The sequence below is a fragment of the Pseudomonas abyssi genome (assembly GCF_002307495.1).
Lineage (GTDB): Bacteria > Pseudomonadota > Gammaproteobacteria > Pseudomonadales > Pseudomonadaceae > Halopseudomonas > Halopseudomonas abyssi.
On record NZ_NTMR01000003.1, the window covers coordinates 226,338 to 280,894 of the forward strand.

58 protein-coding genes (2 of these 58 cut by a window edge) are annotated in these 54,557 nt (G+C 61.5%); 38 read left to right on the forward strand and 20 right to left on the reverse strand.

Features of this window, described 5'->3' with window-relative positions; translation table 11 throughout:
* Together CNQ84_RS03515 and CNQ84_RS03520 are read right to left on the reverse strand one after the other, a co-directional pair.
* Positions 1–350, reverse strand: the start of a protein-coding gene (locus CNQ84_RS03515) for a Na+/H+ antiporter NhaC family protein (protein ID WP_096003530.1). The gene continues 976 nt to the left of window position 1, outside the view; 350 of the gene's 1,326 nt are visible here — the first part of the coding sequence; its start codon is at positions 348–350; the stop codon falls past the left edge of the window.
* 98 nt (positions 351–448) lie between these two features.
* Entirely contained in the window at positions 449–1,006 is a 558-nt protein-coding gene (locus CNQ84_RS03520) for an OmpA family protein (protein ID WP_165771211.1), read from the reverse strand.
* A gap of 148 nt (positions 1,007–1,154) precedes the next feature.
* Between CNQ84_RS03520 and CNQ84_RS03525 the strand changes: the two genes are divergently transcribed.
* Entirely contained in the window at positions 1,155–1,799 is a 645-nt protein-coding gene (locus CNQ84_RS03525) for a hypothetical protein (protein ID WP_096003532.1), read from the forward strand.
* Here CNQ84_RS03525 and CNQ84_RS03530 read toward each other — a convergent pair.
* The 5 genes from CNQ84_RS03530 to CNQ84_RS03550 form a co-directional block, all read right to left on the reverse strand.
* The gene (locus CNQ84_RS03530) at positions 1,784–2,485 is read right to left on the reverse strand and encodes an ATP-binding cassette domain-containing protein (RefSeq protein WP_096003533.1); all 702 of its coding nucleotides are present in this window, start codon (positions 2,483–2,485) and stop codon (positions 1,784–1,786) included. The genes CNQ84_RS03525 and CNQ84_RS03530 overlap by 16 nt on opposite strands.
* A 12-nt stretch (positions 2,486–2,497) precedes the next feature.
* On the reverse strand, positions 2,498–3,265 hold the full coding sequence (livG, locus tag CNQ84_RS03535; RefSeq protein WP_096003534.1) for a high-affinity branched-chain amino acid ABC transporter ATP-binding protein LivG: 768 nt from the start codon (positions 3,263–3,265) through the stop codon (positions 2,498–2,500).
* The gene (livM, locus tag CNQ84_RS03540) at positions 3,262–4,518 is read right to left on the reverse strand and encodes a high-affinity branched-chain amino acid ABC transporter permease LivM (RefSeq protein ID WP_096003746.1); all 1,257 of its coding nucleotides are present in this window, start codon (positions 4,516–4,518) and stop codon (positions 3,262–3,264) included. Before livM ends, livG begins: the two co-directional genes overlap by 4 nt.
* Positions 4,518–5,444 (reverse strand): high-affinity branched-chain amino acid ABC transporter permease LivH, encoded by a 927-nt coding sequence (gene livH, locus CNQ84_RS03545; RefSeq protein ID WP_096003747.1) that lies wholly within the window; start codon positions 5,442–5,444, stop codon positions 4,518–4,520. The genes livM and livH overlap by 1 nt, the downstream gene beginning before the upstream one ends.
* Positions 5,445–5,543: 99 nt before the next feature.
* Positions 5,544–6,671: a branched-chain amino acid ABC transporter substrate-binding protein gene (locus tag CNQ84_RS03550; RefSeq protein WP_096003535.1), complete on the reverse strand. Its 1,128-nt coding sequence runs from the start codon at positions 6,669–6,671 to the stop codon at positions 5,544–5,546.
* Between the two features lie 316 nt (positions 6,672–6,987).
* Between CNQ84_RS03550 and CNQ84_RS03555 the strand changes: the two genes are divergently transcribed.
* Positions 6,988–7,290, forward strand: a complete 303-nt coding sequence (locus tag CNQ84_RS03555) for a DUF2288 domain-containing protein (RefSeq protein WP_202974582.1) — start codon at positions 6,988–6,990, stop codon at positions 7,288–7,290.
* Between the two features lie 88 nt (positions 7,291–7,378).
* Here CNQ84_RS03555 and phnE (CNQ84_RS03560) read toward each other — a convergent pair whose 3' ends face one another.
* Genes phnE (CNQ84_RS03560) through CNQ84_RS03575 form a run of 4 tightly spaced genes read right to left on the reverse strand, consistent with a single transcriptional unit; the run spans position 7,379 to position 10,654 of the window.
* Positions 7,379–8,143 (reverse strand): phosphonate ABC transporter, permease protein PhnE, encoded by a 765-nt coding sequence (gene phnE / locus CNQ84_RS03560; protein WP_096003537.1) that lies wholly within the window; start codon positions 8,141–8,143, stop codon positions 7,379–7,381.
* Entirely contained in the window at positions 8,140–8,976 is an 837-nt protein-coding gene (phnE, locus tag CNQ84_RS03565) for a phosphonate ABC transporter, permease protein PhnE (protein ID WP_096003538.1), read from the reverse strand. The genes phnE (CNQ84_RS03560) and phnE (CNQ84_RS03565) overlap by 4 nt, the downstream gene beginning before the upstream one ends.
* Positions 8,977–8,984: 8 nt before the next feature.
* Positions 8,985–9,788 (reverse strand): phosphonate ABC transporter ATP-binding protein, encoded by an 804-nt coding sequence (locus CNQ84_RS03570; RefSeq protein ID WP_096003539.1) that lies wholly within the window; start codon positions 9,786–9,788, stop codon positions 8,985–8,987.
* The gene (locus CNQ84_RS03575; protein WP_096003540.1) at positions 9,785–10,654 is read right to left on the reverse strand and encodes a putative selenate ABC transporter substrate-binding protein; all 870 of its coding nucleotides are present in this window, start codon (positions 10,652–10,654) and stop codon (positions 9,785–9,787) included. The genes CNQ84_RS03570 and CNQ84_RS03575 overlap by 4 nt, the downstream gene beginning before the upstream one ends.
* Before the next feature lie 151 nt (positions 10,655–10,805).
* On the opposite strand from CNQ84_RS03575, the gene CNQ84_RS03580 reads away from it, so the two are divergent.
* The gene (locus CNQ84_RS03580; RefSeq protein WP_096003541.1) at positions 10,806–11,618 is read left to right on the forward strand and encodes a hydroxypyruvate isomerase family protein; all 813 of its coding nucleotides are present in this window, start codon (positions 10,806–10,808) and stop codon (positions 11,616–11,618) included.
* Between the two features lie 16 nt (positions 11,619–11,634).
* Here CNQ84_RS03580 and CNQ84_RS03585 read toward each other — a convergent pair whose 3' ends face one another.
* Entirely contained in the window at positions 11,635–12,063 is a 429-nt protein-coding gene (locus CNQ84_RS03585) for a PA0061/PA0062 family lipoprotein (protein ID WP_096003542.1), read from the reverse strand.
* 2 nt (positions 12,064–12,065) lie between these two features.
* A complete protein-coding gene (locus CNQ84_RS03590; protein WP_096003543.1) occupies positions 12,066–13,301 on the reverse strand; it encodes a substrate-binding periplasmic protein in 1,236 nt (411 codons plus the stop codon).
* 217 nt (positions 13,302–13,518) lie between these two features.
* On the opposite strand from CNQ84_RS03590, the gene CNQ84_RS03595 reads away from it, so the two are divergent.
* The gene (locus CNQ84_RS03595; protein WP_096003544.1) at positions 13,519–14,367 is read left to right on the forward strand and encodes an SDR family NAD(P)-dependent oxidoreductase; all 849 of its coding nucleotides are present in this window, start codon (positions 13,519–13,521) and stop codon (positions 14,365–14,367) included.
* Between the two features lie 52 nt (positions 14,368–14,419).
* Here the strand turns inward: CNQ84_RS03595 and CNQ84_RS03600 are convergent, their stop codons facing one another.
* The 5 genes from CNQ84_RS03600 to rfbB all read right to left on the reverse strand — a co-directional run bounded on the left by CNQ84_RS03600 (position 14,420) and on the right by rfbB (position 18,808).
* On the reverse strand, positions 14,420–15,286 hold the full coding sequence (locus tag CNQ84_RS03600) for an alpha/beta fold hydrolase (RefSeq protein WP_096003545.1): 867 nt from the start codon (positions 15,284–15,286) through the stop codon (positions 14,420–14,422).
* 116 nt (positions 15,287–15,402) lie between these two features.
* Complete coding sequence (gene rfbD, locus CNQ84_RS03605; RefSeq protein ID WP_096003546.1) at positions 15,403–16,269, reverse strand: dTDP-4-dehydrorhamnose reductase; 867 nt, start codon at positions 16,267–16,269, stop codon at positions 15,403–15,405.
* Positions 16,269–16,814, reverse strand: coding sequence for a dTDP-4-dehydrorhamnose 3,5-epimerase (gene rfbC / locus CNQ84_RS03610; RefSeq protein ID WP_096003547.1), 546 nt, complete (start codon positions 16,812–16,814; stop codon positions 16,269–16,271). The genes rfbD and rfbC overlap by 1 nt, the downstream gene beginning before the upstream one ends.
* Entirely contained in the window at positions 16,811–17,689 is an 879-nt protein-coding gene (gene rfbA / locus CNQ84_RS03615) for a glucose-1-phosphate thymidylyltransferase RfbA (protein WP_096003548.1), read from the reverse strand. The genes rfbC and rfbA overlap by 4 nt, the downstream gene beginning before the upstream one ends.
* 21 nt (positions 17,690–17,710) lie before the next feature.
* Positions 17,711–18,808: a dTDP-glucose 4,6-dehydratase gene (gene rfbB, locus CNQ84_RS03620; RefSeq protein ID WP_235827179.1), complete on the reverse strand. Its 1,098-nt coding sequence runs from the start codon at positions 18,806–18,808 to the stop codon at positions 17,711–17,713.
* A gap of 128 nt (positions 18,809–18,936) precedes the next feature.
* Here rfbB and CNQ84_RS03625 point away from each other — a divergent pair, with 128 nt between their 5' ends.
* From CNQ84_RS03625 to flhB, 34 genes are all read left to right on the forward strand, one after another.
* Positions 18,937–19,854 (forward strand): GNAT family N-acetyltransferase, encoded by a 918-nt coding sequence (locus CNQ84_RS03625; RefSeq protein WP_096003549.1) that lies wholly within the window; start codon positions 18,937–18,939, stop codon positions 19,852–19,854.
* Positions 19,844–20,578, forward strand: a complete 735-nt coding sequence (locus tag CNQ84_RS03630; RefSeq protein WP_096003550.1) for a class I SAM-dependent methyltransferase — start codon at positions 19,844–19,846, stop codon at positions 20,576–20,578. Before CNQ84_RS03625 ends, CNQ84_RS03630 begins: the two co-directional genes overlap by 11 nt.
* Before the next feature lie 10 nt (positions 20,579–20,588).
* Complete coding sequence (locus tag CNQ84_RS03635) at positions 20,589–21,959, forward strand: hypothetical protein (RefSeq protein ID WP_165771212.1); 1,371 nt, start codon at positions 20,589–20,591, stop codon at positions 21,957–21,959.
* Complete coding sequence (locus CNQ84_RS03640) at positions 21,956–22,699, forward strand: class I SAM-dependent methyltransferase (RefSeq protein ID WP_096003552.1); 744 nt, start codon at positions 21,956–21,958, stop codon at positions 22,697–22,699. Before CNQ84_RS03635 ends, CNQ84_RS03640 begins: the two co-directional genes overlap by 4 nt.
* On the forward strand, positions 22,699–23,817 hold the full coding sequence (locus CNQ84_RS03645) for a DegT/DnrJ/EryC1/StrS family aminotransferase (protein WP_096003553.1): 1,119 nt from the start codon (positions 22,699–22,701) through the stop codon (positions 23,815–23,817). Before CNQ84_RS03640 ends, CNQ84_RS03645 begins: the two co-directional genes overlap by 1 nt.
* A gap of 19 nt (positions 23,818–23,836) precedes the next feature.
* A complete protein-coding gene (locus CNQ84_RS03650; RefSeq protein ID WP_096003554.1) occupies positions 23,837–24,253 on the forward strand; it encodes a sugar 3,4-ketoisomerase in 417 nt (138 codons plus the stop codon).
* A 65-nt stretch (positions 24,254–24,318) separates the two neighbouring features.
* Complete coding sequence (locus tag CNQ84_RS03655) at positions 24,319–28,650, forward strand: glycosyltransferase (protein WP_165771213.1); 4,332 nt, start codon at positions 24,319–24,321, stop codon at positions 28,648–28,650.
* A 254-nt stretch (positions 28,651–28,904) separates the two neighbouring features.
* A complete protein-coding gene (locus tag CNQ84_RS03660) occupies positions 28,905–30,104 on the forward strand; it encodes a flagellin (protein WP_096003749.1) in 1,200 nt (399 codons plus the stop codon).
* A gap of 72 nt (positions 30,105–30,176) precedes the next feature.
* Complete coding sequence (locus CNQ84_RS03665) at positions 30,177–30,578, forward strand: flagellar protein FlaG (RefSeq protein WP_407920652.1); 402 nt, start codon at positions 30,177–30,179, stop codon at positions 30,576–30,578.
* 99 nt (positions 30,579–30,677) lie between these two features.
* Entirely contained in the window at positions 30,678–32,132 is a 1,455-nt protein-coding gene (fliD, locus tag CNQ84_RS03670) for a flagellar filament capping protein FliD (protein WP_245841229.1), read from the forward strand.
* 4 nt (positions 32,133–32,136) lie between these two features.
* Complete coding sequence (gene fliS, locus CNQ84_RS03675; RefSeq protein WP_096003558.1) at positions 32,137–32,505, forward strand: flagellar export chaperone FliS; 369 nt, start codon at positions 32,137–32,139, stop codon at positions 32,503–32,505.
* 115 nt (positions 32,506–32,620) lie between these two features.
* Positions 32,621–33,004, forward strand: coding sequence for a flagellar export chaperone FliS (gene fliS / locus CNQ84_RS03680; RefSeq protein WP_096003559.1), 384 nt, complete (start codon positions 32,621–32,623; stop codon positions 33,002–33,004).
* Between the two features lie 10 nt (positions 33,005–33,014).
* The gene (locus CNQ84_RS03685; RefSeq protein ID WP_165771214.1) at positions 33,015–33,311 is read left to right on the forward strand and encodes a flagellar protein FliT; all 297 of its coding nucleotides are present in this window, start codon (positions 33,015–33,017) and stop codon (positions 33,309–33,311) included.
* A 165-nt stretch (positions 33,312–33,476) separates the two neighbouring features.
* Entirely contained in the window at positions 33,477–34,946 is a 1,470-nt protein-coding gene (locus CNQ84_RS03690) for a sigma-54 dependent transcriptional regulator (RefSeq protein WP_096003561.1), read from the forward strand.
* A 110-nt stretch (positions 34,947–35,056) separates the two neighbouring features.
* The gene (locus CNQ84_RS03695; RefSeq protein WP_096003562.1) at positions 35,057–36,289 is read left to right on the forward strand and encodes a sensor histidine kinase; all 1,233 of its coding nucleotides are present in this window, start codon (positions 35,057–35,059) and stop codon (positions 36,287–36,289) included.
* Positions 36,289–37,695: a sigma-54-dependent transcriptional regulator gene (locus CNQ84_RS03700; RefSeq protein WP_096003563.1), complete on the forward strand. Its 1,407-nt coding sequence runs from the start codon at positions 36,289–36,291 to the stop codon at positions 37,693–37,695. The genes CNQ84_RS03695 and CNQ84_RS03700 overlap by 1 nt, the downstream gene beginning before the upstream one ends.
* Before the next feature lie 236 nt (positions 37,696–37,931).
* Entirely contained in the window at positions 37,932–38,264 is a 333-nt protein-coding gene (fliE, locus tag CNQ84_RS03705) for a flagellar hook-basal body complex protein FliE (protein ID WP_083723494.1), read from the forward strand.
* A 24-nt stretch (positions 38,265–38,288) separates the two neighbouring features.
* Positions 38,289–40,013 (forward strand): flagellar basal-body MS-ring/collar protein FliF, encoded by a 1,725-nt coding sequence (gene fliF, locus CNQ84_RS03710; protein WP_096003564.1) that lies wholly within the window; start codon positions 38,289–38,291, stop codon positions 40,011–40,013.
* Positions 40,006–41,028, forward strand: coding sequence for a flagellar motor switch protein FliG (fliG, locus tag CNQ84_RS03715; RefSeq protein WP_096003750.1), 1,023 nt, complete (start codon positions 40,006–40,008; stop codon positions 41,026–41,028). Before fliF ends, fliG begins: the two co-directional genes overlap by 8 nt.
* 54 nt (positions 41,029–41,082) lie before the next feature.
* The gene (fliH, locus tag CNQ84_RS03720; protein ID WP_096003565.1) at positions 41,083–41,871 is read left to right on the forward strand and encodes a flagellar assembly protein FliH; all 789 of its coding nucleotides are present in this window, start codon (positions 41,083–41,085) and stop codon (positions 41,869–41,871) included.
* Complete coding sequence (gene fliI / locus CNQ84_RS03725; RefSeq protein WP_096003566.1) at positions 41,868–43,220, forward strand: flagellar protein export ATPase FliI; 1,353 nt, start codon at positions 41,868–41,870, stop codon at positions 43,218–43,220. Before fliH ends, fliI begins: the two co-directional genes overlap by 4 nt.
* Positions 43,213–43,668: a flagellar export protein FliJ gene (gene fliJ / locus CNQ84_RS03730; protein ID WP_096003567.1), complete on the forward strand. Its 456-nt coding sequence runs from the start codon at positions 43,213–43,215 to the stop codon at positions 43,666–43,668. The genes fliI and fliJ overlap by 8 nt, the downstream gene beginning before the upstream one ends.
* Before the next feature lie 65 nt (positions 43,669–43,733).
* Positions 43,734–44,039, forward strand: coding sequence for an STAS domain-containing protein (locus tag CNQ84_RS03735; protein WP_096003568.1), 306 nt, complete (start codon positions 43,734–43,736; stop codon positions 44,037–44,039).
* A gap of 3 nt (positions 44,040–44,042) precedes the next feature.
* Positions 44,043–45,776 carry a fused response regulator/phosphatase gene (locus CNQ84_RS03740; RefSeq protein ID WP_096003569.1) on the forward strand — a complete coding sequence of 578 codons (1,734 nt, stop codon included), beginning with the start codon at positions 44,043–44,045 and terminating at the stop codon, positions 45,774–45,776.
* An 86-nt stretch (positions 45,777–45,862) separates the two neighbouring features.
* Positions 45,863–46,198, forward strand: a complete 336-nt coding sequence (locus CNQ84_RS03745) for an Hpt domain-containing protein (protein ID WP_096003570.1) — start codon at positions 45,863–45,865, stop codon at positions 46,196–46,198.
* 88 nt (positions 46,199–46,286) lie between these two features.
* Positions 46,287–47,720 carry a flagellar hook-length control protein FliK gene (locus CNQ84_RS03750; protein WP_096003571.1) on the forward strand — a complete coding sequence of 478 codons (1,434 nt, stop codon included), beginning with the start codon at positions 46,287–46,289 and terminating at the stop codon, positions 47,718–47,720.
* A gap of 316 nt (positions 47,721–48,036) precedes the next feature.
* A complete protein-coding gene (locus CNQ84_RS03755) occupies positions 48,037–48,543 on the forward strand; it encodes a flagellar basal body-associated FliL family protein (RefSeq protein ID WP_096003572.1) in 507 nt (168 codons plus the stop codon).
* A 9-nt stretch (positions 48,544–48,552) separates the two neighbouring features.
* Positions 48,553–49,524 (forward strand): flagellar motor switch protein FliM, encoded by a 972-nt coding sequence (fliM, locus tag CNQ84_RS03760; protein ID WP_083723476.1) that lies wholly within the window; start codon positions 48,553–48,555, stop codon positions 49,522–49,524.
* Between the two features lie 34 nt (positions 49,525–49,558).
* Positions 49,559–50,026, forward strand: a complete 468-nt coding sequence (fliN, locus tag CNQ84_RS03765; RefSeq protein ID WP_096003573.1) for a flagellar motor switch protein FliN — start codon at positions 49,559–49,561, stop codon at positions 50,024–50,026.
* Entirely contained in the window at positions 50,026–50,463 is a 438-nt protein-coding gene (gene fliO / locus CNQ84_RS03770) for a flagellar biosynthetic protein FliO (RefSeq protein WP_096003574.1), read from the forward strand. Before fliN ends, fliO begins: the two co-directional genes overlap by 1 nt.
* Entirely contained in the window at positions 50,460–51,212 is a 753-nt protein-coding gene (gene fliP / locus CNQ84_RS03775; protein WP_096003575.1) for a flagellar type III secretion system pore protein FliP, read from the forward strand. Before fliO ends, fliP begins: the two co-directional genes overlap by 4 nt.
* A gap of 9 nt (positions 51,213–51,221) precedes the next feature.
* Entirely contained in the window at positions 51,222–51,491 is a 270-nt protein-coding gene (gene fliQ, locus CNQ84_RS03780) for a flagellar biosynthesis protein FliQ (protein WP_096003576.1), read from the forward strand.
* Positions 51,491–52,267 carry a flagellar biosynthetic protein FliR gene (fliR, locus tag CNQ84_RS03785; RefSeq protein ID WP_096003577.1) on the forward strand — a complete coding sequence of 259 codons (777 nt, stop codon included), beginning with the start codon at positions 51,491–51,493 and terminating at the stop codon, positions 52,265–52,267. Before fliQ ends, fliR begins: the two co-directional genes overlap by 1 nt.
* Positions 52,267–53,397, forward strand: coding sequence for a flagellar biosynthesis protein FlhB (gene flhB / locus CNQ84_RS03790; RefSeq protein ID WP_096003578.1), 1,131 nt, complete (start codon positions 52,267–52,269; stop codon positions 53,395–53,397). Before fliR ends, flhB begins: the two co-directional genes overlap by 1 nt.
* Here the strand turns inward: flhB and CNQ84_RS03795 are convergent, their stop codons facing one another.
* Positions 53,398–54,312, reverse strand: a complete 915-nt coding sequence (locus CNQ84_RS03795) for a flagellar motor protein MotB (RefSeq protein WP_096003579.1) — start codon at positions 54,310–54,312, stop codon at positions 53,398–53,400.
* Positions 54,312–54,557: the final stretch of a flagellar motor protein PomA gene (pomA, locus tag CNQ84_RS03800; protein ID WP_096003580.1), read on the reverse strand. 531 nt of this gene lie beyond the right edge of the window; 246 of the gene's 777 nt are visible here — the last part of the coding sequence; its start codon lies off the right edge, out of view — the gene reads right to left on this strand; the stop codon is at positions 54,312–54,314. The genes CNQ84_RS03795 and pomA overlap by 1 nt, the downstream gene beginning before the upstream one ends.

A 54,557-nucleotide genomic window follows, 5' to 3' on the forward strand; every position in this document is an offset into this window, starting at 1 on the left:
ATCAGGCTGGGCGGCAGGATGCTCAGGCCCATGTTGACGGTGGCATCGACGCCGCCGATGGCCTTGGTGACGCTGGAAAAGGCGCCGGCGAGCAGAAACACCAACGCCATGGTGATGATGTTGCGGTCACCGATGCCATCAATGAAGGTTTGCAGGTTTTCGCGGTAGCTGGGTTTGGCCAGCAGCAGACCAAGAATGATGGCGGGCAGAATCGCCACCGGTGCCTTGATTTGGTAGAAGGCGAAGTCGGTGCCGGCCAAGCTGTAGTAGATGCCGCTGCCAAGGAAAATCAGCAGGAACACCAGCAGGGGAAGTAGGGCGGCTGCCCGGGGTTGAACGGGTGCTTGCATGAAAAGGGTCTCTGTAGAACGAACAATGCCGTCGTGACGACGGCAGCGTTCGCTATTCTAGCAGAGACCTGCCGGCTGCCGGATGCAGCCGGTCGGTGTCAGGGCGCCAGGGCGATACTGGAGGCAGGGTTGCGCGGGGTGATGTTGATTACCACGCGGCGGTTCAGCTCGCGACCTTCCACGGTGCTGTTGTCGGCCCGCGGCGCGGCTTCACCTTCGCTGCGCAGCTGCATGTTGTGACGGCTGACGCCGCCCAGTTGCAGTACGCTGGCCACCGCTTGAGCGCGTTCCATGCTGAGCTGCTGATTGAGGTTGTCATCGCCCAGACTGTCGCTGTGGCCGGTGACCTGGATATTGCTGTCGGTGGCGCCGCGCAGCACCTTGGCCACGCGGGACAGCGGGACCAGACCGGAAGGCAGCAGCAGGGTGCGTTTGGGGTGGAAATTGCCGTTAACCGGGATGATCAGGCGAATCTCTTCACCGTTGTTTTCGATTTCATACTTCTCCTCCAGGGCGATGGCTGTCAGTTCGGCCATATGCAGCTGGGCCCAAGGGGTGGCTTCGGGAGTTGGCGGTGGAACCGGGGCTGGTTCTTTGCTGGCGCAGCCGGCCAGGAACAGACAGCCCAACAGGGAAAAGGCAGAAATCAGCTTCATTATTGTTAATCCATAGATGCAACGGGAACAAAATGCCGCTTGGTTGAATCGCAAGCGAATAACTGCGGCACAGATTAGCATCGGCTTGTGCGTTTGTGACCTGCCGTATGTCATGATTTACGCGGTATTTAAAGGAGTTCACAGATTGATGCGTATTCGTTGGAGCGCCATGGCATTGGCTCTGCCCCTGTTGCTGAGTGGCTGCAGTGCGTTCGAGGGGTATTTTTCCGGTCCGGAGCAGCGCTTCAGCGGCTTGCTCGAGCGCTCTGGGGCAGACTATGTGCTGCGTGAGTGCGGCAGTCGCGAAATGCGTCCGGTTCAGGCGACAGCGGCGCTGGATGGCTTGTGGGCACAGACTGCGCAGCCAGGCCAGACCGCTATCTTCGCCGAGTTCATGGCGCGGCAGGGTGATGCCCTGGTGCCTGCCGAGGTGCTGCGCATGCAGTCGCACGGCCGTGGCTGCGCTGACCTGACTGGCGCCGACGCTCAGTGGGTAGCGCTGAGCTACAAGCCGGGCTGGCAGGCAACCCTGGACGGTCGCGGGCTCAATCGCAGTGAGCAGGGGGAGAGGGTGGCGACGGACTCGGTGATGATTGAGTACCTGCCCGACGGCTCCTTGAATGCGGCCTCGCTGCCGGCCCACCGGGTGCAACTGTGGTTGTACCCGCAGGCCTGTCAGGAGCCGGTCAGTGGCGACTACTTTCACATGCGCGCCACCCTGGTCGTGGACGGCGAGCAGCGCAGCGGCTGCGCCTATCGGGGCCGGCAGGCGAGCAATCAGCCGCCGAGATAGGCCTTGCGCACCTCGGGGTTGGCCAGCAGCGCTTCACCGCTGTCTTCCAGCACGATATGGCCGTGCTCCATCACGTAGCCGCGATCAGCCAGCTTGAGTGCCTGGTTGGCATTTTGCTCAACCAGAAACACGGTCACGCCCTGCTGGCGCAGTTGCTCGATGATGTCGAAGATCTGCTGAATGATGATGGGCGCCAGGCCGAGTGAGGGCTCGTCCAGCAGCAGCAGTCTTGGTTTGCTCATCAATGCTCGACCGATCGCCAGCATTTGCTGCTCGCCGCCGGACATGGTGCCGGCGCGCTGGGCAAAGCGCTCCTTCAATCGCGGGAACAGGGTGAGCACCCGGTCCAGCTGTACCTGGCGGGTTTCCTTGTCGCTGAAAAAGCCACCCATGACCAGGTTCTCTTCCACGGTCAGGCGCGAGAATACGCGGCGGCCCTCTGGGACGATGGCAATGTCCTTGCGCATGATCTGGGCGGTGGTCAGTCCGGTCAGCTCTTCGCCTTCATAGCGAATGCTGCCGGTGGTTGCCCGCGGGTCACCACACAGCGTCATCAGCAGGGTCGTCTTGCCGGCGCCGTTGGCCCCGATCAGGGTAACAATCTCGCCGCGCTGGACCTCCAGGTTGACCTCATGCAGCGCCTGAATCTTGCCGTAGTGGGTTGATACGTTCTTCATGTACAGCATGTCAGGCGATCCTCAGGTTTCACCCAGATAGGCTTTGATGACGTCCGGATTCTGTTTGATCTCGTCCGGGGTGCCGGCGGCCAGGGGGCGCCCCTGGTTGATCACCACAATGCGGTCAGAAATGCTCATGACCAGCTTCATGTCGTGCTCGATCAGCAGCACGGTGATCTGGTGCTGGTCGCGCAGCTCGCTGATCAGCTCCTTGAGGTCATCGGTTTCTCGCGGGTTGAGGCCCGCGGCCGGCTCGTCCAGCATCAGCAGTTTGGGCTGGGTCACCATGCAGCGGGCAATCTCCAGGCGTCGCTGTTGCCCGTAAGCCAGGGTGTTGGCGGGGCGGTTGGCAAAGGCGTGCAGGTCAACCCGGTCCAGCCAGTAGGCGGCGCGCTCCAGCGCTTCCTGCTCACTGCGCCGGTAGCCCGGGGTCTTGAACAGGCCGGCCAGCAGATTGGTATTCATGTGCTGGTGCTGGGCAACCAGCAGGTTCTCCACCACCGTCATTTCCTTGAACAGACGCACGTGCTGAAAGGTGCGGATCATGCCGCGGCGGGCCACCTTGAAGCCCGGCATGCCTTGAATCTCGCGGCCGTCAAAGAGGATCTTGCCGCCACTCGGCTTGTAGAAGCCGGTCAGGCAGTTGAATACCGTGGTCTTGCCGGCGCCGTTCGGGCCGATCATCGAAACGATTTGTCCGGGCTCGACACTCAGGTGCACGCCGTCCACGGCCAGCAGGCCGCCAAAGCGCATGGTCAGGCCCGATACATCCAGAAGGGGGCGGCTCATGTACGTAACTCCAGGTGCGGACGGCTCATCGGCAGCAGACCCTGGGGTCGCCAGATCATCATCAGCACCATCATCAGACCGAACAGCAGCATGCGGTACTCATCAAACTCGCGGGCCATTTCCGGCAGGATGGTCATGATGATCGCCGCGAGGATCACCCCGACCTGCGAACCCATGCCACCCAGCACCACGATGGCGAGAATGATGGCCGACTCGATAAAGGTAAAGGATTCCGGGCTGATAAAGCCCTGGCGCGCAGCGAAGAAGCAGCCGGCAAATCCGGCGAAGGTCGCGCCAATGGTAAAGGCGCTGAGCTTGACTGCAGTGGGGTTGATACCCAGCGCACGGCAGGCAATTTCATCCTCGCGCAGCGCTTCCCAGGCGCGACCAATGGGCATGCGCAGCAGGCGGTTGATGACGAACAGGGTAATCAGCACCAGCAACAGGGCCAGCAGGTAGAGGAAGATAATGCGGTGTTCCGAGCTGTAGCTGATGCCCACAAATTCGTGGAAGCTCTGCATGCCCTCGCTGGCACGGCGGCTGAATTCCAGGCCGAACAGGGTTGGCTTGGGGATGCCGCCGATGCCGTTGGGGCCGTTGGTCAGCCAGGTCATGTTATTGAGCAGGATGCGAATGATCTCGCCAAAGCCCAGGGTCACGATGGCCAGGTAGTCGCCACGCAGGCGTAGCACCGGAAAGCCCAGCAGAAAGCCGAACAGCGCCGCCAGCAGGCCGGCGATCAGCAGCCCGGTCCAGAAGCCGACGTCGAAATACATCGCCATCAACGCATAGCCGTAGGCGCCGACGGCGTAAAAACCGACGTAGCCCAGATCCAGCAGGCCGGCCAGGCCAACCACAATGTTCAGACCCAGGCCCAGCATCACATAGATCAGCACCAGGGTGCCGAGGTCCGTGCCGCCACGATTGGACAGGAAGGGCCAGATGATCGCTGCGGCGATCATGAAGCACCAGAACAGCCGGCGCAGCGCCGGCTTGTGGCTCACTTCAACCAACTTTTGCGGCGCTTTGGGCAGGCCCGGGAGACCTTTCCAGAGTGCGCTGAGCTGGTCGCGGAACAGGTTGAAGAAAAACAGGAAGGCGGCGGCGGCGCCGATTTTCCAGTACACATCCGGCCCGGCACCGACCAGCGACAGTGTGGTGCCTTGCTGGTCCAGGCGAATGCCCAGCAGCAGGCCGGCGAGGACGGCGACCACCACTGCGGAGATGATCGCCGGCTTGAGATTGGCGCGCATCATACTTTCTCCACCTCCGGACGGCCGAGGATACCGCTGGGGCGGAATAACAGAATCAGAATCAATAGGGCAAAGGCCACAACGTCCTTGTATTCGGAGCTGAAGTAGCCCGCAGTGATGGCTTCGGTCACGCCCAGCAGCAGGCCGCCGAGTACCGCGCCGGGGATGCTGCCGATACCACCCAGTACGGCAGCGGTGAAGGCCTTGAGGCCGGCCATAAAGCCGATGTAGGGGTTGATCACGCCGTAGTACATGCCCAGCAGTACGCCGGCAATGGCCGCCAGTGCGGCGCCAATGACAAAGGTCAGGGCGATAATGCCGTTGGTATTGATGCCCAGCAGGTTGGTCATCTTCAGGTCTTCGGCGCAGGCGCGACAGGCACGGCCCATGCGCGAACGGGAAATGAACAGCGTCAGGCCGAACATGGTGATCAGCGTGACGACAAAGATGATCATCTGCATGTACGACAGCGTGGCGTGGAAGCCCTCGTGCGGGCCGATATCAACGCCGCCGGAGATCATGGTGGGCATGGCAATGTCGCGCGAGCCCTGCGCAATGCGCACCAGGTTCTGCAGGAAGATCGACATGCCGATAGCGGAAATCAGCGGAATCAGGCGGTTGCCGCCACGCAACGGGCGGTAGGCAACACGCTCGATGCTGTAGCCGTAGGCACTGGTCACCATCATGCTGATGGCAAAGGCCGCGACAATTATCAGCGGCACCGATTCGATGCCGAACATCGCCAGCGCGGCGATGACAATAAAGGCGATATAGCTGCCGATCATGTAAATCTCGCCGTGGGCGAAATTGATCATGCCGATAATGCCGTACACCATGGTGTAACCAATGGCGATCAGGGCATAGGTACTGCCCACGGTCAGGCCGTTGATCAGCTGCTGAATAAAGTAATAGAGGGACTCTGGCATGGCCATGACACCAATAATGCTGGGGGACTATTGCCGCCGCGCGGGCAGCAAATAAAAGGGCCTGCCAACGGAGGTTGGACAGGCCCTGGGTGGTCTTGCTTACTCGGTCATTGCGGTCTTGGTGGCGTCGGCGTGCCATTCATAGACGACAAAGTTGAAGTCTTTCAGGTCGCCCTTCTCGTCGAAGGCCAGGGTGCCTGTCGGGGTCTCGAAGCTGTTGCTGCGCAGGGCCTCGGCGACGGCTTCGGTGTCGGTGCTGTCGGCCAGCTTGATACCGTCGGCGATGACCTGGACGGCAGCGTAGGCCGGGAAGACGAAGGCGCCGGACGGGTCTTCGTTCTTGGCCTGGAACGCCTCAACCAGGTGCGCGTTGGCCGGATCCTGATCGAATGCCTTGGGCAGGGTAACCAGCAGACCTTCGGAGGCTTCGCCGGCGATGGCGGAGATGTCGGTGTTGCCGACGCCTTCCGGGCCCATGAAGCCAACGTCCAGACCCTGCTCGGCAGCCTGACGCAGAATCAGGCCCAGCTCCGGGTGGTAGCCGCCGTAATAGACGAAATCAACGCCTTCCTGACGCAGCTTGGCGATCAGCGCCGAGAAGTCCTTGTCGCCAGCAGTGATGCCTTCAAATACCGGTACTTCGATGCCGGCTTCAGTCAGGACGTCGCGCACCGCGGTGGCGATGCCTTCACCGTACTGCTGCTTGTCGTGGATGACGGCGACCTTGCTGGGTTTGACCTGCTGGGCGATGTAGTTACCGGCGGTCGGGCCTTGCAGGCTGTCCAGACCAATGGTGCGGAAGATCATCTGATAGCCGCGCTCGGTGATTTCCGGGCTGGTGGAGGCGGCGGTGATCATCAGAATGCCTTCTTCCTCATAAATGTCGGAAGCGGGCTGGGTGGAGCTGGAGCAGAGGTGACCAACGACAAAGCTGATGCCTTCGTTGACGATGCGGTTGGCAACCGCGACGGCCTGTTTCGGGTCGCAGGCGTCGTCAAACACAACCCCTTCGAGCTGGCTGCCGTTCACGCCGCCAGCCTTGTTGATCTGCTCAATGGCCATCTTGGCGCCGATAAACTGCATGTCGCCGTACTGGGCGACCGGGCCGGTGACCGGGCCGGCCAGGGCAATCTTGATGGTGTCGGCTGCCAGTGCGCAGGTGCTGGCGCCGGCCAGGGCTGCTGCGGCGATCATCTGGGAAAGTGCTTTTTTGTGTGCCATTTTCATGTCATCTGCTCGCTTGTGTTGTTATTCCGAAGTCGTGTTGGCTCGTACTTCTTTGCTAGAGAATGCAAACGCTGCGTGGAACTGTACCGGCGCAGTTTAGCAACCGCCGAGGCGGCAGGGAAAGCGGGTGTTGCACAAACCGGTTTTGTGTCCGCAAACTGCAACATTCTGTCTGTATAGCGACATGTTCGCGCTCACAACCGTGTTTTCCGGCGAATTTGCGCCTGTGGCCAGGGGCGCATGGTTTGGGCACTGTGGCGTCGGTCCGGGCTTCCCTTGTATGCTTCGGCCCGAATTAATGGGGAGGTTTACGGCAATGACAGTCTCGGATGAGGCCTACGCGGCCATTCTTGGCGCCACCGCTCAGATTGAATGGAGCGTGCTGGAGCCGCACTTTGCGCGTGGCGATCTGCTTGCTGTTGCAGCGCAGCTGGATCTGGTGGCGGTAGCGGCAGCCATGATGGAAGACAACAGTGAACGTATCAAAGGCTGGATGGACGCCGGGCAGTTGCAGGTGGCCAGCGACGCGCAGGCGGCGGACTGGGCCGAGCGTCAGCCCGACACCTTGTGGGCGGTGGTGATCCGGCCCTGGGTGCTGGTGCAGGAACGAGCGGCTTGATTGCCCGCGGCCAGCCTGAGTTACATCCTGCGCTTGCGGGGGGGGTACCCCTGAAGCGCGTATCCTCCAGCGGCTGTTTTACCCGCCGTTATCCCAATCTGGCGCGGATCCAGCCGCTCAACGCATCCACCAGCAACACCATTGCCAGCATCGCCAAGATCACGCTGGCAGCCTTGGATTGCTGGAATAGGCTGAGGGTGACGTGCAGCATCTGTCCCAGCCCGCCGGCGCCAACAAAACCAAGCACCGCCGCCATGCGGATGTTGTTTTCCCAGCGATACAGCGTGTAGGACAGCCACTGGGGTAGAACCCCGGGTAGGGTGCCGTAGACAAAGGCAGCCACGCGCCCGCTGCCAGCCTCGCGTAGCGCCTGCGCTGGCGCCGATGGGGTGTTCTCCAGCGCTTCGGCAAACAGCCGGCCCAGCACGCCGGTGGTGTGTAGCGCCAATGCCAGCGTGCCGGCAAAGGGCCCCAGGCCGGCGGCCAATACCATCAGCGCGGCCCAGACCAGCTCGGGGACTGAGCGCAGTGCATTGAGCTGCAGCCGACAGAAGGCGCGCGCGCCTGCGCCCATGCGCCCGGCAGCCAGCAGACTGAGCAGTGCCCCGAACAGGGCCGCCAACAACGTGCCGATGGCGGAGATGGCCAGCGTCTCAAGTGCGCCCCGCCACAGCTTGAGTAGCCAGGCCGGGCTGGTGTCCGGCGGGAAAAAGGCGGCGGCGTAGTCGTGCATCTGACGGCGACCGTCGGCGGTCAGTAGCGCGCTGAGATCCAGCTGCAGCCAGATGAACGACGCGGCAATGGCTGCCAGCAGCAGGCACAGAATGAAAAGGTTTCCGCCGGCGCGCTTCATGCCAGCCTCCGCCGCAGCTGCAGGCTGATCTGGTCGGCCAGCAGGACCAGCAGGAGAAAGGTCATCAGGATGCTGGCGACTTCGCCGCCGGCGAACATACGCAGGGACAGGTCGATCATCTGGCCAAGGCCGCCTGCGCCGACAAAGCCCATGACCACCGAGGCGCGCACCGCGCACTCCCAGCGGTACAGGGTGTAGGACGTCAGCTCCTGTGCCGCGTTCGGCAGCAGGCCATAGAAAAAGGCGGACAGGCGCGAGCTGCCAGCCAACAGCAGGGCGCGGGCAGGTGCCGGATCAACCGACTCCAGTATCTCGGCGTACACCTTGCCGAGCATGCCGCTGTAGGTGATGGCAATGGCCAGTACCCCGGCCGTTGGGCCGAGGCCGACCGCACGCACAAACAGCAGTGCCCAGACAATCTCCGGAATGCTGCGCAGCACCATCAAGAGTAGGCGCACCGGGTAGCGCAGGAACTGCCCGAGTACGCCTGCGCGGTCACTGAGCAGGCGTGAGACGGAGAGGGCGCGGGTGGCGAGTAGCGCGGCTGGTATGGCCAGCAGTAGTGCCAGTGTCATCCCGGCGGTTGCCATGGCCAGCGTCTCCAGCGTGGCCTTGCCGAGCAGGCGCAGAAAGTCCGCATCGCGCGCCGGCGGCCAGAACCCGGCAAGAAAGCGACCCATGGTGTCCAGGTTTTGGCTGCTGAACAGCACCTGCGGCCGAAACTCGGCGAGCTGCAGCCCCGGCCACAGCAAAGCGATCAGCAGCAGGGTGATCAACGCTCGCGGGAGAGCGGCCGGATCGCGTGACTGCCATTGGCTGCTTTGTCGGATCATCGGCTGGCTCAGCAGCGCCCGGGGCGCAGTGCGCCGGCCTGGCTGTGTGAGGTTGGCGCGGCGCTGGCCAAACTATCGTTGGCGTACAGGGCAGCCAGGTCGGCCTGGCTGACCTCGCCGCTGGCCTTGTCGAACAGCACGCGGCCATCGCGTAGGCCAAGTACTCGGGGGAAGTGACGCAGGGCCAGATCGACCGCATGCAGGCTGGCTACCAGCGGGATGCCGCGCTCGCGCGCCACCGCACCGAGCAGGCCCAGGGTGTGGTCGGCCAAGACCGGGTCCATGGCTGATACCGGTTCGTCGGCGAGCAAGAGATCGGGTTGCTGGTAGAGGGTACGAGCAATGCCGACACGCTGGAGTTGACCGCCTGAGAGCTGATCGCAGCGCTGAAACAGTTTGTCGGCCAGGTCAAGGCGCGCCAGCTCCTGTCGGGCGCCGGCGGCGTCGACGGGATAACACAGCGAGAGCAGTGCGCGCAGCAGCGACCATTGGCCCAACCGCCCGGCCAGCACCGCTGTCACCACCCGCTGGCGCGGGGGCAGGGGCGGGCTCTGATGGATCAGGCCGATGCGACTGCGCAGCCTGCGCAGGCCGCGGCCGGAGAGGCGGGAGGGCTGCTGGTCCAGCAGGCTGATGCTGCCACTGACTGGCTGCAGGCTGGTGCTCAGCAGGCGCAGCAGGGTGGTTTTACCTGCCCCGGAGGGGCCGATGATTGCCAGCTGTTCACCGGCTGCCACCTGTAGATCAATCGCTTGCAGCGCGCTCTGCCCGTTGGGGTGAGCATAACTCACCCCAGACAGGCGCAGACTCACTCCAGCAGGCCGGCAGCGCGGGCGGCTTGCTCGATGCCCTCGTAGTTCTCGGCCGCGGTGGGGATAAAGCGAGACGCGCGCTGCAGGTCGAGGATGGCCTTGTGCTCGGGGTTTTCCGGGTCCAGCGCCAGGAAAGCAGCCTTGATGCGCTCTACCAGCTCCGGCTCCAGGTCTCCGCGTACGGTCCAGTTGTAGTCATAGTAGGTTGGCGTGGTGCTGTAGACACGCACCTTGTCGGTGTCGACTTTGTTTTCTTCCAGCAGCTTGTCCCAGACCGACGAGTTGAGCACACCGGCGTCGACCTTGCCTGATTCTACCCAGGCCACGGTCGCGTCGTGGGCCCCGGAGAACCCGACGCGGCTGAAGAAGGTGTCGGGGTCGATGCCGTCCTGCTGCAGGAAGTAGCGCGGCATCAGGTGGCCGGAGGTGGATGACACCGAGCCGAAGGCAAAGCTCTTGCCCTCCAGGTCGGCGTGGCTCTGCACGGCCGGGTCAGCGGTGATAAAGGTGCTGGTAAAGACCTCATCCTGCTCGCGTTGTACCAGGGGGATGGCGTTGCCGGTGCGCAGCTTGGCTTGCACAAAGGTAAAGCCGCCAAGCCATGCCAGGTCCAGGCGCTTGGCTGCCAGCGCCTCTACGACGCCGGCATAGTCGGACACCGGCTGAAAGACCACCGGCATGCCCAGCTCGGCTTCCAGATATTGGCCCAGCGGCTCGAACTTGCGCTGCAGCTCGGTGGGCGCCTCATCAGGGATGGCGGAGACCCGCAGGGTGGTGGTCTCGGCCTGGGCCGTGGCGGTGAACAGGGTGGCGACAGACAGGCACAGGCCGGCCAGCAGCGCCGTGGGGCGATTGCGTGTGGACATGGTTTTTCTCCGGTTCAATAGCGGATGACTCGGGCCCGAGGTCCACTCGAGCGAGGTGTGTGCAGAGTGTAGTGAAAAAAGCGGCCCGGGCGAAGCAGAGTGTTTTGCCGTATCGCCTATACTGGCCGACCATTTCTGCGGAGGACAGGCCATGAGCTGGCCCCTGGCTGCCAATTTGTCGTTGTTGTTTCCTGAACTGCCCCTGACAGAGCGTGTTGCCGCTGCCCGGCAAGCGGGCTTTGACGGGGTCGAGATCCAGTTTCCCTATGACACGCCAGCTAAACAGCTGGCGTCTGCGCTGGCTGCCGCAGAGCTGCCGCTGGTGCTGATCAATCTGCCGGCGGGCGACTTTGTCCAGGGCGGGCCAGGGCTCGCTGCTGTGCCGGCGCGCCAGGCCGAGTTTGATGCGGCCCTGGCCCAGGCACTGAGCTACGCTGCCGAGGCGCACCCCCAGCGGATCAACGTGTTGCCCGGGCGCCAGGCCGAGGGTGTTGAGCGCGCCAGCGCACTGGACTGTCTGGTTGCCAACCTGCGGCGCACCGCCGATGCCTTCGCCGAGCTCGGGATCGGCGTGTGCTGCGAGGCAATCAACCGGCTGGATATCGAAGGCTTTCTGATCTCGGGTTCAACCGAGTTGGCCGAGCTGATCGCCGAGGTGGATCACCCCAACTGCAGCGCGCAGTTGGACTTCTACCATATGGCACGCATGGGTGAAGCGTTGCCGGCCTCGGTCGCTGTGCTGGCCGGGCGCATCGGGCATGTGCAGTTTGCCGATGTGCCCGGTCGCGGGGCGCCCGGCAGTGGTGAGATGGATTTTGAGGCGGCGTTAAACGCACTACGTCAGGCGGGCTATGAGGGTTGGCTGGCGGCTGAGTACCGACCGGCGGTTGCGGCTGAGGCTGCGGAGCTGCAGTGGCTCGTTCAGTGGCGTCAGCAGGGTTGGGCCAAGGCTGGAGAAGCCTGAACACGGGCTGCTGCGGTCAAACGCCCGGGCCGCAGCGCACCTCGCGGGCGGTCGCCAGCTTTTTGCCGCTGGCATCCAGCAGCCAGCCAGCAGGCTGCCAGCCCCGTCGTGAGGCATGGAACTGATAGTGCTGCCCTGCTGCAAAGTCGGCGTATTCGACGGCAAGAATGCAGCGCCGCTCGCCCGTGCTGAAGCTGCCACTGACGTCGCCACCGCCGCCGGGCACCTCGAAAAACAGCCGTACCTCGAGGCGGTGCTCGCCAGGCTTCAGGTCGGGGAACTGCAGGCCACGTACCGGCTCACCGTCCAGGCGAGAGGCCTGTACCCGGTTGGCAGCTTCGGTCTTCAGGCTAACGCGGGCGTGCGCGTTGTCCAGCGGTGGCAGTGGGGCAGCTGCGCAGGCAGATAGCAGCACAGTCAGTGGCAGGGAAAGCAGGGATTTCAAATTCAGCGGACTCCGTTGAGGCTTTCCATACGCAGCGCCCGTTCGATATCCAGGCCGATGATCAGTACGCCAACGATGGCGTCGGTTTGTGGGTGGCGAACGCTGGTGCTGATATGGAGCTGATAACGCTGGGTTGACTGATCGTACGCCAACTGCCCCATGTAGGGGCGGTCGGTAGTGGCAAAAAAGGGCTCGGCAAACTTGGCCTCATCGCCTTGCCAGTAGTCGGTGGTCAGGTTGCTGACGGCGACGTTCAGCCCCTGCTGGTCGGTCAGCAGTATTTCACTGATCAGGCCTTCATGTTCTGCCTGGCGCGCGCGCAGCCAGTCGGCGACCGCGTTGTTGAGCACACTGTCGATCAGCGGCCCGCTGCCGTTCGCCTGCTCCTGTTGCCACTGTTTATCGCGGGCGTGGATCTGCGGCATGCTGAGCTGGTTGTGCTGGCTGTTGTGCTGTAGGACGGCATCGAGCAGGCGCGGTTCCTGTTTCCAAGGGCTGAAAAGCTCTGCATACAGCTGCTGCAAACGCTCGCGCTCATCGGCCTGTAGTACACCGATTTCCGGCAGGCAGCCGAATACCTGCTGGTTGAACTGATCAAGAAAGCCTGGGTGGCGTGCAAGATAACGGTTGGAGAAGTAAACGCCGAGCGTGGTGTAGCGCTGAAATCGCGCATGCCGTGGACGCAGTACGGTCGGTTGGCGGGTCAGTTCAATGCGCAGGGTTTGCTGGTCCGCGAGGAAGGCGTCAATGCGGCCGCGCTGCAGCAGTTGTAGCAGTTGGCTGGTGCTGCTCACCAGCGGCTCCACGCGGTAGCCTTGCTGCTGCAGCCAGTTAGCCTCGTTGCTGCCGCGGATACCCGCGACACGGAGCGGCGCGCGTCCGCCATCGGCGTTCAGTGGCACGGGCTGGTTGCTGTACCAAAACCATTTTTCCAGTGCCAGCGGTGCCGACAGGGTGGCAAAGCTGCTGGCCCTGTTCATGCTGGTAGCGGAAAAAAAACCGTCTGCCTTGTCATCACTGACCTCATGGATAGCGCGCTCCCAAGGCAGCACGCGAATCTCGTACTGCAGATTCATTGCCTCGAAGATGCAGGCCAGTGCCGTCACCGAGCTGCCGCTCAGACGGTCCCCTTCACGCACCTGATAGGGCGGAAAAATATCCGTGTTCAGGCGTAGCGGGGCAGCGCCAGCGAGGCCGTTGGTGAGCATCAGCAGAAAGAGCAGCAGGGCGCGAAGCATGAAAGACGTCCTTGGGCAGTCAGGCTTTGTTAAGGAGGCACTGATTAATTCCACACGCCTTAACTATAGGGTATGAACCGGTGTTCATAAACCGGATTGCTGGCAGTTGATCAAGCGTACCGATAGCACTGGCAGGAAGGGAGTTGGCGATGCATGATATTCACCCTGTTTATTATCAACCAGTCTGCCCATCACGCAGACAGTGGAGGAGGCTCGCATGCAACAACTTCAGGGCAAGGTGGCGGTTATCACCGGCGGTGGTAGCGGTCTGGGACGTGAGTTGGCGCTATGCTGCGCGGCACGCGGCATGAAGCTGGTGCTGGGCGACGTAGACGAAAACGGCATGCAGGAAACCCTGCGCCTGGTCGAGGCGCAAAGCCCGGGCACCGAAACGGCCACCATGCGCCTGGATGTCTCCAAGCTGGAGCAGTTGCAGGCGCTGGCGGAGCTGTGCACCTCGCGCTTTGGCGCAGCTCACGTGCTGTTCAATAACGCCGGCGTGAGCGTTGGCGGCGCGGCCTGGGAAAACACCGTCGATGACTGGGAATGGGTCATGGGTGTCAACCTGTATGGCGTAGTCTGGGGCGTCAAGGTGTTTACCCCGATCATGCTGGAGCAGGGTGAAGGTCATATCGTTAACACTGCCTCGGCGGCGGGTTGGGTGAATGGCCCGAACATGTCGGTGTACAACGTGACCAAGCACTCGGTGGTGGCGCTGTCCGAAACTCTGGCGCTGGACCTGCGTGACGCCGGTGCCAATGTCGGTGTGACTTGCCTGTGCCCGGCGTTCTTCCCCACCGGTATTCACGAGTCGGCGCGTAACCGCCCGGCAGACAAGGGTGATACCGTTGAGCTGAGCGAAACCGCGCTCAAGCGTGCCGAGCTGACCAAGGCGGCGATTCAGAAAGGCCGGATTCAGGCGTCTGATATTGCCGAGATGACGGTCAAGGCGGTGGAAGAGGATCAGTTCTATGTCTTCCCGCATCGCAAGATCAAGCAGCTGATCGGTCTGCGTGCGCAGGCAGCAGCCGATGAGAAGACCGTTTTCGATTCGATGAATCCGTAACGCTCTGCTGGTTGCAGAAGAACCCCGGCGCTCTCGCCGGGGTTTTTTATTGTCAGCCTGCCAGCGCCAGACGTTGCTGGCTGCTGGTCGCTGGTGCTTGCAGCACAAAACGCTCGACAGCCGCGCGCATGTCCTGCCAGGCGGTCTTGTGTTCCATATCCAGAAAGTGACCGGTGTGGGCAATGCCGATGAACGCGGCGTTGGGCGCCAGGTCGGCAAAATGCCGTGCGTCTGCCGGTCCGGTGTACCTGTCCCACTCGCCGTTGATAAACAACAATGGAATGTCGATGTTGCGCACGCAGCGCATGTACTGACCGGCGTCCAGCTCCAGCACCTGGCGGATATGAAACAGCATCTGGCCGTACTCGTGTTCGTCCAGACTGCTGACATGACGGAAGTTGCAGCGCTTGTAGAGCGACGGTAGATGCTCGCCAATGGTCTCGTTGATCAGCTCGCCGATCGCCTGGCGGTTGCAGGTGGCCAGATGGGTCTTGCCGCGTGCGAGATAATCTTGCATGGCCGGGTTGAGCACCGGCGCAAAGGAGGTCACCACAGCCCGGCGAATCCGCGCAGGGCGCTGCGCCAAGGCCAGCATCGCCGCGACGCCGCCCCAGGAAAAAGACATCAGATGATCGGCGCGAAAGTGCTCGATCAGATCCAGCAAAATCAGTGCTTCGTCTTCCTTGCCAATCAGCGGCAGGTTGGGGTTGTGGGCTCGCGAGTGGCCGCTGTAGGGCTGGTCAAACAGGACCACGTTGAACAGTGGCTGCAGGTAGCGCAGGGTCTGGCCGAAGGAGGCGGCGGTGGCCAGTGAGCCATTGACCAGGATGATGGTCGCCTCGGTCTCGGTATTGGGGTAGAACCAGGTGTGCACCTTCAAGTCACGGTGCACGCGAATAACGGCTTTCTCAGCGTACATGGGCACCTCGGTGTCAGTCGGTCAGCGCACGCCGATGGCGCGCAGGTCAGAATCGACACCAGCTAACCCCAGACAGATGACAGCGACGTGTCACCGGAGCGCCGTTCAGGCGATCTTCACGGGGTTGTCATCTGTTGCAGGCAGGAGGTCAGCGCGCAGGTCCAGTCGGGTTGGGCGATACCGCATTCGCGTTGCAGGCGAGTGCAGTCCAGAACCGTTGATGCAGGGCGCTGCGCAGCGGTGGGATACTCGGCGGTAGTCAACGGTGTAAGCTTGGGCGCCTGCTTGAGCAGGCCCAGCTGCACCGCGTTGGCGAAGATGCGTTGGGCAAAGTCGTACCAGCTGCAGGGCGGGTTGCCGCTGTAATGGAAAACCCCGTGAGCGTCGGGCAGATCTGCCAGTTTCCACAGGGTTTGGGCGATGGCCTGCGCGGGTGTCGGCCCCCCGGTCTGATCGCAGACGATGCCCAGCTGCTGGCGCTCGGCGCCGAGGCGCAGCATGGTTTTGACAAAGTTGTTGCCGTGTACGCCGAACACCCAGCTGGTGCGCAGCACCAGCGCCTGCTCACCCAGGGCCAGTGCCGCCTGTTCGCCCGCCAGCTTGCTGGTGCCGTAGACGTTAAGCGGCTTGCAGGGGGCGTCTTCTGTTAGCGGGGCGCCTGTGCCTCCAGCGAAGACATAGTCGGTGGACAGCTGAAACAGCCGTGCGCCAATGGCACCGGCTGCCGCGCTCAGGTGCTCGACGGCGCTGGCGTTGATGGCGAAGGCGCGTTCGGGGTCGCTCTCGGCGCGGTCTACGGCGGTGTAGGCAGCGGCGTTGATGATCAGCTCGGGACGCCATTGGCTCAGCAACTGGCTGATCTGCTGCGGCTCGCTCAGGTCCAGCTCATGGGAGGTGGGCGCCAGGCACTCAATGCCCTGCGGCTGGCAGGCCAGCAGGGCATGGCCGACCTGCCCGCTGGCACCGGTGACGAGTACGCGCATCAGCTCTGGCTACCTTCCAGCAGGGTTTGCAGTGTGGGGTTCTGGCGGTCTTTGTCAGACAGCTTTGGCTCGCTGACGGGCCAGTCGATTGCCAGGGCCGGATCATTCCACAGCACACCGCCTTCGTCCTGCGGCTGGTAGTAGTCAGTGCATTTGTACTCGAAGTCGGCTATCTCGCTGAGCACGCAAAAGCCATGGGCGTAGCCCGGCGGTACCCACATCTGCAGGTGGTTGTCGTCTGAGAGAATGGCCGAGGCGTGCTGCCCGCAGGTCGGTGAGTCCGGGTTGATATCCAGTACCACGTCGAACACGCAGCCGCGGCTGACCCGCACCAGCTTGCCCTGCGGACGGCTGCGCTGGAAATGCAGGCCACGCAGCACTCCGCGTGCCGAGCGGGAGTGATTGTCCTGCACAAAGGGCTGGGTAATGCCCAGCGCTGCGTAGCGCTCGGTCTGAAAGGTTTCAATAAAGAAGCCTCGGCTGTCGCCGAACACCCGAGGCTCCAGGATCAGCACGCCGGGCAGGGCGGTTTCGCGTACCTTCATGGCTTGCCGTCCTGCTGCAGCAGACGCAACAGGTACTGGCCGTAGCCCGTTTTGCTCAGGGCGCTGGCCTCGGCGCGCAGAGCCTCGGCGCTGAGCCAGCCCTGACGGTAGGCAATTTCCTCCAGGCAGGCAACTTTCAGGCCCTGCCGCGCCTCGATGGTCTGCACAAAGGAGCTGGCGTCCATCAGCGAGTCGTGGGTGCCGGTGTCCAGCCAGGCGAAGCCGCGCCCCAGCAGGCTGACGTTGAGGTCGCCGCGCTCCAGATACGCCATGTTCACGTCGGTGATTTCCAGTTCGCCCCGGGCGGATGGTTTGATGCCGCGGGCGATCTCGATCACGTCGTTGTCATAGAAATACAGGCCGGTGACGGCGTAATTGGATTTGGGCTGGGCCGGCTTTTCTTCAATCGATACCGCCATGCCCTGCTCATCAAATTCGACCACACCAAAGCGTTCGGGGTCGCTCACGTGGTAGCCGAACACGGTGGCGCCGCTGCGGCGCTGGGCCGCTTCGTTGAGCATGGCGCTGAAGCCGTAGCCGTAGAAGATGTTGTCGCCCAGAATCAGGCACACGTTGCTGTCACCGATGAACTCCTCACCGATCAGAAAGGCCTGGGCCAGCCCGTCGGGAGAAGGTTGCTCGGCGTAGCTGAGGTGAATACCAAAGTCGCTGCCATCGCCCAGCAGGCTGCGAAAGTTGGGCAGGTCATGCGGGGTGGAGATGATCAGAATCTCGCGGATGCCGGCCAGCATCAGCACCGACAGCGGGTAATAGATCATCGGCTTGTCGTAGATCGGCAGCAGCTGCTTGGAGATGCCGCGGGTAATCGGGTGCAAGCGCGTGCCGGAGCCGCCGGCCAGTATGATGCCTTTCATGATCGCATCCTGTTGTTGGAATCAGTCCTGAGTATGGCCCAAGCGCCCCAACTGATAACTGCCGCTGAGCACGTTCTGCCACCACGGGCGGTTAAGCAAATACCATTCCACGGTCTTGCGAATGCCGCTTTCAAAGGTCTCCTGCGGTGTCCAGCCGAGTTCGCGCTGTATTTTTGACGCATCAATGGCGTAGCGGCGGTCGTGCCCCGGCCGATCCTTGACGAAGGTGATCAGCTCGCGGTAGCTGGCAAGCCCTGCCGGGCGCTCATCCGCCGCCAGTTCGTCGAGCAATTGGCACAGGGTGTCGACGACCTCGATATTGCGTTTTTCGTTGTGCCCGCCAATGTTGTAGGTCTCCCCCACGGCGCCCCGGGTGGCCACCTCGATCAGGGCGCGGGCGTGATCCTCGACGTACAGCCAGTCGCGCACCTGGCCGCCGTCACCGTAGACCGGCAGCGGTTTGCCTTGCAGGGCGTTGAGGATCATGTGCGGAATCAGCTTTTCCGGAAAGTGATAAGGCCCGTAGTTGTTGGAGCAGTTGGTCACCACCACAGGCAGGCCAAAGGTGCGCTGCCAGGCGCGGACCAGGTGATCTGACGCCGCCTTGCTGGCAGAGTAGGGCGAGCTGGGGGCGTAGGCGGTGGTTTCGGTAAAGAGATCGTGTTCGCCCTCAAGGTCACCGTACACCTCGTCGGTAGATACATGATGAAAGCGAAAGGTCGCGCGGCGCTCGGCTGGCAGGCTCAGCCAGTATTCGCGGCAGGCTTCCAGCAGGCTGTAGGTGCCGACGATGTTGGTCTGGATGAATTCGCGCGGCCCGTCGATGGAGCGGTCAACGTGCGATTCGGCGGCCAGGTGCATGACAATATCCGGTTGAAAGTCGTGCAGCAGCGCGCTCATGGCCGTCTGATCGCCGATATCCTGGCGGGCAAAGCGGTAGCGGGGTGACTGCTCGACCGGGGCCAGCGACTCCGGGTTGCCTGCGTACGTCAGTTTGTCGACGTTCAGCACCTGATGCGCTGTACTGGTAATCAGGGTGCGGATGACCGCAGAGCCGATAAAACCGGCGCCGCCGGTGATCAGAAGTTTGAGGGGGCTGGGGTGCTGGCTGGCTGGCAAGATAATTGCCTCCTATACGGAATCGAGCGCCTGGCGTCAGGTTTTGGTCAGGTGCGGTGTTGTTTGTACACACTCAGGGATTGTTGGTAGATGATCGGGCGATGTAAAGGCATAACTGGAGCGCGGCCGTGTTAAGCGTCAATCGGTTCGAGCCGCAGCCGCAGGATCGGCTGTTCAACTCCGAAGCGTTCTTTCGGCTGCATGCGCCTGATTGCGCGTTCTACTTTCAGTGGATGCTCAAGGGCCGGGTCGCCATGTGTCTGCATGTCAGCGAGGTTGCAACGGCGCAGGTTCGCTCGCCACGGCGCGGCACCTTTGGTGCCGTCAGTTTTTTTGAGGACGTGGCGCTGCCCGAGCTGGAGGCCTTTTTGCTGGGGGTGACGCGCTTTTTGCAGCAGCAGGGCATCCGCCGCCTGGAGTTGCTGTTGCCGCCGGCCGCGCATGCTGACGAGCGGGTGGCCGAGCAACACTTTGTGCTGCGCTCGCTGGGCTTCAGCGAAACCCTCTGTGATGTGAACTACGCCATCAGCGTGGATGAGCGTCCGCTGTCGCAGCGGCTGAATTATGCCAACCGTAAACGCTTGAACAAGTGTGTGCGTGACGGGTTCAGCGCAGGGCCGATGGACGCCAGCTCGCTGGCTGAAGTCTACGAGCTAATCCAGCGCAATCGGCAGAGCAAGGGCTACCCCATGACCATGACGCTACCGCAGCTGTCCGAGATGCAGACACTGTTCCCGGCTCAGGTGCTGCTGTACGGCTGTCATGCCGGCGACACCCTCGCTGCTGCGGCGCTGTGTCTGCAGGTGTCGCCTGCCGTACTTTACGTTTTTTATTGGGGAGACGACGCTCAGTTCTCTGGTTACAGTCCTGTCACCTTACTGGCGGATGCCATCTACAGCGACTGTCAGCATAAGGGCGTTGCCTTGCTGGACATTGGCACGGCCAGTGAGGATGGGCAGGCGAATCAGGGGCTGATTCGTTTCAAGCGCGGCCTGGGCTGCGAGGCATCATTGAAATTCAGACTGGAGAAGATCCTTGAGCCGTGACTTGCAGCAGTATCAGCAGGAATATCATGCCTTGCCCTTTGAGGCGACGCAGCTTAGCTACCGCCGGCGCGTGGTACTTGAGCAACTGGCCGCTCGCGCGCCCGAGCATGTGCTGGAAGTGGGCTGTGGCCTGCGCCCATTGTTTTGCGAGGTAGAGCCGTTTAGCTCCTTCACCGTGGTTGAACCGGCCAGTGAGTTTGCTGCCCATGCTCGCCAACTGGCTGGTGATGACGGGCGGGTGCGGATCATTGAGCAACGGCTGGAAGAGGCGGTTGACCAGATCGAGCAAAAACCGGACATGATTATCGTCAGCAGCCTGCTGCACGAGGTCGAGAACCCGCAGAGGCTGCTTTCAGCGGTACGCGCGCTGTGCCACGCCGAGACGCTGGTGCACGTCAACGTGCCGAATGCCTACTCACTGCACCGCTTGCTGGCGGTCGAGATGGGCTTGATTGCCGACCCGTTCGAGCGCTCGGCAACCCAGGCGCGAATGCAGCAGCACAGCACCTTCTGTCAGGCGTCGCTCACGACGCTGCTCGAATCTGCCGGCTTTGTCGTGCAGGACAGTGGCAGTTTCTTCATCAAGCCCTTTACCCATGCACAGATGCAGCAGCTGTGCGAGCAGGGGGTGCTGACCGAGGCGCACCTTGAGGGGTTGTTCAGGCTGTGTCGGCGCTTACCGGAATTCGGCTCGGAGATCTATGCCAATGCCAAACGCAGCTGATGTTATTTTATTGGGCAACAATCTCGCGTTAATGGTCGCTGCGCGGGAGCTGGCTGCACAGGGCCAGTCGGTTGTCATGCTAAGCGATGGCAAGCGCCCCGGCGCACACTTCACCGGTATGCGGGTGGAGAACCATGACTTTGATATCGGCATGGTGCTGTTCGAGCAGGTTGAGCGCGGTGAGCAGGCGCTGGATGTCGACAGTTACCACCCGGAGCAGCGCAACGACTGCGCGCGCTTTGCCCGGCTGGTCAGCGAATACGTCGAACAACTGGTGGACACGGTCCCGGTGCCGACGCCGTCGGTATACCTGGACGGCCAGCGTCACCCGGACTTTGTGATTGCCAATCGGCTCGATTACTTCGCCTCCAGCGAGCGTCGCGCAGATCTTGCTCAGGCCCTGCTGGCGCTGCCCGATCCGGGGCCGTTGCACGCGTCCCGCAAGCTGGCCCCCGACTATCAGGGTGTCGGTTATGCCGAGGCTTCCCTGGCAAATCACGGTGAGCCGTTGCACGCGCTCTTCGAGTTGCTGGCCAACAAGATTACCTATCGCTCCACGCGAGACATTCTTGCGCCCTGGCATCGGCTGGCCTGGTTACCGCTGTATTACCCGCAGACACTGCAGGCCGCGGTACGGGGTGATGTTTCAGGTTTGCCGGAATACCCCTTCCGCGCGGCTCGTGAGGGCTTTACCGGTGCTCTGGTTCGAGAGCTGCTGCAGGCAATGCGCGAGGCTGGTGTCCAGGTTGTGGATGATAACGTGCAGTCGTTGGCGCCTGCTGCCCAGGGGTTGTCCATCACGACGGGTGACGGCCAGCAGTGGGTTGCCCCGAGGGTTGTCATGGGGCTAGCGCAGGGGCGGGCCGGCGAGTTGCTGGGAGTTGACCACGCGCCTCCCAAGGGAGCGTCGGTCTGTATTCTGTTTGGCTTGATTGAGCGCGAAAAGCTGCGGCAGTACGACAGCTGCTTGCTGGTGCTGGATGCAGAGCGGGCAATCTATCGGCTGAGCAACCAGGATGTGGCTGCCGGCACGCAGGCGCCAGTATGTCGTGTCACCGTCGAGTTCAACCCGACCTATGCGGCGCAGCTGTACCCCGATCAGGATCAGGCGGGTTTGCTGCAGCGTGTCAGCCAGGAGCTGGTCGCCCTTGGTGTTATTGACGCCGCCGAGGATTTTCGCGTGTTGCGCCGTATTCAGGCGGATGGTGCCTTGCCCTTCGCTGATCAGGCGCTGCTGGACTACAGCGCGCTGCTGCGTCAGGCCGCTGCCGACTGGCCGGGCGTGGAGCTGACCGCCGGCCTGCTGGGCATGGGCGTGTCTTCTTTCAATGATCAGATCATTCAGGGGCTGAAGCTGGCCCGGAACGGGAGCAAGTCATGAGCGACTCACTGCAAAGCCTTGAGCAGATTGCGCAGAGCTACCACCTGAGCGAGGACGTGCCCGACCGTTTTATCGAGACGGCCTGTCAGCATTATTGCTGTGACTGGATTGCCGGACATCTGCAGGGCGCGCGCAATGTGCTGGAGCTGGGCTATGGCGATGGCATTACCCTGGCGCGCCTGAGTCCTCTGGTGGAGCACTATCGCGTGCTTGAGGGCGCGGAAAGTCTGGTGCGCAAAGTGCGCGCCGAGCAGCCCCGGGTTGACGTTCTGCATCAGCTTTTCGAGCAGCATCACGTTGACCAGCCTTACGACCGGGTACTGGCTCTGCACGTGCTTGAGCACGTCGATGACCCGGTCAGCCTGCTTAAGCACATGGCCGGCTGGATGGGGCCTGACTCTGAGATGATCATCGTTGTGCCCAATCGTGAATCCCTGCATCGCCGTCTGGCGGTACTGATGGGGTTGCAACCGGAGCTCGATACCCTGAGTGCGCGCGACAAGGTGGTGGGGCATCAGCGGGTTTATGATCTTGCGGGCCTGACTGCCGACCTTCAGGCGGGTGGCTTTGAGGTTGTTGAAAGCAAGGGGTTCTTCCTGAAAACCCTGCCTAATTCGATGATGCTGGACTACAGCGATGCGCTGATCGCCGGGCTCAATGAGGTGGGCGAGCAACTGCCAGCCGAGCTACTGGCGAATCTTGCCGTGCGCGTGCGTCTTGCCTCGGGTCGCCCTGTCTGATGGCCGAGCTACGCGTTCCCTTTCTTGATCTTCGGCGACTCAACGCTCCCTTTCTGCCGGCCATTCAACAGGCCATGGAGCGGGTGATGGCGTCGGGTTATTACCTGCTTGGCGAAGAAGTTGCCGGCTTCGAGCGCGAATTTGCAGCCTACTGCGGCGTGAGCCGAGCGGTGGGGGTCGCTAACGGGCTGGACGCCCTGACCCTGGTGCTCCGTGCCTGGAAAGAACTGGGGCTCTTGCGCGATGGTGACGAGGTCATATTGCCGGCTAACACCTATATCGCCACGGTGCTCGCAGTCAGCGCCAATGGGCTGGTGCCTGTGCTGGTGGAGCCAGACGCTGCATCGTTCAACATCAGCGTCGATGGCGTGCTCAAGGCGCTGAGCGTGCGCAGCCGGGCGATCATTGCCGTGCATCTGTACGGTCAACTGGTTGATATGCCTGCACTGATGGCGCTGGCGCGCGAAAATGGCCTGCTGGTACTGGAAGATGCCGCTCAGGCCCACGGCGCCACGCTGGATGGCCGTCGCGCGGGTAGCTGGGGTGATGCCGCCGGATTCAGTTTCTATCCCGGCAAGGTGCTGGGGGCGATGGGGGATGCCGGCGCGGTGCTGACGTCGGACGAGCGCGTGGCGGAGGTGGTGCGCACGCTGGCCAACTATGGCTCCAGCGAGAAATATGTCTGCCCGATGCAGGGCTGCAACAGTCGCATGGATGAGCTGCAGGCTGCGATACTGCGTATCAAGCTGGCTGCGCTTGAGCAGGAGCTGCAAGGGCGCCGAGATGCGGCGCTGGCCTATCGACAGGGTATCGTCAATCCGGCGTTGCTCCCGCCGCAGGGTTCGTTGAATGAGCACGCCTGGCATCTGTATGTGGTGCGCTGCCAGCAGCGCGACCGCTTGCAGCAGCATCTGGCTGCGGCAGGTGTTGGCAGCCTCATTCACTATCCGATACCGCCTCATCGCCAGGGCGCCTATGCCGGTCTTGGGCACGGCCCTTTGCCGCTGACCGAAACCTTGGCAGATACGGTTCTGAGTCTGCCCATCTATGCTGGAGTGGACACACAGCTGGTGATAGACGCCTGCAACAGCTTTGCAGGGCCTGCCTGGCGCGCATAACAAGAAGGGAGAACAACCCATGGCGATCCAAGACTGTCGTCTCATAGAGTTGCCGCAAGTACACGATCAGCGAGGCAACCTGACCTTTGTGGAAGGAGGGCGCCATGTGCCCTTTGATATCCAGCGGGCCTACTATCTTTACGATGTGCCTGCCGGGTCTCACCGTGGCGGGCATGCCCATCGCGGGCTTTACCAGTTGCTTATTGCCATGTCGGGCAGTTTCGATATCACCTTGGACGACGGATTCGAGAATAAGAAATTTCATCTCGCGCGGCCGCATTACGGCCTGCTGATTACGCCGATGGTGTGGCGGGAGATGGATAACTTTTCCGGTGGCTCCGTGTGCATGGTGCTGGCCTCTGCCCATTACGACGAGGCCGACTACTACCGCGACTATGACCAGTTTTGCGCGGCGGCACGCGCCGCTGCGCCGTGACCATGGCCAATGACCTGCAAGACCGTAAGCGCGGTGAGCAGGCGAGCCACCAATCAGGATATCCCATGCACGTTGAAACCCCTGTAGCAGTCTCCGTTGTTGTCATGTCCTACAACAATGCCCGTTTCATTGGTGAGACTATCGAGTCGGTGCTATCCCAGCAGGATGTGGCGCTGGAGCTGATCATCGTGGACGACTGTTCCAGCGACGACTCTCTCGAGGTGGTGCGGCGCTACCAGTCAGACCCGAGGCTTGCGCTGGAGGTCAACACCGAGAACCTGGGGCAAACTGGCAACTTCAACAAGTGCGTCCGGTGCGGCACGGGCCGCTATGTCGTGGTACTTGGGTCTGACGATATCCTCTACCCGGGCCACTTGAGCGCGCTGGTGGAGGCGCTGGACGCCGATCCCAAGTTATCGCTGGCCTATACCCAGTGCACCTGGATCGACGAGGCCGGCAAGGTTCTGCAGCATATCGACCATCGCGGGCACCCTGCGCACTCCTACTCGGGTGGGCGCGACGAGGTCGTTGATCTGCTGACCTTCGATAACTACATCACGCCGTCTACGGTCATGCTGCGGCGCAGCATGCTCGATGACATGCGCTTGTCCGAGGGCGTGTATGCCCAGGAGGGCATGCTGGCCGGGGATTGGGAGCTGTGGATCAGGGTGGCGCGCCACAACCCGGATTTTGCCTTTGTCCGGCGTGCGTCGGTTGGTTACCGTATTCATGGCAATCAGGTTTCCCAGGATTTTTACCGCTCGGAGCGGCCGCTGTGGGAGCACCTGCATATTCTCGAACTGAACCTTGCCGACCCGCAGGTCAAGCCGCGCCTGCAAGCCGCCGCCGAGCGGGTGTGGGCGTTGGTGGAGGGGCGTATGTCGCGCTTCTCGGCCGAGGTGCTCGACAAGTACCGGGAGGATATCGACCGGGTGCGTGGGCAGCTGTTTGGCTACGCGGCCGCCGCCGACACCGACACCGACACCGACCAATGCCTGTTCTCGATCATCCTCACCACCTACAACCGGCCGGCGATGCTGGTCGATGCATTGCGCAGCGTCGCCGCGCAGACGTTGCGCGACTTTGAGGTGATCCTGGTCAACGACCACGGCGAGCCGGTAGAAGCGCTGCTCAAGGAATTCGATTTTCCGCTCACCTATCTGTATCAGGGTCGCAATCAGGGGCTGTCGGCTGCGCGTAACGCCGGCCTGGCGTTGGCCCGGGGCCGCTACGTCTGTTATCTGGATGACGATGATTTCTACGCGCCGCAGCATCTCGAGACACTGGCCGGCGCCTTTGAAAACGCCGGTGATGCCGTTGTTTACACCGGCGTTGAATATGTCGCCGAACGCGTGGAGGACGGTGTGCGGGTGGAGCTGTCCCGGCAAACGCCCTTCGAGCACGAGCGTTACGACCGTGAGCGGCTGTTTATTCACAACTATATTCCAGTCAACACTTGGGCCCATCCGCGCGCTCTGCTGCAAGGCGTGGGGCAGTTCGACACCGGCCTGACTGCCTTTGAGGACTGGGATCTGTTGCTGCGTTTGGCTGCGCGCTACCCGCTGGTTCACGTGCCTGAGGTTACCGCCGAGGTGCGCACCCGTGAGGGGGGCAGTGACGGCGATGATCATATGCTCAGTCGTGAACGTGAGCGCTTTGCCTCGCTGTATCAGGAAATGTATCGGCGCCATTCCGACCTGGGCAGTGAGCGGGTGCGTAAGGGCAGGGCTGTCCAGTTGCGCAGTCTTGGCGTGGTCGCCAAGGGTGATCCAACGCCGGTGCGTACCTGGCTGTCGGCGCGCAAGCTGACAGCGCCGCAGCAGCGCCTGGCCAACGACTACGTGACGGCGCACCGCGACGATAGCGCGCGGCTGACGGTGATACTGCTGGATCTGGCGGGCGACGCAGCCTTGCGGCAGCGGTCGCTGGACTCGCTTGTTGTGCAGGTCGACGCCGGCAATGTCGTCATGCAGGTGATGAGTGTCGATGCCGCGCCCGCGGATTCGGCCGTGGCCTGGACCCAATGCTCCGAGCAAGACTGGCCGGCTCAGCTCAATGCGCAGCTCGCCCAGCTGGACTGCGACTGGGTGATGTTGCTGCAGGCAGGGGACGAGCTGATCGCCAGTGGCCTGCAGATGTTGTCACTGGAGCTGCTGGCCAACCCTGATTGCCGCGCCATTTTTGCCGATGCGTTGTTCCGTCAGGACGGCAGTGACTACGGCGCTGCGCTGCGTCCTGACTTCAACCTCGACTATCTGCTCAGCTTCCCGCGCGGGTTGTCGGCCAACTGGCTGTTCCGGCGTGAAGCCTTGTTGTCGCTCGGCGGCTTTGCCGAGGAGGCGCACGAGATCATTGAACTGGATGCCATTCTGCGCCTGATCAACCAGCAGGGTGGCATTGGACTGGGGCATGTGCCCGAGCCGCTGGTGCTCAGTGACGCGCCGGTACTCAGTGACTCGGCGGCCGAGCGAACCGCGGTGTTGCGTCATGTGCAGGCGCGTGGCTACGAACATGCGCAGGTGCAGGCAGTGAGGCCTGGGCAGTATCGCGTTGATTACGGCCATGTCGAGCAGCCATTGGTATCGGTGGTGGTTATTGTCCAGGACCAGATGGCCGCCGCGCAGCGCTGTGTCATGAGCCTGCTGGAGCATACGCGCTATCCGCACTACGAGATTCTGCTGATCGACAACGCCAGTGAGCAGGCCGCTACCCTGGAGTGGCTGCAGTCGATCGAGGCGATGGCCAGCGAGCGACTTAAGGTGCTGCGCACGCCTGAGCGCCTGACTTACAGCGATTTGTGCAACCAGGCGGCGCTGAATACGCTGGGTGAGTACCTGCTGCTGCTACGCGCCGAGGTGGCGGTGCTGGATGCCGGCTGGCTGGATGCGCTGATGAACCACGCGCTGCGCCCAGAGGTGGGGGCGGTAGGGCCGAGACTGGTGGACTCCGACGGCAAGATTACCCATGCGGGCCTGATCCTCGGCTTGCGCGGGCCGGCATCAAGCCCCTTCGTTGGTGAGGCAGCTGACGCGCCCGGTTACATGCAGCGTCTGCAGGTAGACCATAATCCCAGTGCCCTCGGCGATGCCTGCCTGTTGGTGCGCAAGTCTGTCTTCGTTGAGCTGGGTGGGCTGGATGCCGGTGCCCTGGATGGCCAGGCGGCGGTGATTGATTTTTGCCTGCGCCTGGCTGACGGGGGGCACCTGCTGGTCTGGACGCCGTCCGCTACGCTGCTGCATGCCTGCGAGCCGGGTGGTATGACGGTAGAGGTGGAAGATACGCTCTATCAGCGCTGGCTGCCGCGCCTGGCGCGCGATGCTGCCTACAACGCCAACTTCTCGCTGGTTCGCAAGGGCGGCTTTCAGCTGACCGATCCGCAGATTTCCTGGCGACCGCTGGATATATGGCGCCCCCAGCCGGTGGTGCTGGCGCATCCTGCTGATGTGTTCGGTTGCGGGCACTATCGCGTCATTCAGCCGTTTAACGCGCTTAGTGAGGCTGGGCTGGTGGACGGGGCGCTGTCCCAGGGGTTGATGCATGCGGTCGATCTGGAGCGTTATTCGCCGGACGTGGTCATCCTGCAGCGCCAGATTGGCGATGAGCGGTTGGAAGCTATGCGCCGCATGAAGGCGTTTTCATCTGCATTCAAGGTCTATGAGCTGGATGACTACCTGCCCAACCTGCCGATGAAAAGCGCCCATCGTAGCAAGATGCCGAAGGATATTGTGCGCTCGCTCAAACGCGGTCTGTCGCTGGTGGACCGGTTTGTGGTGTCGACCGAGCCGTTGGCCGAAGCGCTCAACGGCTACCACCCGGACATCCGGGTCGTGCATAACCGGCTTGATCCGCGCTGGTGGGGGCAGCTGCCTGCGTCAGCCCGCGGGCAGTCACGCAAGCCCAGAGTCGGTTGGGCCGGGGGCTCCAGTCACACCGGGGATCTGGAGCTGATTCTGGATGTGGTCAAGGAGCTGGCTGCCGAGGTGGAGTGGGTATTTTTTGGCATGTGCCCCGACAGCCTGCGGCCTTACGTCCATGAGTTTCACCCGGGTGTGGCGATCAACCTGTATCCGCGCAAGCTGGCCGAGCTGAACCTGGATCTGGCGCTGGCGCCGGTCGAAGAAAACCTCTTCAACGAGTGCAAGAGTAATCTGCGCCTGCTGGAGTACGGAGCCTGCGGTTACCCGGTGATCTGTTCTGACGTGCGCTGCTATACCGGCGATCTGCCGGTGACGCGCGTGAAGAATCGCTACCGGGACTGGGTGGATGCTATTCGCATGCATTTGTCTGATGCCGACGCGTCGGCAGCGCAGGGCAAAGCGTTGCAACAGGCGGTGCGTGATCATTGGATGCTGGATGAGCAGGGCCTGGTTACCTGGCAGCAAGGGTGGTTGCCCTGAGCCGCTCAGGGGCGACGAACGGTCACTAAAGGATTGTTGCCTGAGGTCGATAACTGAATCATGGCTGGCGGGGATGCCAGCGCTGCCATAGCTGATCGGACGAATTCACCAGAGAAAAAATGAATTTCCTCCTAAAGCTTTCGGACAAGGTGTCGATACAGTAATCGAATGCGAACTCAATGGGTGCCTGGGCAGGTCCGGCCCACGAGTCGCAAGCTCAGGCAAACATTTTCAGGTCCTTTGGAGGCAATACCATGGCCCTTACAGTCAACACAAACACAGCTTCTCTGAATGCCCAGCGCAACCTGAACGGTTCGTCCAACTCGCTGGCTACCTCCCTGGAGCGTCTGTCTTCAGGTTCTCAAATCAACAGCGCCAAGGATGACGCAGCCGGTCTGCAAATCGCCAACCGTCTGACCAGCCAGGTCAACGGCCTGGGCGTTGCTACCAAGAACGCCAACAACGGTATCTCCATCGCGCAGACCGCTGAAGGTGCCCTGCAGGAGTCCACCAACATCCTGCAGCGTATGCGTGACCTGGCTCTGCAAGCCGCTAACGGTTCCAACAGCGACACCGAGCGTGACGCGCTGAACTCCGAAGTGACTCAGCTGAAGAAAGAGCTTGATCGTATCGCCAACACCACTGCTTTTGGTGGCAAGAAACTGTTCGACGGCAGCTTCGGTACCGAAACCTTCCAGGTGGGTAGTGCTGCCAACGAAGCGATCAGCGTCAAGCTGGACGAAGTAAGCACTAAAGAACTGAAGAGCGACTCCATCAGCTCTGGTTCTATCGCGGCTCAAACTGCGGCCACTGCTTCCGGTGCTGTCGCGGTTACCTTCACCGTGGCCTCGGGTAGTGCTGACGGTACTGACCGCGTGTTCACTATCAGCGCTGAATACGCCTCTGGTGCGACTGCAGCCGAACAGACTCAACTGCTGGCCACCGTGATCAACGATGCCAACATGGGTGTGGGTGCCTTCGTACAGGATGACGGTACTATCTCGGTTGTCACCGACGCTGACGTGGGTACCGCCAAAGGTGAGCTGTCCTTCGCATTCGGTAGCGGTGCGACTGTGGACGCTGCAGAGACTGCTGCAGGCTCCGCCACTGACGTAGCACTGTCTGATGTCACCACTGACAACACCGTCAAGGATATCGACATCAGCGATGCCAAGTCGGCTCAGGAAGCGGTCTACATCATCGACGAAGCCATCGCTTCCATCGATTCCCAGCGTGCAGACCTCGGTGCGATTCAGAACCGCTTTGAGTCCACTATCGCCAACTTGCAGAACGTGTCTGAAAACGCCTCCGCCGCTCGCGGCCGGATCCAGGACACTGACTACGCGGCTGAAACTGCAAACCTGACCAAGAACCAGATCCTGCAACAGGCGGGTACTGCGATCCTGGCCCAGGCCAACCAGCTGCCCCAGGCCGTACTCAGCCTCTTGGGCTAAGACCGGAACAGGGGTAACATGCGGGGGAAGGGCTAGCCTTTCCCCCGCTTTGTCCGTTGCGAGGTAAGCACCATGGAAATGGGTGTAATCAAACCGTTTGAAGTAACACGCGCCGTAGCAGGGTCGGCAGCGTTGGAGGCGGGCGCCAGCAGCAAGGCTGGCAAGCAGACGGAAACTGCGCAGGAGAGTACATCAGTCCAGGCGGTCACTCCCCAGACCCGTGAGGCGGTGCAAGAGCCGGCTCAGGTCGACCGGGATCAACTCCAGGCTGCTGTATCAGATATTCAGGACTTTGTTCAGTCGGTACGCCGCGACATCAACTTTGCGTTGGATGAAGACAGCGGCCGGATGATAATCAATGTAACCGAGGCGAGCAGTGGCGATGTGATTCGCCAGATTCCCTCGGAAGAAGCGCTGCGACTGGCCGAGAACTTGACGGAAATCCGCAGCGTGTTGTTTGAGGCAGAGGCCTGACCTCTGCTGCCGGTTTGGCTGGCACGCTACTTGCCTGAGTAGACCGGAAACCTTCTTTCGGCAGGCGAACCGTCAATAAACGGTCGCGAGGTAAGCATCATGGCTATTACAGGTATTGGCTCGGGTCTCGATATCAGCAACATCGTGTCGGCGTTGGTCGAGGCTGATGGCGCGCCTAAAAGTGCCCAGCTGACGCGTCTGGAAAGCGCAACGACCGAGAAATTCACGGCCCTTGGCAGCTTCCGCAGCGCGTTATCCACCTTTCAGGGCGTGCTTGAAAAGCTCAATAGCGCCGATCTTTACGAGAAGCGCAGCGCCACCTCCGGTGACAGTAAAACGTTCAGCGTCACTGCTGACGGCACCGCGTCGGTGGGCAGCTACGACGTGCAGGTGTTTAATCTCGCTCAAAGCAGCAAGGTGGCTCTGCGCGGGCAGGCCAATGCGACCGACGCCGTCGGTACGGGCACCATGACCATTACCGCTGGCGACACCTCCATCGACATCGACGTAACCGACGCCAACAGCAGCCTTGCCGGCATTCGCGATGCGATCAACGCCAAAAGCGCCGATAGTGGTATTTCCGCCACGGTGGTCAGCGACCCCAATGGTGGAGGCGGTTCGCGCCTGGTCTTGAGCTCCAACAAAGCTGGCACCGGCAATGACATCAGCGTCGCTGTGACCACCGATGGCACCGATACCGGTGATCTGGGGGCTCTGGCTTACACACCGCCGGCAACGACTGACTTTGAACCCACTGAGGTCGATCCTCTGGACCCGCTCGCGCCGCGTGTAATTTCTTATGCGCGTGATGCCAACCTGGCTATCGACGGCCTGTCGATCAGCAGTGCCAGCAACACGATCTCCGATGCGATTGATGGTGTTACTCTGACGCTGAAGGCGGCGCAGAGTCAGGAAGATATTGATGCCGGCAAAAGTGTCAGCCTGAATGTCGGTCTGGACAAGGCGGGTGTGCGCTCGTCATTGCAATCGTTTGTAGATGGCTACAACGCGATGATGAAATCGATTAACTCGCTGACGTCGGTTACCTCTGTTGGTGGCGAGGATGGTGAGCCCCTGGCGGCTGCCCTGGTGGGCGATGCCTCGGTGCGTTCGGTGGTCTCTGCCCTGCGTACGGAGATGACCAGTGTCGCGCGCGGCGATGTGCGTATCCTGGCTGATTTGGGGATTACCACCACGAAAGACGGTACACTGGCCATCGACAGCGACAAGCTGGATGATGCGCTGGACAATAATTTTGACGCTTTGAGCACCTTCCTGTCGGGTGAAGATGGCCTGATGGGGCGTCTTGACGCGAAGCTGGATCCCTACACCAAGGATGGCGGGATCATTGAAGGTCGAACCGACTCGTTGCAAAAGACGCTGTCTGGCATTGATGAGCAGCGTGAGCGCCTTGAACTGCGTCTGAGCAGTATGGAAACGCGTCTGCTTGCCCAGTTCAACGCGATGGACTCGCTGGTCGCCAATCTGTCGAGCACCAGCAGTTTTCTAACTGGCCAGTTGGCCAACCTGCCCGGCGTCGTGAGGGAATCCTGATCCTATGGCCAATCCGATTGATACCTACAAAAAGGTCAACATTTCCCAGGAAGTGTCCCAGTATCGTGCCGTTCAGCTGCTGCTGGACGGTGCCATTGAGCGCGTGAAGCTGGCGCGTCACGCTCAGGAAACCGGCAACCCCGAGCGTCGTGGTGTCGCCGTCAGCAGCACGTTGAGCATCATTGGCGCCCTGCAGGCGTCACTGGACAAGGACATGGGCGGCGAAATTGCCGAAAACCTGGACGCGCTCTATGACTACATGACTCGCAAGCTGGCCGGGGTGGCGCTGGACGACACGCCGCGGTCGCTGGAAGAGGTGCTGCAGCTGCTGGGTGAGATCAAGTCAGCATGGGACGCCATTGAGCCGGCGTGACCAGAGGCAGGTGAAAAAAACCGGCGTGGTGCCGGTTTTTTTATGTCAGGCCTTCAGGTTTGTAGCGTGGTGCCGATAAACCCAGCATGTACCACTTGCATGCAGGGCTTGTCCGATGAACGCTTACGCCGCGATGAAGCAGTACCAGACCGTTAACGTCAACGCCCAGGTTAGTGAGGCCGATCCTCATCGCCTGATCCAGATGTTGATGGAAGGGGCTCTGCAGCGTATCGCGCAGGCGCGCGGTGCCTTGCAGCACGGCAATGTGGCGCTCAAGGGCGAACAGATTGGCAAGGCGACTGCCATTGTGGGTGGCCTGCGTGACGCTCTGAATGTGGATCAGGGTGGGGAGCTGGCGGCCAACCTTGATCGGCTATATGCTTTCATGCAGCAGCGCCTGAGCGAGGCGAACCTGAAAAATGATGCAGCTATGCTCGACGAAGTCAGCGAGCTGCTGCGAGAAATCAAGGCCGGTTGGGACGGCATCCGCCAAGCGTGAGGACTCAGACATGGCCAATGCCGTAGAGCAGTTGCAACATACCCATAACTCCCTGATCGACGCCGTGAAGGCCGGAGATTGGCAGCAGGTTGGCGAGCTGGACCGGCTGTGCCGAGACCAGGTGCGCCAGGCAATGGAAGACCCTCAGCGCGATGACCAGCAGGTTGCTGTCGTGCTGGAGGATCTGAGCGAGACCTACCGCGAAGTGGTTGCCCTGTGTCAGGCAGTGCAAGGCAAGTTGGCCGAAGAGCTGCAGGATCTGCAGCGTGGACGGCAGGGCGCCAAGGTCTACCAGATGTTCCGCTGAGTTGGCTGGGCAGGCGTGAATGGCGTTCGTCGGAAAACGGCGCGCCAACTATTTGACTCGCTTGCCAATTCTGACTACATTTAGCCTCATGATAAAAGAGTATGGCGCAGCGCCATTATCTTGCTGCGATCATTCTTGCCTGCCAACAGGAAAGCCTTCCCGTCTATGCTGCCGAACAGCCATATCCTATTGATTGATGACGCTGCCCAAGGGCGTCATGATCTGGGCGTTATTCTGTCCTTTCTGGGCGAAGACGCCATTATTGCCGACAGCGCAGGCTGGCAGGAGGCCGTCAACGCAGCGGTCGATACGCCGAGCCACATCCGCTGTGTCATTCTCGGTCATTGTGCCCATGCCCAGGGGCTGCCCGCGTTACTGGGGCAGTTGGACAAGTGGGATGAAAACCTGCCGGTGATTCTGCTTGACCCTGAGCAGTCGCTGCTGTGGCCAGACCACCTCAAACAACGCTTGCTCGCTGTATTTGAGCCGCCGCTGAGCTACAACCATCTGCTGGATGCCTTGCATCGCGCTCAGGTCTACCGGGAGGTGTTTGAGGAAAACAGCAGCCGCCAGCGTCAGCGTGAGCCGAACCTGTTCCGTAGTCTTGTCGGCACCAGCAGACCCATTCAGGCCGTGCGCCAGATGATGCAGCAGGTTGCTGACACCGAAGCGACGGTACTGATTCTGGGTGAATCCGGCACGGGCAAGGAGGTTGTTGCCCGCAATCTGCACTACCATTCCCGCCGCAAGGATGCGCCCTTCGTTCCGGTCAACTGTGGCGCTATTCCGGCAGAGCTGCTGGAAAGCGAGCTGTTTGGTCATGAGAAGGGCGCGTTCACGGGGGCCATCACCAGTCGCGCAGGTCGCTTTGAGCTGGCCCAGGGCGGCACGCTGTTTCTCGATGAAATTGGCGATATGCCGCTGCCCATGCAGGTCAAGTTGCTGCGTGTGCTGCAGGAGCGGACCTTCGAGCGTGTGGGTAGCAACAAGGTCCAGACCGCTGATGTGCGTGTCATCGCGGCCACCCACAAGAATCTGGAGCAGATGATTCAGGAGGGGAGCTTCCGCGAAGACCTCTACTACCGCCTCAATGTCTTCCCCATCGATATGCCGGCGATGCGCGAGCGTATCGAGGATTTGCCGCTGCTGCTCAACGAGCTGATCACGCGGATGGAGAACGAGAAGCGCGGCTCAATCCGCTTCAGCACCTCTGCGATCCTCTCGCTCTGCCAGCATGACTGGCCGGGCAATGTGCGGGAGCTGGCCAACCTGGTTGAGCGCATGGCGATCATGCATCCGCACGGCGTCATCGGTGTGGGTGAGCTGCCGCGCAAGTTCCGGTACGTTGAAGATGACCAGGACGATCTGCGTCAGCTGCGCGAAACCGAAGACGAGCGAGGCGAGGCGTTCAGTGGCTTGGTTGGGCTGGATAGCCCCGCTTTCCTGCCGCCCGAAGGGCTGGACTTGAAAGAATACCTCGGTGGCCTTGAGCAAACGCTTATTCAGCAGGCGCTGGATGAGTGCAACGGCGTGGTGGCCCGCGCCGCCGAGCGCTTGCGTATCCGACGTACCACCCTGGTCGAGAAGATGCGCAAGTACGGCCTCAATCGTGGCGCGGACGCGTCAGAAGACTGACATGTAATGATCCTTTTATTTTCAAGTGCTTGAAAATAAAAGGATTTCTTTTATGGCACGATGATTGCTGAGTGTCCCCTGAACATTATCCGTAACTCAGGGGATGCCACATGGCTGCCAAGGCTCATCTCAATCCGCACACTGCTCAGCAGGACGGCGCACCGGCGCCCGGTCTGGCCGAGGGGGATCCGGCTGCGCTGCAGAATGCTTACCAGCGCTTTCAGGGGATGTCAGAGCAGCTTAGCGCCTCGCATGCGCTGCTTGAGCAGCAGGTGGTCCAGCTGCGGCGGCAGCTGGCAGATGCTCAAGCCCAACGCACCCGGGAATTGGCGGAAAAGGCGCGCCTGGCCGGACGACTGCAGAACGTGCTCAACCTGCTGCCCGGCGGCGTGATCATTCTCGACGGACGGGGTGTTGTGCGTGAGGCCAACCCGGCGGCGCGCGCACTACTCGGTGAGCCGCTGGAAGGGCAGCTGTGGCGTGACCTGATCCAGCAGCGCTTTGCTCCCCGGGACGACGATTATCACGAAGTCTCCCTGCGCACCGGTCGCCGGGTGTCGCTGGCAACCCGCTCGCTCGAAGGTGAGCCAGGCCAGCTGATCCTGATTAACGACCTGACCGAGACCCGCCAGCTGCAAAGCGAGCTGGCGCGTAACGAGCGCCTGTCCGCCCTGGGCCGCATGGTTGCCTCGCTGGCCCATCAGATTCGGACGCCGCTGGCTTCGGCACTGTTATATGCAGAGCACCTGACCGACGAACAACTGCCTACCGCCCATCGCACCCGGTTTTCAGAACGTCTGCAGGGGCGGCTGCACAGCATCGAGCACCAGATTCGCGACATGCTGCAGTTTGCCAAGGGTGATCTGCCGATTGACGATACCTTGCCGGTATCCATCTTCCTGGAATGGTTGCAACTGCAGGCCGACAGCGTGATTGAGAGTCGTGGCGGGTCCTGTCGCTGGGTCAACCTGATGCCTGCCGATGCAATGCTGCGTTGCAACCGTGACACCCTGGTCGGCGCAGTGATGAACCTGATCGAGAATGCCTTGCAGGCCGGCATGCCAGCGCCTCGTCTGAAAGTCGTGGCCCGCCAGCTGGAAGGTCAACTGAGCCTGACGGTGGTGGACGCGGGCCAGGGCATGAGTGCTGAGCAACTGGCGCGTATTGGCGAGCCATTCCATACCAGCAAACCGCAGGGCACAGGTCTGGGGGTCGCGGTGGTCAAGTCTGTGGTCAAGGCCCATGGTGGCGCGTTCTATTTGCGCAGCAAGGCGGGCTGGGGTACCTGTGCCGAGGTTCTGCTGCCGTTGCGCCTGCTGGTTAAAGGCGAGGAGGTGGCGTGATGAAGGGTTCCAGCAGCCGTATCTTGTTGGTCGAGGATGACGACGCGCTGCGCGAGGCGCTCGCCGATACCCTGATGCTGGGCGGCTATGATTACCTGGAGGCCGCCAGCGCCGAAGCGGCGTTGCAGTTGCTGCAACAAGACAGCGTCAGCATGGTGGTCAGTGACGTCAACATGCCCGGTATGGATGGCCATGCACTGCTGCGCACGTTGCGCAGCCAGTATCCGCAGCTGCCGGTACTGCTGATGACTGCCTACGGAACCGTGCAGCAGGCGGTGACAGCCATGCGTGACGGGGCGGCCGACTACCTGGTCAAGCCTTTTGCGCCCAAGGCGCTGCTGGAGCTGATTGGCCAGCATGCACTGGGGCGGTTGGCGCCGGCTGCGGACGGGCCGGTTGCCGTCGAGCCCGCCAGTGTTCAATTGCTTGAGCTGGCCGCCCGCGTAGCCGCCAGCGATTCGACGGTGCTTATCTCGGGTGAGTCTGGTACCGGTAAGGAGGTGCTGGCGCGCTACATTCACCAGCAGTCGCCACGCGCCGCGCAGCCGTTTATTGCCATCAACTGTGCGGCCATTCCGGACAACATGCTGGAGGCGACGCTGTTTGGGCATGAGAAGGGCGCCTTTACCGGTGCAGTGGCAGCCCAGTCAGGCAAGTTTGAGCAGGCCAACGGCGGCACCTTGCTGCTGGACGAGATTTCCGAAATGCCGCTGGCCCTGCAGGCCAAGCTGTTGCGGGTGCTGCAGGAGCGAGAGGTCGAACGAGTAGGTGGGCGTAAGCTGATCCAGCTGGATATTCGCGTGATTGCCACGACCAACCGTGATCTGCCCGGCGAAGTAGCGGCAGGGCGTTTCCGCGAGGACCTGTATTACCGCCTGGGTGTTTTCCCGCTGCAATGGCAGGCGCTGCGCGAGCGGCCGGCAGACATTCTGCCCCTGGCTGAGCGCTTGCTGGCCAAGCACTGTCGCAAGATGAACTTGGGGACTGTCAGATTGTCGGCGCAAGCAGCCCAGGCGTTGCAGACCCATCCCTGGCCGGGCAACGTCCGTGAGCTGGACAACGCTGTACAGCGCGCGCTGGTGCTGCAGCAGGGCGGCGTAATCGACGTGGCTGACCTGTACCTTGACGGTGTGATCAGCGGCAGCGGTCTGCGTCGTACGGCCGCTCCCGCGCCGGCAGCGGTCGAGCCGGTCGCGAGCGAGCCTGCGCCCGCGTCCTCCGAACTTGGCGTTGGCGTACGCCAGCGTGAGTTCCAGCTGATAGTCGAGGTGCTGCGCGCTGAGCGCGGGCGCCGCAAGGAAGCTGCCGAACGTCTCGGTATCAGCCCGCGGACATTGCGTTACAAGCTGGCGCAGATGCGTGATGCGGGTCTGGATGTCGAGGGCAGCCTGTTCGCCGGCGTCTAGGAAACCACTGATTCATTCCACACGCTCTCTGCGAGTGGAATGAATCAGTGGTTTCCTGGCGCCAAATCATGCCTCCTGCCAGCCGGCGCACTCCTGCGCCGGCTGGCTTGTTTTTATCTCCCCCGCTGCCTTGTCTGTGCGGCGTCTGGATGTCAATCTCACTGTTGGCACCATATTTGCTGAATACCCTGTAACACGACGATAACCGTCAAGATTTGGACGGGTTGGAGGCGACAATGACTCAGGGTGTGGAATTCAATCGACTGATGCTGCAAATGCGCACCATGCAAATGGAAGCCATGGGCAAACCGCAGCCAGTGCCGGCGGCCGAGCCTAGCGTCAATGGCCCGGGCTTTGACGACTTGCTCAAGCAGGCCGTCGACCGCGTCAATGAGCTGCAGCAAACCACCTCTGACCTGCGTACTGGCTACGAGCGTGGGGTTGAGGGTATCGACCTGACCGAGGTGATGATTGCCTCGCAAAAATCCTCAGTAGCCTTTCAGGCCATGACCCAGGTGCGCAACAGGATGGTTGCCGCCTATGAAGACATCATGAAAATGGCTATCTAGGCCTGACCCGTCGAGGAATTGACCATGGATACCGCCAGCAATACACCGGCGACCCGCAATCAGCCAGAGGGTGAGCGCAAGCCGCTGATGGGGCTGACCTTTCTGGATAATCTGGCGCAACTGCCGATGCTGCGTCAGTTTGGCTTGCTGGTCGGTCTGGCCGCTAGTGTGGCGATTGGCTTTGCGGTAGTGCTGTGGTCGCAGGAGCCGGACTACCGGCCCCTGTACAACAGTCTTGACGGCTACGATGCCGGCCAGGTGGTTGAACTGCTGCAGCAGAGCCGCATCGATTACAAGGTGGAGCCCAACAGCGGCGCCCTGCTGGTGCGCAGTGCCGACCTGGCTGATGCGCGCATGCGCCTGGCCAGCGCGGGTATTGCCCCTACCGACGGCAATCTGGGTTTTGAGATTCTGGACCGTGAGCAGGGTCTTGGCACCAGTCAGTTCATGGAAACGGCGCGTTATCGTCGTGGCCTGGAAGGTGAAATGGCGCGTACCATTTCCAGCCTCTACAACGTCAAGAGTGCGCGGGTGCATATTGCTATTCCGCGCTCTACCGTCTTTGTGCGCGATGACCGCAAGCCCAGCGCGTCTGTGCTGCTGGAAATGTATGCCGGTCGTCGTCTTGAGCCTGCGCAGGTCATGGCCATCGTCAACCTGGTTGCGACCAGTGTGCCGGAGCTGAGCAAGGATGAGGTCACCGTCGTTGACCAGAATGGCAACCTGCTGTCCGATCAGAATGAGCTGAACGAGCTGACTGTCGCCGGGCGTCAGTTTGATTACACCCGTCGGCTGGAAGATACCTACACCCGCCGCGTGCACAACATTTTGCAGCCGTTGCTGGGCGCTGGTCGCTACAAGGCTGAAGTATCGGCCGACGTGGATTTCAGCACGGTAGAGTCGACCGCCGAGATGTTCAGCCCTGACGCGGCGCTGCGCAGCGAGCAGGTAGTGAGTGAGGCCCGTTCGGCCAACAGTGGTCCGCAGGGTGTTCCGGGCGCGCTGTCCAACCAGCCGCCCGGCGCGACCCAGGTGCCAGAGCAGGTGATTGATCCGGAAACGGGTGAACCAGTAGTCGCTGTTCCGCCCCAGGATAAGCGTGAGCAGGCGATTCGCAACTACGAACTGGACCGTCAGATCAGTCATACCCGGCAGCAGCAAGGGCGTCTGAAGCGTCTGTCGGTGGCGGTGGTGGTAGATGATCCGTCTGAGGTCAATGCCGAGACCGGTGAGGTGACCCGTACGCCCCTGAGCGAGGCTGAAGTGCTGCGTCTGACCCGGCTGGTGCAGGACGCCGTCGGCTATGATGCTGCACGCGGTGACAGCGTCAGCGTGATCAATAGCGCCTTTGTGGCTGAATCCGATGTCGAGCCGCTGCCGGAAATCCCGTTCTGGGAGCAGCCCTGGTTCTGGGATGTCGCCAAGCAGATTCTGGGTATTCTCTTTGTTCTGGTGCTGGTGTTTGCAGTTTTGCGCCCGGCGTTGAAAAATCTGACTGTGGCCGGCAAGAGTGGCAGTGACGGATATCCGTCAGATCTGGCGGGTGGTGCCGGTGGCGGCATGGGCGGGCTCAACGACGAGCTGCGTGACGATCAGGTCAGTCTGTCTGGCCCGGCCTCTAGCCCGGTACTGCTGCCACCGCCTGGTGCCGGTTATGAACAGCAGCTGAACGCCATCAAAGGCCTGCTGGCTGAAGACCCGGGTCGTGTAGCCCAAGTTGTGAAGGAATGGATCAATGCCGATGAGTGAAGAAGCGGGTAAGCGCCCGGCCAAGATGTCCAAGCTGGACAAGGCGGCCATCTTTCTGCTCAGCCTGGGTGAGTCCGACGCTGCAGCCATCCTCAAGCACATGGGCCCCAAGGAAGTTCAACGGGTGGGTAGCGCCATGGCGGGCCTGCGCACCGTGCATCGTGAACAGGTGCAGGAGGTCATGGGCGACTTCATCGAGGTGGTCAGCGATCAGACCAGTCTGGGCGTTGGCGCGGACGGCTATATTCGCAGCATGCTGACTCAGGCCCTTGGCGAGGACAAGGCCAACAGTCTGGTTGACCGCATCCTGCTTGGCGGCAGCACCTCTGGCCTCGACAGTCTGAAGTGGATGGAACCGCGGGCGGTGGCGGACGTCATTCGCTTCGAGCACCCGCAGATTCAGGCCATCGTGGTGGCCTATCTGGATCCGGACATGGCGGCCGAGGTGGTTGGATACTTCGATCACAAGGTTCGCCTGGACATTCTGCTGCGGGTTGCCGCACTCAACACCGTGCAACCCTCGGCGCTGAAAGAGCTCAACGAGATTCTGGAGAAGCAGTTCGCCGGTAACTCCAATACCTCGCGCGCCGCCATGGGCGGGGTCAAGCGTACCGCCGACATCATGAACTTCCTGGAGTCGAGCACCGAGTCGCAGTTGATCGAGGCCATCCGCGAGATGGACGAAGATCTCTCCTCGCGTATCGAAGACCTGATGTTTGTCTTCGACAACCTGGCCGAGGTCGACGACCGCGGGATTCAGGCGCTGCTGCGCGAAGTGTCCTCCGAGGTGTTGATCGTGGCGCTCAAGGGCGCGGACGATGCCATCAAGGACAAGATCTTCCGCAACATGTCCAAGCGCGCATCCGAGCTGTTGCAGGACGACCTCGAAGCCAAGGGGCCGGTACGCATCAGCGAGGTCGAAGCGGCGCAGAAGGAAATTCTCACTATTGCCCGCCGTATGGCCGACGCCGGCGAGATTGTGCTGGGCGGCAAGGGCGGCGAGGAAATGATCTGACGCGGTGGCCTGCAGTGGTATGCTGCCGTGGTTTTCAGAGCGGGGTAGGGTGCGATGGCGCAAGTCAAAAGTGAGAGCGAGCTGCTGCGCAGCAGCGATGTGTCGGCGTTCAGTCGCTGGGATCTGCCCAGTTTTGATGAAGCACCGCATCAGGTTGCCCTGGAGCGTGAGGCGCCTGAGCCGCAAGAGCCTGAAGTAGAAGACGAACCTGAGATCGAGGTGGAGGAGGTCAAGCCCTTCACGGTCGAGGAGCTGGAGCAGATTCGTCAGGAAGCCTACAACGAAGGCTTTTCTACCGGCGAGAAAGACGGTTTTCACGCCGGCCAGTTGAAAGGCCAGCAGGAAGCGCGCAACGCTCTTGAGGCGCGGCTGGGGGAATTCGAACAGCTCATGGGCCAGTTGATGGCGCCGCTGCAGCAGCAGGACGAGTTGATCGAAGACATGCTGCTGGTGCTGCTCGAACATATGTTGCGCCAGTTGCTGCAGCGCGAGGTGCTGATTGACCGCTCGCAGGTGGTGACCGTTTTGCGTGGCGCGCTGAAGGCGCTGCCGGTCGGCGCAGAGAACATCCGTATCTACCTTCATCCAAGCGATTTCGATGCCATCAAGGCGCTGCGCGAGCGTCATGAGGAAAGCTGGCGGCTGCTGGAAGACGACAGCCTGATGCCCGGCGGCTGCCGGGTCGAGACCGAACACAGCCAAGTCGATGCCACCCTTGAGACCCGTCTGCAGCAGTTGCTTGAACAGCTGCAGGAACAGCACCGCGAGCAGCGCGCTCACCCCCCCGAACCAGACCTGCCGGTAACCGACGTGCAGCCGGCTGGCGATGACCCAGCGTCATGAGTCGCCCCGAGCGCATCAGCTTTGCGCGGCGCTTGTCGCGCTACCAACCCGCCCTTCAACTGCCGACTCAGCCGGTCGTCGAGGGCCGGCTGATCCGTATGGTCGGCTTGACCCTGGAAGCCGAAGGGTGCAAGGCGCCGGTGGGCAGCCGCTGCCTGGTGATCAGCGAAACCGCGCAGGGGCAGAGTCAGATCGAAGCCGAAGTCATGGGGTTTGCCGGCCACAAGGTTTACCTGATGCCGGTGGATCGGCTGGAAGGGCTGCAGCCTGGTGCCCGTGTGGTGCCCTCCGCTGGCGGGGGTAAACTGCCGATGGGCGCAGCTATGCTGGGGCGTGTGGTGGACGGCATTGGCCGTCCGCTGGATGGCAAGGGCAGTTTTGCCGCCGATGACTGGGTCGATCTCAATGGCCCGACCATCAATCCGCTCAAGCGTCACCCGATTGAAGAGCCGCTGGATGTCGGCATTCGCTCGATCAACAGTTTGCTCACTGTTGGGCGTGGCCAACGTCTGGGGCTATTCGCCGGCAGTGGCGTGGGCAAGAGTATGCTGCTTGGCATGATGACCCGCTTTACCGATGCCGATATCACCATCGTGGGGCTGGTTGGCGAGCGGGGGCGAGAGGTTAAGGAATTTATCGAGCAGATCCTCGGTGAGAAGGGGATGGCTCGCTCGGTAGTGGTCGCCTCGCCGGCCGATGACGCCCCCTTGATGCGTTTACGTGCGGCAATGTACTGCACGCGTATTGCCGAGTACTTCCGCGATCAGGGCAAGAATGTGTTGCTGCTGATGGATTCACTGACGCGTTTTGCCCAGGCCCAGCGCGAGATTGCCCTCGCCATCGGTGAGCCGCCGGCCACCAAGGGCTATCCGCCGTCGGTGTTTGCCAAGCTGCCGCAACTGGTCGAGAGGGCCGGTAACGCCGAACAGGGCGGTGGCTCGATTACCGCGTTTTACACCGTGTTATCCGAGGGCGACGATCAGCAGGACCCGATCGCCGATGCATCGCGCGCGATTCTGGACGGTCACGTGGTGCTGTCCCGGCGCCTGGCTGAAGAGGGCCACTACCCGGCGATTGATATCGAAGCCTCGATCAGCCGCGCCATGCCGCAGATTGTCTCGCCAGAGCAGTTGCAAAAGGCGCAGCTGTTCAAGCAGTTGTACGCCCGCTATCAGCAAAGCCGCGACCTGATCAGTGTAGGCGCCTACGCCGCTGGCTCCGATCCGTTGACCGACAAGGCGATGGAAAAAATGCCGGCGATGCAGGCGTTTCTGCAGCAGGGCTTGCAGGTCAGTGTCAATCTGAGCGACAGCCAAAGTGGGCTGGAGCAGACTCTGAGCAATGAGTGAAAGCCGCATTCGCCGTCTGGCGCCGGTGGTGGATATGGCGCTGGAGGAGGAGCGCAAGGCCGCGGCGATGCTGGGGCAGTGTCAGCAGCAGCTTGACGATGCCAGCGCGCGCCTGCGCGATCTGGAGTATTACAGCAGCGAGTACGCCAAAGGCTGGGCGCAGCGCGGTGCCCAGGGGGTCGGGCGTGACTGGCTGATGAACTATCAGCGCTTCATGGCGCAGATGGAGGTAGCCATTGAGCAACAACGGCAGACCGTCACCTGGCATGGCCAGAGTATCGAGCGGGCGCGGGAGAACTGGCGGCAGCGTTACCAGCGGCTGGAAGCGCTGCGCAAGCTGATTGAAAAGTATCGCCAGGAGGCGCAAGCCAGAGCGGACAAGCAGGAGCAGAAACTGCTTGATGAGTTGTCGCAGCGAGCCCACGCGCAACGCACAAATAATCCCTGACAGGCACCGGACCCTGTGCTACAAAACAGTGTGTAGGTGATCGCACAAACTGACAGGGAGAACTCATGTCGATCCAGGCGTCCATGTCTGCTGACAGCCAGATACTGACCATTAACGTCAAGGGCCGGTTTGATTTTGGCGCGCATCAGGCGTTTCGCAGCGCCTATGAGCGCAGCGGCCTCACCCCCCGCCAGTATGTGGTTGATTTGCACGAAACTGACTATATCGACAGCTCGGCGCTGGGCATGCTGTTATTGCTGCGCGACCACGCCGGTGGTGACAGCGCCGATATCCGTATCGTTCATTGCAATCCGGATGTACGCAAGGTGCTGAGCATCTCCAACTTCGAACAGCTGTTCAGCATCGAGTAAGGCATGCGGTCCGAGGGCGCGCTTCCCCGACCGGTCGACCCCGAGGCGGCGCCCCTGCTGGTACTGGTTGCCGATGACAATCCGACCGATAGATTGATTCTCGGGCGTCTGGTCGAGCGCCTTGGTCACCGGGTCTGTCTGGCTGAAGAGGGCAAACAGGCGGTGAGCCTGTTCGTCGAGCGGCAGCCTGACATCGTCCTGCTGGATGCGCTGATGCCGGTCATGGACGGGTTTGAGGCGGCGCGACAGATCAAGCAACGAGCCGGTGAAGATCTGGTACCGGTGATATTTCTGACCAGCCTGACCGAAACCGACGCCTTGGTGAAATGCCTTGAGGCCGGCGGTGACGACTTTCTGACCAAGCCCTACAACCCCGTCATTCTGCAAGCCAAGATTCGCGCCTTTCGGCGCATGCGCGAGATGCATCAGACCTTGCAAAGTCAGCGCGATGTCATCGCCGGTCAGCATGCCAGCCTGGTGCGAGACCAGGAGCTGGCCAAAATCATCTTTGACCGGGTCGCCCACTCGGGCTCTCTCAGTGATAACAGCCTGCGCTATCTGCAGTCGGCCTACGCCATGTTCAATGGCGATATTCTTCTGGCGGCGCACCGTCCTTCCGGCGAGATGCATCTGCTGCTTGGTGATTTCACCGGCCATGGGTTGTCGGCTGCCATTGGTGCCATGCCGCTGGCCGAAGTGTTCTACGCCATGACCAGCAAGGGCTATGCGCTGCGCGATATTCTGCTGGAACTCAATAGTAAGCTCGCGACCATTTTGCCGGTTGGCATCTTCTGTTGCGCGGTGCTGATCGAGGTAAACCCGACCAAGGGCCTGGTCGAGATCTGGAATGGTGGTTTGCCGGACGTGATGATTCTTGGTCGGCAGGGCGAGTTGCTTGAGCGAGTAACCTCAACCAACCTGCCCCTGGGCGTGGCCAGCCGCGAACGTTTCAGTCCGGATCCGAAGGTGCTGGTCATGCACCCTGGCGAGCGACTGCTGTGCTGGACCGACGGCGTCATCGAAACCCGCAACGGCGCCGGTCAGCTGTTTGGTGATGCCGGTGTGCTGCGAGTTATTGACGCCCACAAGGGTGAGCCAGAGCAGGTATTTGATGGCTTGCTGAGTGCTCTGTCGCAATTTCATGGTAGCCCGGAAGACGATGTCAGCTTGCTGCAGGTGGTGATGCCCGAGCGTGACCACTTGCCGGCGCCGCAGCCTCAGCCGCTGACGGCTGCCATGGATGCGCAGCAGGACTGGCGACTTAGCTACACCTTTCGGGCGCAGGCCATTCGCGGTCAGAACCCGTTGCCTTTCATTTTGCAGAAGCTGTTGAGCGTGGCTGGCTTGCGGGCTAGAGCCGGCGCACTGTTCACTGTGCTCAGTGAGCTGTACAGCAATGCGCTGGAGCATGGCCTGCTGCGCCTGGACTCGGCCTGGAAGCAGGACTCCGATGGTTTCGCGCTCTACTATCAGGAGCGCAGCGCTCGGTTGCAGGCGCTGGAAGACGGCTGGATCTGTCTGACCATTGATCATCGGCCTGATGTGCAGGGCGGCGAGTTGGTGTTGACTTGTGAAGACAGTGGTGCCGGATTCTCGACGGTGAGGTCTGCGGCCGATTATGCCGGCCGCGGGCTGGCTCTGGTCGCCGCATTAGCCGACGAGTTGGCATTCAGCGAACAGGGCAGTCGGGTCAGGGTGGTCTTCCGTTGGCAGCTTGGGCATACTCCCGAGGCTTGATGAAGCACTGATCAATTCCGCTCGCCATGCCGAATGAATCCAGTGTCTCCTCAACAGGATCAGGACTAAAAGGAGAGTCGCAGGCGATGTCAGAGTCCTTGCAAGATGTGAATCCAGCTGTGCTGCAAGCGCTGCGTGAATTGATGCAGGACGACTATGCGTTGTTGCTGGACACCTTCCAGGGCGATGCCGACCTGCGGTTGCGGCAATTGCGTGAGGCGCTGCAGGCCGATGACATGGACGCGTTTCGCCAGGCCGCGCATAGCTTCAAGGGCAGCTGTGGCAATATGGGCGCTGCGGCTCTGGAGCAGGCCTGCCTCGAAGCTGAAGCCGCCGGGTTGGCCGGCGATAGCGCTGAAGCCGCCAAAGCGCTGACGGTGATTGAACAAGCGTTTGTCAGGTTGAAGCCCCTGCTGCACTGAATCTTCCCCCTTGTTTGGGCAAATTGGCCCAAGCCTTGCAAAAGATCTTGCGTACCCTTGACCGAGTCCTTCGGGTGGAGATCTTGTCATGCCTATTGGGCAAAACCTGCTGGCGCTGTTCAATGCCGATTTTTCTCGTGATGGCTTTTCTGCGTTTGCCTCAGGCAAGGCGGTAAGCGCTGATCCTGACGCTGTTGCGGCGTTCTCTGCGGTTCTGGCCGAGCAGACTCCGGCCGATCTGGATGCGTTGATGGCCCAGCTCAACGCCGCCGTTGAGACCGAGGCCGGTGTGGCAGACCCGGCCGTGGAGGTTGCCGCCAGCGGCAAGGAATTGCCGGCTGATGTGGCCTCCTGGCTGACCCAGCTGGCGCAATTGCTGCAGCCACAAACAACCGCTACCAGCACCGAGGTCCCGGAGCCTGGCGCTGAGCCGACTGCTGAGCAGAGCACGGATGACTCGGTGCTGGCCGGTATCAGTCAGCAGTGGCAGCGTTGGTTGGCGCAGTTGCCCGCTGACACGCCACCCGCCGAAGCGGCGCAAGCTGGCGCGGCCCCGATGGCTGGGGCGCCTGTCTCTGCCGCAGCGGCTGATGCCCGGAATGCGGCGCCTGCCACTGTCCTGACTGAAACCGATACAGACGTCGAAGCAGCAAACGGCTCGCGTGGTGGCGTTGCGTTGTCGGAGCTGGTGTCGCAACTTCGGGCTGCCTTGCGTAGCGCCGAGGGTGCCGCTGCCGAGAGCGCGCAGGGAAGTACGCAAACGGCAGCGCAGACCGCTCGCTCCTCAGGTGATACGGCCGCACCGATGGATGCTGCCCAGCGACAGGCAGCGCTGCAGGACAGCAGTCAGACCCTGCAGCGGCTGCAGGCCAGCGCGCCGCAGGCGGTGGATGAGGGGGGGCTGGCACGCTTGGTGGAAAAGCTCGAATCCCGGTTGGGCGCGGGCAATGCGCGCAGTGACGCCGATGCGACTGATCTGAGCAAGAGCAGTGCCGTTACGCAGATGCAGCAGGCTGGCCAGAGCGCGCTCAGCGCACGGCCGGTCACTGCGCCGCTGCAGAGCCTGGGGGTGCCGATGGGGCAGCCCGGCTGGAGCGAGGCGGTGGTCAACAAGGTCATGTGGATGTCGAGCCAGAATGTGCAGTCGGTCGAGATCCAGCTTGATCCGGCCGAGCTGGGGCCGCTGGAGATCAAGATCCAGACTCGCGGACAAGAGCACCAGGTGCAGTTCGTCAGCCAGAATGCCGGTGTTCGCGATGCCCTGGAGGGACAGATGTTCCGCCTGCGCGAGATGTTTACCCAGCAGGGTGTGGGGCAGCTGGACGTGAATGTCTCTGACGGCTCGTCACAGCAGCGTCAGTCTGATGGCGGCCTGCTGGCCCAGGGTGATGGCCGTGGCGGTGAGCGCGGCAACGGGAGCACTGGGCTGGGAGCCGAGGCCGCCGATACCACTGCCTCGGCGAGCGATGTCTCGGCCCAAGCGCTGCTGGCGCACGCCCGGCTGGTCGATTACTACGCCTGAGTCCCGCCTGCCGCACCGTCCGGTGCGGCAAAGACATTTTTCGTTCCAGCCAGTATCCTATGCTTGGGAATTGCTGATTGATTCCGCATGCCCTCTGGCGTTCAGGCCCGGCCTGTGCGCCCCGTAGGCCGCGGTGAACTGATCAGTGCTTTCCTTGGTTCATGGAGCGCTGCTCCCTACTGCTTGCCTGCTGAGGCCCGCAGCGTTGAACTGCATATCCGTGGGTGTCGGGCGTGCTACAGCGTGATGACTGGCACGCTCAATGCATCTGGCATGGTTATCGGCGGCCGTAAGGCCCGAATGACGGAATATTGGCATGGCGAAACAATCTGCAAAGTCCGACGACGACGCACAGGAAAAACCGGCCAAGGGCCGCAAGAAGCTATTCATTTTGCTTGGCATCGGCTTGTTGGCGCTGTTGCTGTCGGCGGGCGGCGTGGCCTTCTTTCTGCTCAAAGACGATGAGACGCTAGAGGAAACCGAGCCGGCTGAGCCCGTCAAGCAGGTGGCTCTGTATCAGCCACTGGACCCGGCCTTTGTGGTCAATTACGCAGCCGGTGGTCGACAGCGCTACATGCAGGTCAGCGTTGTGCTGATGGGGCGTGATGCTGAAGGCATGGCCAAGCTCAACCAGCATTTGCCGTTGATTCGCAATCAACTGGTGATGCTGTTTGGCAGCGAAGAATTTGAGGCACTGGCAACGCCCGAGGGCAAAGAGGCGCTGCGCGAAAAGGCCAGCCTGGCCGTCAAGTCGTTGCTGGAGAAAGAAGTCGGTGACCCGGTCATCGAGTCGGTGCTGTTTACCAACCTGGTTCTGCAATAGGACATAGTCATGGCCGTACAGGATCTGCTGTCACAGGATGAGATCGACGCCCTGCTTCACGGGGTAGACGACGGTGCTATCGATACTGATATCGAGAGTGAGCCGGGGTCGATCAAAAGTTATGACCTGACCAGCCAGGATCGTATCGTGCGTGGGCGCATGCCCACGTTGGAAATGATCAACGAACGCTTTGCCCGCTACACCCGTATCAGCATGTTCAACCTGATGCGCCGTTCCGCCGATGTGGCCGTGGGCGGGGTGCAGGTAATGAAGTTTGGCGAGTATGTGCACTCGCTGTACGTGCCGACCAGCCTTAACCTGGTCAAGATGAAGCCGCTGCGCGGTACCGCGTTGTTCATTCTGGACGCCAAGCTGGTATTCAAGTTGGTCGACAACTTTTTTGGTGGCGATGGCCGTCACGCCAAGATCGAAGGGCGGGAGTTCACCCCAACCGAGCTGCGCGTAGTACGCATGGTGCTGGACCAGGCCTTTGTTGATCTCAAGGAAGCCTGGCAGGCGGTGCACGACGTGCAGTTTGAGTACGTCAATTCCGAGGTCAACCCGGCGTTGGCCAATATCGTCAGCCCCAGTGAGGTGGTGGTGGTGTCCACCTTCCATATCGAGCTGGATGGCGGTGGTGGCGACCTGCATGTGACCTTCCCTTATTCGATGATCGAGCCGCTACGCGAGGTCCTAGACTCGGGTGTGCAGTCAGACGTCGACGAGCACGATGAGCGCTGGGTGCGCGCATTGCGTGAAGAGATTACCGGCGTCAAGGTGCCGCTCAGCGCCACCGTGGTGAAAACCCAGCTGAAGCTCAAGGACCTGCTGAGCATGCAGGCCGGGGATGTGATTCCGGTCGAAATGCCTGATCACATGGTGCTCTGCGCCAACGGTGTGCCGACCTTCAAGAGCAAGCTGGGCGCGGTCAAGGGCAACCTGGCCTTACAGATTCTGGGTCCGGTTGCGCGTCCGCGCTGACCGACCACGCTAAACAACAACAGGGGACAGCGAGATGGCTGAGGACAAACAACCCGACGAGATCAGTGCCGAGGAGCAGGCATTGGCTGATGAGTGGGCGGCGGCACTGGATGAGGCTGGTGACGCCGGGCAGGACGATATTGACGCCATGCTCGAGCAAAGCAACGCCGAACCGCGGATGCCGATGGAGGAATTCAACTCGCCGGCCCGTGCCGACGGGGATGACTTTGATCCGGGCGATAGCCCTAATCTGGACGTCATTCTGGATATTCCTGTCACCATTTCCATGGAGGTCGGCAATACCGACATCACTATCCGCAACCTGCTGCAACTCAACCAGGGGTCTGTGGTAGAGCTAGACCGACTGGCGGGTGAGCCGCTGGATGTGAAGGTCAACGGTACGCTGATCGCACATGGCGAGGTGGTGGTGGTCAACGAGAAGTTTGGCATTCGCCTGACCGATGTGATCAGCCCCTCCGAACGCATCAAGAAGCTGCGCTGATGCGGGCGTTGCTGCTTCTTCTGGGCGTGGGTGTGCCGTTACCGCTACTGGCGCAGACCGGCCAGCCGGCGGCCGCCGCTGCCAGTAACATCGGTAGCGCCTCGCTTGCCGGCCAGTTGAGTCAACTGGCGCTCGGGCTGCTGGTCGTGGTTGGCCTTATCTTTGCGCTGGGCTGGCTGCTGCGCCGGGTTGGGCCCATGGCCGGGCAGGGTGGGCAGCACATCCGCTTGCTCAGCAGTCTGCCACTGGGGCCGCGTGACCGTTTGCTGCTGGTCGATGTGGGGGGCACGCAGATGTTGCTGGGTGCCTCGCCCGGTCGTATCAACACCCTGCATGTCTTCGAGCAGCCGGTGGCGGACATCGGTCAGGCTACCGCTGGCAACAGCGACTTTGCCCGCAAGCTGCAGGCGATGCTGAAACGGGATCAGACACCATGATGCGCTGGTTTGGTTTTTTGTTGATACTGCTGGCGCCCTCGGTCTGGGCGCAGACGGCAGCCGATCCGTTGAGCATGCCGGCGATCACGCTGAGTACCGATGCAGAAGGCCAGCAGACCTATTCGGTCAGCCTGCAAATTCTGCTGCTGATGTCGGCGCTGAGCTTTATCCCGGCCTTTGTGATGATGATGACCAGCTTTACCCGGATCATCATTGTGTTCGCCATCCTTCGGCAGGCCCTTGGCTTGCAGCAGACGCCGTCGAGCCAGATCCTGATTGGCCTTGCGTTGTTTCTCACCCTGTTCATCATGGCGCCGGTATTCGATCGCGTTAACCAGACAGCGCTGCAGCCCTACCTGAACGAGGAAATGGCGCCGCAGCAGGCGCTTGAGGCGGCCAGTATTCCGATGCGCGACTTCATGCTGGCGCAAACACGCGAGACCGATCTGGAGCTGTTTGTGCGGTTGGCCAAACGTACTGACCTGGCCAGCCCGGACGATGTGCCTTTCCATATTCTGGTGCCGGCGTTTGTTACGTCCGAGCTGAAAACTGCCTTTCAGATCGGCTTCATGATTTTTATTCCCTTTCTGGTGATTGATCTGGTGGTCGCCAGTGTTCTGATGGCTATGGGTATGATGATGCTGTCGCCGCTGATCATCTCGCTGCCCTTTAAGATCATGCTATTTGTGCTGGTCGATGGCTGGGCGCTGATTATCGGCACCCTGGCTGCCAGCTTTGCGGTGACATAGGAGCAGGCCATGACTCCCGAAGTGGCGATCGATCTGTTTCGACAAGCGCTCTGGCTGACCTCGGTGGTGGTCGCCATCGTGGTACTGCCAAGTCTGCTCATAGGCCTGATTGTTGCCATGTTTCAGGCGGCAACACAGATCAACGAACAGACTCTCAGCTTCTTGCCGCGTTTGCTGATCACCTTTCTGACCCTGATCTGGCTTGGGCCCTGGCTGGCGACACAGATGGTCGAGTTCACCGATACCCTGTATCGGCAGATACCCGGATTGATCGGCTGATGTTGGAGCTCTCCAGCGCCGAGATCAGTCGCTGGGTAGGTAGCTACCTGTGGGTGCTGTTTCGCATTGCCTCCCTGTTGATGACCATGCCGGTGATTGGCACGCAGCTGCTGCCGGTGCGCATCCGTCTCTACCTGGCGTTGGCCATCACGGCCCTGGTGGCCCCACAGATCGGCGAGGTGCCGACGATCGATGCGTTGTCGCTGCAAAGCTGGCTGTTGATCGGCGAGCAGATTCTGATTGGCGCGGCGATGGGCTTTTCGCTGCAGCTACTGTTTCAGATTCACGTGCTGGCCGGACAGATTGTTGCCATGCAGATGGGCCTGGGGTTCGCGTCGATGAACGACCCCAGCATGGGGATTTCGGTTGCGGTCGTTGCCCAGGTCTTCACTATGCTGGTGACGCTGTTGTTTCTGGCCATGAACGGCCACCTGGTGGTGTTGGAGGTGCTGGTTGAGAGCTTCACCACGTTGCCCATTGGTGAGAGTCTCGGGCGGCTCGACTTTCAGGCGCTGGTGCTGCGGTTCTCCTGGGTAATGGCCGCCGCCATTCTGATCGGTCTGCCGGCGATTACCGCGCTGCTGATCGTCAATATTTCCTTTGGTGTGATGATGCGTGCTGCGCCGCAGCTGAACATTTTTTCCATCGGCTTTCCGCTGACGTTGGTGTTTGGCCTGTTCATCCTCTGGGTGCTGCTGGGTAATGTGCTGGCGCAGTATCAGGCGCTGGCAGCGGAGGCGCTGATTTACCTGCGTGCACTGGTGAGGGCGGGCTGATGGCTGAATCCGATAGCGGTCAGGAACGCACGGAGGAGCCCACGGGCAAGCGACTCCAGGAGTCGCGTGACAAGGGGCAGGTAGCGCGCTCGCGCGAGCTCAATACGCTGGCGGTGGTGATGGTCGCGGCGGTGGGCCTGCTGACGCTGGGGCCGGCGATGGTGCAGAAGCTGATGAACATCATGAGCTTCAACTTCAGCATTGAGCGCGAAGCGCTCTACAGCAATGACAGTATGGGCCTGCACCTGTTTGCTTCGGTGGGCGAGGGGCTGGAAGTGTTGGGGCCGCTGTTTTTCCTGTTGCTGGTGGCCTCTATCGTGGGGCCGGTACTGCTGGGTGGCTGGCTGTTCAGCATCAAGTCCCTAGCGCCTAAGTTCGAGCGCATGAATCCGCTGGCAGGCCTCAAGCGCATGTTCTCGCTCAAGGCACTGGTCGAGCTGCTCAAGGCGTTGGGCAAGTTCCTGGTGGTGCTGGGCGCCGCCTTGCTGGTACTCCACCTGCGAACCGAGGATCTGCTCAGCATGGGCCAGGAGTCGCTGCAGTCAGCGATAGTGCACTGCGCCTGGGTACTTGCCTCCTCCCTGATCATCCTGTCTGCGTCACTGATCCTGATAGCAGCAGTCGATGTGCCGTTTCAGCTGTGGGACCACAAGCAGAAGCTGCGGATGACCAAGCAGGAGGTCAAGGACGAGTTCAAGGATTCCGAGGGCAAGCCCGAAGTGAAAGGGCGTATTCGTCAGTTGCAGCGTGAAATGGCCGAGCGCCGGATGATGGACAAGGTGCCACAGGCCGATGTGGTGATCACCAACCCGACGCATTTTGCCGTAGCGCTGAAGTACGACCCGCTGGCGACCGGTGCGCCGGTGCTGCTGGCCAAGGGGGCTGACCTGGTGGCGCAGCGCATTCGCGAGGTAGCCAGCGAAAACCAGATTGTGGTGCTGGAATCAGCCCCGCTGGCGCGGGCGGTGTTTTACAGTACCGAGCTGGATCGCGAGATTCCGGCCGGGCTGTATTTGGCCGTGGCGCAGGTGCTGGCGTATGTCTTCCAGCTGCGCCAGTTCCGCGCAGGTCAGGGCAAGCGGCCGGGGCCGATGCCGCAGCCGCCGATCCCGGATGACCTCAAGCGCTGATCAGGGGCGCGGGGTTGGGTTGTGCTGCAGCTCCAGATCTTGAATCAGGTCACCCAGATCCTCCTCCATCAGCCGGCGCAGCTCTGCCTCGTATTCTTCAATCGAACCGGACAGGTCCAGAATGATTTCCACCCGGCGGTTCAGTGCGCGGGTTTCCGGCCATTCATTGCTGGCGCGCGGACGGGTCTCGGCGTAGCCCTGCACGCGAATGCGTTCAGGCTTGATGCTGTCGTCCAGCAGCAGGGCGTTGGCTACTGACGAGGCGCGTGCGGCTGACAGGTCCCAGTTGGACTGGAAGCGATTGGTGTGGATCGGGATATTGTCGGTATGGCCTTCAATGGTGACCTCGCCCGGCAGCTCGGCGAGCACCTCGGCGATGCGATCGAGCATGGCGTGAAAGTCTTCGGTCATGTCGGCTGAACCAGACGGGAAGGAGCCTTTTTCCTCGACCCGAATGATGATTCGCTTGCGATCATGCTCGAGTTGGATACGCCCTTCCTGCAGCTCGTTTTCCAGCACATCACGCAGGGCGTCGACGCTGGTGTCGATCTGTTGCTCGGTGGTGCTCTGTACCTGCTCCTGCAGTTCGGTTTCCATTTCGGCGCGCAGGGTGTCGAGTTGCGGGGATTCCTCGGTGGTTTGCTGGCGCACGCTGTCTACCGGCGTGGGTTCAGGCTTGCCGGGGGAGAAATTGTCGAAAATTGGGCTGGTACCCATCGGGATATCAAGCGCCGGAATATCGCGCTGCACGCCGAAGGCCTTGGATAACTCGCCGGCAATCTGCTTGAACTTCTGCGCGTCGATTTCCGAGAATGACAGCAGCAGTACGAAAAAGCACATCAGCAGCGACATCAGGTCGGCGAAGGTCATGACCCACGCCGGGATGCCGGGGCTATCGTCTTCCTGTTCTTCCATCAGGCGTCCTGCGCCTCGCCAGCGGCGGCTTTGTCACGTTTGTTCTCAGGCAGGTAGCTGCGCAGCAGTTGCTCGATGACGCGTGGGTTGGTGCCTTCCTGGATAGCCAGAATGGCGTCTATCCAAAGCGCCTGCATGCGCGCCTCTTCGGTCATGCGCAGGGTCAGCTTGTCGGCGATGGGCAGGCAGATCATGGTGGCGAGCATGGCCCCGTACAGCGTGGTGAGCAGGGCGACTGCCATGGC

What these genes read in the sequence shown, in the direction of transcription:
- CNQ84_RS03520 (WP_165771211.1), bottom strand. Translation starts at nt 1,006, where the DNA reads ATGAAGCTGATTTCTGCCTTTTCCCTGTTGGGCTGTCTGTTCCTGGCC.
- CNQ84_RS03525 (WP_096003532.1), top strand. Translation starts at nt 1,155, where the DNA reads ATGCGTATTCGTTGGAGCGCCATGGCATTGGCTCTGCCCCTGTTGCTG.
- CNQ84_RS03530 (WP_096003533.1), bottom strand. Translation starts at nt 2,485, where the DNA reads ATGCTGTACATGAAGAACGTATCAACCCACTACGGCAAGATTCAGGCG.
- livG (WP_096003534.1), bottom strand. Translation starts at nt 3,265, where the DNA reads ATGAGCCGCCCCCTTCTGGATGTATCGGGCCTGACCATGCGCTTTGGC.
- livM (WP_096003746.1), bottom strand. Translation starts at nt 4,518, where the DNA reads ATGCGCGCCAATCTCAAGCCGGCGATCATCTCCGCAGTGGTGGTCGCC.
- livH (WP_096003747.1), bottom strand. Translation starts at nt 5,444, where the DNA reads ATGCCAGAGTCCCTCTATTACTTTATTCAGCAGCTGATCAACGGCCTG.
- CNQ84_RS03550 (WP_096003535.1), bottom strand. Translation starts at nt 6,671, where the DNA reads ATGAAAATGGCACACAAAAAAGCACTTTCCCAGATGATCGCCGCAGCA.
- CNQ84_RS03555 (WP_202974582.1), top strand. Translation starts at nt 6,988, where the DNA reads ATGACAGTCTCGGATGAGGCCTACGCGGCCATTCTTGGCGCCACCGCT.
- phnE (WP_096003537.1), bottom strand. Translation starts at nt 8,143, where the DNA reads ATGAAGCGCGCCGGCGGAAACCTTTTCATTCTGTGCCTGCTGCTGGCA.
- phnE (WP_096003538.1), bottom strand. Translation starts at nt 8,976, where the DNA reads ATGATCCGACAAAGCAGCCAATGGCAGTCACGCGATCCGGCCGCTCTC.
- CNQ84_RS03575 (WP_096003540.1), bottom strand. Translation starts at nt 10,654, where the DNA reads ATGTCCACACGCAATCGCCCCACGGCGCTGCTGGCCGGCCTGTGCCTG.
- CNQ84_RS03580 (WP_096003541.1), top strand. Translation starts at nt 10,806, where the DNA reads ATGAGCTGGCCCCTGGCTGCCAATTTGTCGTTGTTGTTTCCTGAACTG.
- CNQ84_RS03590 (WP_096003543.1), bottom strand. Translation starts at nt 13,301, where the DNA reads ATGCTTCGCGCCCTGCTGCTCTTTCTGCTGATGCTCACCAACGGCCTC.
- CNQ84_RS03595 (WP_096003544.1), top strand. Translation starts at nt 13,519, where the DNA reads ATGCAACAACTTCAGGGCAAGGTGGCGGTTATCACCGGCGGTGGTAGC.
- CNQ84_RS03600 (WP_096003545.1), bottom strand. Translation starts at nt 15,286, where the DNA reads ATGTACGCTGAGAAAGCCGTTATTCGCGTGCACCGTGACTTGAAGGTG.
- rfbD (WP_096003546.1), bottom strand. Translation starts at nt 16,269, where the DNA reads ATGCGCGTACTCGTCACCGGTGCCAGCGGGCAGGTCGGCCATGCCCTG.
- rfbC (WP_096003547.1), bottom strand. Translation starts at nt 16,814, where the DNA reads ATGAAGGTACGCGAAACCGCCCTGCCCGGCGTGCTGATCCTGGAGCCT.
- rfbA (WP_096003548.1), bottom strand. Translation starts at nt 17,689, where the DNA reads ATGAAAGGCATCATACTGGCCGGCGGCTCCGGCACGCGCTTGCACCCG.
- CNQ84_RS03640 (WP_096003552.1), top strand. Translation starts at nt 21,956, where the DNA reads ATGAGCGACTCACTGCAAAGCCTTGAGCAGATTGCGCAGAGCTACCAC.
- CNQ84_RS03645 (WP_096003553.1), top strand. Translation starts at nt 22,699, where the DNA reads ATGGCCGAGCTACGCGTTCCCTTTCTTGATCTTCGGCGACTCAACGCT.
- CNQ84_RS03650 (WP_096003554.1), top strand. Translation starts at nt 23,837, where the DNA reads ATGGCGATCCAAGACTGTCGTCTCATAGAGTTGCCGCAAGTACACGAT.
- CNQ84_RS03655 (WP_165771213.1), top strand. Translation starts at nt 24,319, where the DNA reads ATGCACGTTGAAACCCCTGTAGCAGTCTCCGTTGTTGTCATGTCCTAC.
- CNQ84_RS03660 (WP_096003749.1), top strand. Translation starts at nt 28,905, where the DNA reads ATGGCCCTTACAGTCAACACAAACACAGCTTCTCTGAATGCCCAGCGC.
- CNQ84_RS03665 (WP_407920652.1), top strand. Translation starts at nt 30,177, where the DNA reads ATGGAAATGGGTGTAATCAAACCGTTTGAAGTAACACGCGCCGTAGCA.
- fliD (WP_245841229.1), top strand. Translation starts at nt 30,678, where the DNA reads ATGGCTATTACAGGTATTGGCTCGGGTCTCGATATCAGCAACATCGTG.
- fliS (WP_096003558.1), top strand. Translation starts at nt 32,137, where the DNA reads ATGGCCAATCCGATTGATACCTACAAAAAGGTCAACATTTCCCAGGAA.
- fliS (WP_096003559.1), top strand. Translation starts at nt 32,621, where the DNA reads ATGAACGCTTACGCCGCGATGAAGCAGTACCAGACCGTTAACGTCAAC.
- CNQ84_RS03685 (WP_165771214.1), top strand. Translation starts at nt 33,015, where the DNA reads ATGGCCAATGCCGTAGAGCAGTTGCAACATACCCATAACTCCCTGATC.
- CNQ84_RS03690 (WP_096003561.1), top strand. Translation starts at nt 33,477, where the DNA reads ATGCTGCCGAACAGCCATATCCTATTGATTGATGACGCTGCCCAAGGG.
- CNQ84_RS03695 (WP_096003562.1), top strand. Translation starts at nt 35,057, where the DNA reads ATGGCTGCCAAGGCTCATCTCAATCCGCACACTGCTCAGCAGGACGGC.
- CNQ84_RS03700 (WP_096003563.1), top strand. Translation starts at nt 36,289, where the DNA reads ATGAAGGGTTCCAGCAGCCGTATCTTGTTGGTCGAGGATGACGACGCG.
- fliE (WP_083723494.1), top strand. Translation starts at nt 37,932, where the DNA reads ATGACTCAGGGTGTGGAATTCAATCGACTGATGCTGCAAATGCGCACC.
- fliF (WP_096003564.1), top strand. Translation starts at nt 38,289, where the DNA reads ATGGATACCGCCAGCAATACACCGGCGACCCGCAATCAGCCAGAGGGT.
- fliG (WP_096003750.1), top strand. Translation starts at nt 40,006, where the DNA reads ATGAGTGAAGAAGCGGGTAAGCGCCCGGCCAAGATGTCCAAGCTGGAC.
- fliH (WP_096003565.1), top strand. Translation starts at nt 41,083, where the DNA reads ATGGCGCAAGTCAAAAGTGAGAGCGAGCTGCTGCGCAGCAGCGATGTG.
- fliI (WP_096003566.1), top strand. Translation starts at nt 41,868, where the DNA reads ATGAGTCGCCCCGAGCGCATCAGCTTTGCGCGGCGCTTGTCGCGCTAC.
- fliJ (WP_096003567.1), top strand. Translation starts at nt 43,213, where the DNA reads ATGAGTGAAAGCCGCATTCGCCGTCTGGCGCCGGTGGTGGATATGGCG.
- CNQ84_RS03735 (WP_096003568.1), top strand. Translation starts at nt 43,734, where the DNA reads ATGTCGATCCAGGCGTCCATGTCTGCTGACAGCCAGATACTGACCATT.
- CNQ84_RS03740 (WP_096003569.1), top strand. Translation starts at nt 44,043, where the DNA reads ATGCGGTCCGAGGGCGCGCTTCCCCGACCGGTCGACCCCGAGGCGGCG.
- CNQ84_RS03745 (WP_096003570.1), top strand. Translation starts at nt 45,863, where the DNA reads ATGTCAGAGTCCTTGCAAGATGTGAATCCAGCTGTGCTGCAAGCGCTG.
- CNQ84_RS03750 (WP_096003571.1), top strand. Translation starts at nt 46,287, where the DNA reads ATGCCTATTGGGCAAAACCTGCTGGCGCTGTTCAATGCCGATTTTTCT.
- CNQ84_RS03755 (WP_096003572.1), top strand. Translation starts at nt 48,037, where the DNA reads ATGGCGAAACAATCTGCAAAGTCCGACGACGACGCACAGGAAAAACCG.
- fliM (WP_083723476.1), top strand. Translation starts at nt 48,553, where the DNA reads ATGGCCGTACAGGATCTGCTGTCACAGGATGAGATCGACGCCCTGCTT.
- fliN (WP_096003573.1), top strand. Translation starts at nt 49,559, where the DNA reads ATGGCTGAGGACAAACAACCCGACGAGATCAGTGCCGAGGAGCAGGCA.
- fliO (WP_096003574.1), top strand. Translation starts at nt 50,026, where the DNA reads ATGCGGGCGTTGCTGCTTCTTCTGGGCGTGGGTGTGCCGTTACCGCTA.
- fliP (WP_096003575.1), top strand. Translation starts at nt 50,460, where the DNA reads ATGATGCGCTGGTTTGGTTTTTTGTTGATACTGCTGGCGCCCTCGGTC.
- fliQ (WP_096003576.1), top strand. Translation starts at nt 51,222, where the DNA reads ATGACTCCCGAAGTGGCGATCGATCTGTTTCGACAAGCGCTCTGGCTG.
- fliR (WP_096003577.1), top strand. Translation starts at nt 51,491, where the DNA reads ATGTTGGAGCTCTCCAGCGCCGAGATCAGTCGCTGGGTAGGTAGCTAC.
- flhB (WP_096003578.1), top strand. Translation starts at nt 52,267, where the DNA reads ATGGCTGAATCCGATAGCGGTCAGGAACGCACGGAGGAGCCCACGGGC.
- CNQ84_RS03795 (WP_096003579.1), bottom strand. Translation starts at nt 54,312, where the DNA reads ATGGAAGAACAGGAAGACGATAGCCCCGGCATCCCGGCGTGGGTCATG.